We start from the raw sequence: 57671 nt of genomic DNA, 5'->3' as shown, positions 1-57671 counted from the left end.
ATTACGACGCAGTTGAGGAAACTCTGCTGCCGTGGTGTGGCGAAAACCGCCCGGCGTGTAATCAATAGGACCGAGAATCATCCGCGTAAATGGCAAGGTCACATTGTGTGTGGCCGTAACGCGTTCGCTCCATTTATTGTACTCAGCACCCATCACACCTTCTTGCGTTAAAAAGTGGGGATAAGTACGCACCAAACCATTGGGTGGATAGGCACCGTGCAAATCCACCATGATGTGATATTTCGCGGTCATGCTTAACAGCTTGTGATAGTAATCCACAATTTCCTGATCAGACCTGTCCATAAAATCCACTTTAATTCCTTTAATCCCCCACTGCTCATAGGTGCTTAGCGCTTCTTCCATTTGCCAATCCAATTGCTTCCATTGCAGCCACACCCAAACGCCGACATTTTTGCTTTTTGCGTAGCGTAAAATTTCCGGCATATCCATCACCGCAATGGGTTTTATCACATTGGCCCCCGGGGTGTTAGTCCAGGCAGCACCTTCATGCCAACCGGCATCAATCAAAATATATTCAAGGCCCAAGGTCGCGGCGAAATCGATATAGGCTTTGTAGGTTTCGGTGTTCATACCAGGTTTTAGGGTGGTGTTTTCCAATACCACCTGATTATCGTTCCACCAGTCCCAAGCAGTTTTTCCCGGTTTAATCCAGCGCGTGTCTTTTAATTTGGTGGGCTCACCCAAAGCAGCAATTAATGACGATTGTGTCAGTGCTCCCGGTGTATCGCCCAACATAACGACACGCCAGGGCGACTTAACACCCGACGCACTCATAGTGGCTCGCACAGCGGCTTTTTCCAAACCATCCGGGCGGCTGTCAAAGCGGGGCGTTAATTTCACATCCACCCCCAAACCGCCATCACCACGCCCGATAAACCAACTGCCGGGATAATCGCGCACATCCGATTCCGCTAGCGCAAGCGTCGTTTGCCCTACGCCGGTTTTGCAAACGAGTGGGTTATCGTAGAGATTATGTTCGCGAATACTGGAGGCTTTAATAGGATCAAATTCACCCTCATGGCTATTAGTAAATTTGCCGAGGTTTAAACCGTAACAATTGTAATTGTTGGGAAATGCAAAGCGGGTTAATTCATTTTGGATCGTAAATTGATTCAAGCCGGATTGATTCGGCAAGACATAGCGCAGCGCTACACCATCATCATATGCACGTACAACGATATTCACTTTGAGTTTGCGCTCGTCGTTACCGGCAAACTTCAGCGTGATGCTGTTGTATTGTTCCACCACTTTTTTGGTGCGGCCAAATAATTCAAACGAATCCTTTCCCTTTTCTTTGCTGTTATCAAGAAAAGCCAATTCATTATTTCCGAGGGAAACATCATCGATAACTAAACCCAGGGCAGATTGAGAAATTACTTGATTTCCATCCAGCGTCACGGCGTAACTCAGGCCTTTGGCGTCGTTGGTGACAGCAACCTGAATACGAGCATTGGGTGATTGGACATTATAAGTTCCAGCATTCGCCACACCTGCCACTAATAGGCAAGCGGCGGATAACAACCGAATAGCGGTCATAACCTTCTCCTGATTTTATAAATATTCTTGAGATCTACTTGAGGGTAGTGCCTAACAATCATTAGCTGAGAGTATTGTTAATTACCCTGCCAAATATTGCGATAAATATTACATATATATACAAAGCGACAAACACTAAAGCCAATGTTCCAATGATCACAGCTGGGAATTTGAAGGGTTTTGGGTCGCTTTAAAAGGCAAATTATTGGGCCACCAGAATGGCCTGGTGTGGGGGATCTTTGTTTGAGATTGAGGGCTCACTAACGTGATTATCTGTCGCTGATCAAGTTTTGCACGGTCAATTTTCTCACCATAGTAAGACAAAAATAAGCGCGAAAATGCTCCCGTAGCTTCCAATCGCTTTAGCCCTAACTCAAGCCGCTGCGCTAGCAATTCATCATCTTTGTGGACGAAAAAGTACACAGGAATATCGTAATAAAAAGCAAACCTGTTTTCGATACGAAGATCAGAATACTGATTTTTAAAATTATCCAGCTCGGACCAAATTTCAATTAACCCACGGGAAAAATAATCGAACCGCCCTGATTCCAACATTTTGAACAGGGTCTCGTATTTGGTTGCGGGCACCACTTTAAAACCGTTATGCAGATAAGTGTCGTAGTCGGACCAGTTGGTGTTGAAACCACCCTGCATTTTTTCACGAAATTCGGTTTCGTTGCGCAACAGATCGAAACGTTGTTGATTTTCTGCTTTGATCAACAGCAACCGTAAACCCAATAACCCCTGATCCAAAGGAAATGGCACTGCGCGAAACGATTTCTCGCGCTTTTCAGTAGTAGGAACAAACGTTATTTGAATACGCTTTTGATGGAGTAAAGCCATGCCGCGCGCCTCTGTAATCTCTGAGTTTCCCGCGTCGTAAGCTTTGAGTTCAATTTTCCCAAATTCAGTTTCCGTTACGTCCAAAACCTGACGTAAAAGTACCTGATAATACTGATAGCGAAACTCCTTTTGCGAGTACGACAGAGTTTGAGATTCTTGGGCCATCACAACCGGCGGAACCATTAGCCATATTAATCCCAACAGCAAACCCCGGTACTGCCATCCGTCAATTATCGATGGGTTAACGTCTACATAGCGGCCCGAATGCATTAATTTCCTCATTGGCTATTGTTATACCGATCCAAAGTATAGTCGGGGGTTCACGTTATTGGTAAACGGAAGCTAGAACGGCAGTCAAGGATACTCAAGCACGCGTTTTAATTGATCTATATTTGCATCAACCCACCCGGGATTCACCGCCCCCCAGTCCTGTACACTAAAAACACCATTGGTATTGCTTAACGCAATATCCAGCTCATGAATTGCCTCGAGCGTATCTTGTGCGGTGCGGCGCGGCATACCGGTCGCGGCAATAATTTTAGGCACGCTATTAACCCCCTGACTAATCAGCCAAGTCACATAAATGCGGCGATAAAAGCTGGTTTTCGTCTTACTGTGACTCATTAAGTTCCCGGGCTCCTGTTAAAATTACAGACGTATTCCCAGCCAAAGGCTAAGCTAGGCGCTTCACCAGATACTATAACCGACCCAGGAGTTTTTCCATGCTAATCAATTGTGTCGCTTACCAGGAAGGTAAAAAACTGTGCAGCATCCCGGCAGAAGACATAAGCGAGTATCTGATGATGAGCGATTGCTTTGTCTGGGTCGCACTCAAAGATTCCAATCGTGACGAGCTGGCGCTGATGCAACATGAATTTAATCTGCATGAATTGGCCGTGGAAGATGCCCAGGTCGGCCACCAGCGCCCCAAGATTGAAGAATACGGGGACTCACTATTTGCCGTGATGCACACAATAGAAATGATTGATGGTGAAATAAATATTGGTGAAGTGGATGTGTTTGTGGGTGAAAATTATGTGCTCTCTACGCGCAACCGCACCCGCGCTGACTTCCTGGGCGTGCGCGCTCGCTGTGAACGCGAACCGCATCACTTGAAACAAGGCCCAGCCTTTGTGTTTTATGCATTAATGGATGCAGTAGTGGATCGCTATTTTCCCGTAGTCGTCGCGCTGGAAACAGAATTGGAAATTATCGAAGATCAAATTTTCACCAAGGGCTCCCAGCGAGCCAACATTGAACGGCTCTATGAATTAAAACGTAAAGTCACCACGTTAAAACACGCCGTGGGACCACTGATGGAAGCCGTGGGAAAGTTAGATGGCGGCCGCGTCCCGCCGATAGTAGCCAACACCAAAGATTATTTTCGCGATGTGCACGATCACTTGTATCGAATCAATACATCTATCGACTCCATTCGCGACACCATCAGCACTGCCATCCAGGTTAATTTATCCATGGTGAGTATCGATGAGAGTGAAGTGAATAAACGCCTCGCTGCCTGGGCGGCCATTTTTGCGGTGGCTACGGCCTTTGTGGGGATATGGGGGATGAACTTTGAACACATGCCCGAGCTGAAATGGAAATACGGCTACCCTGTTTCGCTCGGTGTGATTGCAGTAATTTGTTGCTACCTGTACTACCGTTTTAAAAAAGCCGGCTGGTTGTAATGCAGCCCTTTGGGCTGCATTCCCTTCTGACAGAAAATCACAACCTGATCCACGATCAGACAAACGCTTCCCGCAAATTTTTCACAGTTTCAACCGCAAAACACTCGATGAAATCGCCCTGCTCGATATTGCCAATGGCTTTTTTCAGCGGTACACGGCGTGGAGTAAACTGAAATAAATCGCTGCGTTGCGCATAGTGGCGAATTTTATGACTGACCAAGACCTCGCCCGCCTCTGCTGCCGCCTCCATACGCGCCGCCATACTGACTGCGACCCCCTCCAGATCGGGAACATCGGTCACTTCATTGTGTACCACCGCCACTTCCCCCAGCTCCATACCAATGCGCAACTCAAACCCCGCTGCGCGCAGCACATTGCGAATCATGCAGGCGCAAGAAACACCGGCCGTTGCATTGGTAAAAGTCACGCGCAGTGAATCCCCTTCCATGTTTGGGTGACCCGCGGTAAATTTTTTAAGAATAGGTTTTACCAACCCGCGAAACAACGATAATTTTTCCGAAAGCTCATCTTCAGACCATTTGGAAAAACCTTTTAAATCCATAAACAAAATAGTGAGGTTACGCACCTGCTCTTTTTCATGATCGGCCGCCAATTCCAATAGACGCGGCCAAAACTCTTCGCGAATCGCACCGATTTTTTCTTTGAGTTGTGCGTGCAATTGGGTATTGGTGCGCAACATCAATTGTGCTAACTGAATTCGCTCCGCTTCTGCTTGCAATTGCACTTTTAATTCGGAAGGATTGTGTACGCCCACCTCTTCCACCACAAATTTAACCAGCGCACCGCCGGCTACATCGCTAATGGATTTCAAGCGAATAATTGTTCCCCAATAAACGGCAGCAAGATGTTCGATAAAAATTGGCAGGGTCGCCAGCTCGTGATCCACCAACCGATAGGGGTAGCGCAGCTCAATGGTAATAGCTTCGGCAAAAATTCGCTCAAACTCATGGGTGCGATAAATTGTTTTTTCTTTGCCGGCTTTATCCCAAAACGCATAGCTGCATTGGATATTGGCAATTCCCCATCCGGTCGTGACCAGCTTCCATAATCTGGCACCGGTAATGTCTGCGCCAGACAGTTTGGCTTTGCTCACATTCGCCGAGCGCAAATCACAATGAGAAAGGTTGGCGCCAGTAAAATCAGCTTTGGTGAGATCGAGATTATTTAAATCCATCCCACTCAGATTAGCGCCTTTAAAAAGCGCACCGATCAGGGTTGCACCGCGCACATCAGCATTGGTGAGGTTGGCATTGTTAAACAGGGTTCCAGTTAAATCCGCACCTTGCAAATTCACACCTTCAAGGTTGGAGTTGGATAAATCCACCCGCGCCAGCTGCTGACCTTCCAGATTACTGCCAGCCAGAGAGACATCGCGCAACATTAGCCCACTGACATCGTGCCCGCGAAAATCAATATTCTCCAAACGTGCATTGCGCGTACTGGCGGTGAGCATGTTGGTACGGAATAAATTGGACCCGCTTAAATCACTATTGCACAGATTGGCGGCAATCAGTTTAGCGTTGCTGAAATCGTTCTGTTGTAAAAATGAATACTGCAAATTTGTTTGGATCAGATCCGCGCCGTTAAAGCTGCAGTGCGTAATATGTGCATTACGCAGCGAGATTTTGGATAAGTCATAGTCGTCCAGATTCATGCCACTCAGCACGATTCCATCGAGGTTGATTTCTCCTACAGCCTGGCGCTTGCGCCAAAGATTCCAGGCTTTCGCGCCTTTTTCCAGCTCATGCAAAATTATTGCGTGGTCCATGTTCGTACTTCTCTCTCACTGCGGTAGTAATATGCCACCTATCCCTTGTGCGGGACTCTGGGTAGTTGCTGCCAATTCCAGGGGTATTCAAGGTACCGATAAATCGTGTGGACGGAAGAACCAGGGTGGGCTGTTTTCGGGAGGCAAATATACCGTTAGAAGTCCGATAATTTCGAGCGCTTATTGGCATAAACGGTCTAATTTGGCGACATTTAGCCGCCTATTACAATTCTTCACAAATAGCGGTATGACTTGATCAAGGAACCGGGTTCCTTGCCGAGAGAAGTCCAGGTCACTCAAAGGCTATTGGTATCCAGCGCTACCATCAAACGCGACAGTTCTGTCTGGGAGTGAGTACCGGTTTTTTGCAATATGACCTTGAGCTGGCTGCGCGCCGTTTCCAGAGTAGTGCCGCGCGCGCAGGCGATATCACTGATGCTCTTATTCTTCAGCAACGACTTCATAATGCTACATTCGGTAGGCGTGAGTGCATAAGCTTGTTGTAGATAGGAATCCGAAACACTCCCGGGCCGATCCGGATCATTCACAAACACAGCAATAGCAACTCCTTCGCGGGCCAGTTCTTTGTCAGACCAAGCCTCAACACGCGCCAGAGTAATCCGCAATGGCCGGGCTTGTCCGGGAGCGACAAACTCAATCGCGCTGGGATAGCCACCAGCAACCACCGGCGTCAGCAGCGAAAGCAATTGCTCTTGGAAATGCTCATTTTCATAGGGTCGCGATAAATACAGTTTTCCGTAGCGGCCGATATCCAATGCGTTGGGCGCTTCCAGAATACGCGCCGCTTCTGCGTTCGAAAAAATTACCCGCTGGTCGGCATCCAGGAGAAATACGCCTTGATTGATTCGTTTAAGGACTTCTTTAATGGCCTGGTTGACTTGCTTAACGCTGGTAATCCGGTTATGAATTTTCATGGCTTGCACCATGTGCGGCGTTATGCGCGCCAGAAACTCCAGAGAAGACGCTTCCAATACTGGCGAACCGTGGTAGTTGCGCACGCCCAAACCGGAACACATCATGTTGTCGTGCAATAAAATAATACCCGCGCGAAATTCCAGTTGCGGTAAAAAGGTCTGCATGTACTCCTCGCCGACAATTTGGTCATAACTTTTGCCAGTGAGGTGGATGAGATCTTCGGGCGTTACCACTTCGCCCTCCCGCAGATTGATGAGCTGGCGATGAAAATCAGCCGCCTCCAAATCGATAAATTCCTGCAAATATTTATCGATTACGCCCTCCCTGTTGCGCGCCGCTACCGCAAAGTTGCGCGCACGGCACTGGGCGTCGTAGAAAAACATGGTGCACTGACCAACCTGACAAAATTCTGCAATCGACTGCAGTACCACACACCAGCGCCCCGGTTCCACAGCTGCTTCATAAATCCTGCTGATTAATAAACTCTCTTGCTCACCCAATTCAAATGTTGCCATTTTACGCATCCTTCAAAGATTGAGGTCTTGCACAACATAAAAGTCCGCCGGGGTTTCAGCATCACCCAAATGGGGGGGCAAACATTTGCAAATTTACTTCTGCTAAAGCGGAGGCCTCCGCCGACTCGCGGCTCAACAACATGAGCAAACGCACCAGCTCCGGTTGACTTTTGGTGTTGGTTTTATGCATCAGGGATTTTATTTGCCAGCGCGTGGTTTCCAGCGTGGTATGCCGTTGGCTGGCAATTGCGGCGAGATCAAAACCGTTGATCAATAAATTCGCCACCTGTACTTCCGTGCGAGTCAAGCCATACGCCTGGCGTAAATAATCCACTGGCGCAACCATACGACGCTCAGGGTCGGTAATAAATATCGCCAGACGAGTTTGGGTGGAGCTTGTGGAGCCACTCTGGTTGAACGGCAAAATATTCAACTTTAATGGGTGCACTTTATTGGGGAGCTTTATAGGTATACAGCAGCTGTTGTTTTCGGAGGTTACGGCGCTTGGTGACAATGATTGTCGCAACAATTTATCAAGTTGTGCTTGTTGAACAGCATCGCCCACCAATAAAAAACCGCACCGGCTAATAGCAACAGATGAATTAGACGCCAATATTTTTTGCGCCTCTGGCGCTACAAATAGCACCTGCAAATCTGCATTTAATAACAACACCGCCAAAGAAGATTGTTTAAGGGTTTCCGCTAACCACTGATTATTTTGATACAAGGTGCCCATCTGCCGATAAATAAATAAGGCCCGCGCGATATGCGGTGCCAGGGTTTGTAAGAAAGCGCAGGCTTCTGCACTAAAGCCATCAGCACCCCTGGCCCCCCAAAAGCTGAGTAATACCAATGAGTGATCTGAGTGCACTAACGCCAAATTGATCTTGCAGGATAAAGGTAAATTGGAAAAGTTTTCAACCCATACCAGATTGGTAGCCTCAGTAGGCGAAGTCGCCACGTGAGAAAAAGTCGTGAGTGTTTTTTCAATTAACGAGTTGGTGTCTGAAACCGGTGTAGCGGCGTGCAATTCGCGCAGCTTGTTCAACATGCTCAGCGCTTTGCTACTGACAATACAGTTTTGCTCTATCGGAGGGCGCTCGTAAAAAAGTAATTCACCATCCATTGCGCGAATATAGTGCGCTACATCCAGAATTAATGCAGGCCATTTTTCAGGCGCTAACGCTGCTGCATAAATTTTCTGGAGTAGTAGGTTTTCGGTTTCACCCAGTTGAAAATTACTCATCAAGCAAACCGTCCGTGCCCTGTTGAAGAAGCAGTCATTCGAGCGTAATCCAACTTAGGCCCAAACGCCACCTAATTGGGGGTTGTCGCCACAATAATGTTTTATTAAGGTCGCCACGTCAGTGAATTATTTACACGCTGGCACTTCAAGCTGCAAACATATCACTGACACGGTGCGTCAAAAATAACAGCTTATAACATCAATTCTTGGGGTAAATTTATGGATCCGCTGGGAAGCCTTATCAATAGTATTAAAGCGTTGCCACTAGGGCGTTTCGTTATCCATGTTCTAGACAGGTTGGTCGCATTTTTATGGCGATTACCCGTGATCGGTAAATACATCAATCGTATTGCCACCCACTACCTGGCTACCCGCACACACCCGCGCCCCAGGCCATTCAGTTTGTGGTCCGAAGTGCCTGCCCCACAAAATAGTAACGGCCCCGTTAGCGATTACACATCCTGGCCCGGCTTGACTGATCGCACTTTTTCCAGTCGCCACCTACCACCCTTGAATGAACCACTCACACTTCCTTCGCTGGAAGCAGCAACCGAGTTATTTATGCATGAAGGCAGTACACCCATGCGTACTGATAGATCTTCCGTGTTGTTTATGTTTTTTGCGCAATGGTTTACCGATAGTTTTATGCGCGTTAACGGTGAAGATCGACGCAAAAATTCATCCAACCATGACATAGATTTATGTCAAATATACGGTTTGGATGAAGCGACTTGCAGTTTATTAAGAGCAAAAAAAGACGGGAAACTACAACATAACGAAACCATAACCCACGCGCAATTTCCCGATTTATTATTTGATGAACTGGACAACGGCGAACTCCGGGTCAAATGCAAATATAAAGAACTTCCCCACCTGAATAAAACCATTGAACTTTTCGAGAAATTTTCCACTGATAAAAACCGGAAGAAATTTCTCTACGCTACCGGGCTGGACAATGGCAACTCTTCCATAGGTTACACCGCCATCACCACACTGTTTTTGCGTGAGCACAATCGTATTTGTGATCTGTTGATTGCTGCTTATGCAACTCAATGGAAGCGTACCCAAGACCCTGCGTATTTCAATGAGCGAGTATTCCAAACGGCGCGCATGATTAATACATGTTTGGTTCTGCGACTGGTTGTTGAAGAATACATCAACCATATTGTTGGTAAAAAAAGCTTCCGTTTAGATCATCAATTTGCTGAGCGCAAACCATGGTATCGCACCAATTGGGTTTCCATTGAATTTAATTTGCTTTACCGCTGGCACGGGATGGTGCCCTACGCCATGCAAGTCAATGATCAATCTGTGGATGCAAAAGATTACCGCTTCAACAACGAATTATTGGAAACACTGGGAATAGAAACAATATTAACTGCCGCCTCCAGGCAAGCTGCCGGACGCATTGGGCTGGGCAATACCCCTGCGTTCCTAAAGCATGCGGAAATGCTTAGTTTGCAAATGGGGCGCGATTTTAAATTGCGTAGCTACAACGACTATCGTAAACAATTCAAGATGCGGCCTTTAGCCGATTTCACCGAATTGACCGGGGATACAAGGCTGCAACAAAAGCTGGAGCAAGAATACACGCACATCGACAACCTGGAATTTATCACCGGAATTTTTGCGGAAGATCACCAGGATGATGCGATTTTTGGCGAGTTGCTTGAAACCATGGTGTCTTATGATGCCTTCACCCAAATCTATACCAACCCTCTCCTTTCTACCCAAATTCACAATGAGCAAACATTAACCAAAGTAGGTTTGGATATCATCAACAGCACCCACTCGCTACAAGAATTAGCAGATCGAAATAAATTAACGGGAACAGAGGTACAGATGTCATTCGCAGCGCCCGGCATTAAAACCTGATCGAGCCAAGACAACAACAGCGATTACCATGACAAGCCATCACCCTGATTCATCGTTAATCGCTGTTGTAGTTGTTGTAGTGCAGTAAGTGCGTTGTGAGGAATCACCGCCAATTGTTCATCAAGATGCAATTTATCCGCAGGATTAATACGAATTAATTTTGCGTTGAATTCATGCTGCATTCGCTGCGAGAAATGCCGCACCGAAGGAATGGCAGTCCCCGCCCCCAATTCTATTACCAAGGGGCAATTGACTTGTTCCAACCAGCGTTCCTGATAAAGGTGCTGTTTGCGTGTACGCTCATAAATCCAATCCACATCGTTAAACATTAAAATATTTGGCCGAGTCATTTTCCCGCATCGGGTACAGCGAGGAATATAGTTGCGCAGCCGACAGTGCTCAGTATCGACTTCCGGTACAAACTCACTGGCACTCCACACCTGATCACCGCAAGGTTCAAGACATTGCAGATAGTGAATAGAACCATGGCATTCATGCACATGCATTTTATCGAAACCCGCCTTAGAGAAGTGACCATCGACATTGCTGGTAAACACCTGATAGCGGTGCAGCATTTTTTTGCCCCAATCGAGCAATATTTGATAGCCAGCATGGGGTTCAGTGTGGCGATACAAATTCAAGCGATGGCCATAAAAGCCCCAGGCACGCTCCGGGTTTTGATAAAAAGCAGCAGGGTTGGCGATATCAGAAAAGCCGATACCCTCCTTCCCCAAGGCCGGATAAGCCTGCCAAAAACCCTCCGGGCCGCGAAAATCCGGCAGCCCGGAATCTACCCCCATACCCGCACCGGCGCCGATGACCAATGAGTCCGCCTCGGCAATCCAGGCGGCGGCACGGCTCAATACTTCGTCTACATTCAACGCATGCTGACTCATAAATACTTGCTTCCCCCAGCTAATGCTTTCACTCGCCCATGGCTTTCTTTATAGTACGCCCGCGAAAATTATTCCCTGATATTGGCGATTTTACGTTCACACAATCGTCACACCGCGAGGTCAAGCCCATGGCTCAATACGTATATACCATGCATCGCTTGGGCAAAGTTGTGCCCCCCAAGCGCGAAATCCTGAAAGATATTTCCCTATCGTTTTTCCCCGGCGCCAAGATTGGTGTTCTGGGCCTGAACGGCTCTGGTAAATCCACCCTGTTAAAGATTATGGCGGGCATCGACCAGGACTTTAACGGCGAAGCTCGTCCGATGCCGGATATTAAAGTCGGCTATCTGCCACAAGAACCGCAACTCGACCCCGCCAAAGACGTGCGCGGCAACGTGGAAGACGGCGTGCGCGAAGCGGTTGATGCACTCAAAGATCTGGATGCGATCTATGCCGCCTACGCCGAGCCGGACGCCGACTTTGATGCGCTGGCCAAGAAGCAAGCCCAGTGCGAAGACATTATCCAGGCCTGGGATGCCCACAACCTGGACCACACCCTGGAAGTAGCCGCTGATGCACTGCGTCTGCCACCATGGGATGCAGACGTTACCAAGCTCTCCGGTGGTGAAAAACGCCGCGTGGCACTGTGCCGCCTGCTGCTGTCGCGCCCGGACATGCTGTTGCTCGACGAACCCACCAACCATTTGGACGCAGAATCGGTATTCTGGCTGGAGCAGTTCCTGCAGAAATTCACCGGCACTGTGGTGGCGATCACCCACGACCGCTACTTCCTCGATAACGCCGCTGGCTGGATTCTGGAATTGGACCGCGGCCACGGCATTCCTTATGAAGGTAACTACTCCAGTTGGCTGGAGCAAAAAGAAGCCCGCTTAGCGCAGGAACAACGCACCGAAGCGGCGCACCAAAAAGCCCTGAAACAAGAATTGGAGTGGGTCCGTCAGAACCCCAAAGGTCGCCAGGCGAAAAGCAAGGCGCGTCTGGCTCGCTTTGATGAATTGCAATCGCAAGAATTCCAGGCCCGTAACGAAACCAACGAGATCTATATTCCGCCGGGTGAGCGTTTGGGCGATAAGGTTATTGAGTTCCATAACGTGTCCAAAGCCTACGGCGACCGTTTGCTGATCGACAACCTGAGCTTCACCGTACCCAAGGGTGCAGTAGTCGGCATCATCGGTGGTAACGGCGCCGGTAAATCTACCCTCTTCCGTATGATCGCCGGCCAGGAAAAACCCGATAGCGGTGAAGTAGTGATTGGCGAGACAGTTAACGTTGCCTTTGTCGATCAAAGCCGCGATAACCTGGATAACAACAAAACTGTATGGGAAGCGGTATCGGACGGCTCCGATATTCTCAAAATCGGTAACTACGAAGTCTCTTCACGCTCCTATATCGGCCGCTTTAATTTCAAGGGTTCGGATCAACAAAAACGCGTAGGTGAACTCTCTGGTGGAGAGCGCGGCCGTTTCCATTTGGCCAACACACTGAAGCAAGGCGCGAACGTTCTGTTGCTCGACGAACCGTCAAACGACCTGGATATCGAAACCCTGCGCGCGTTGGAAGATGCAATTCTGGCATTCCCGGGTTGTACGCTGGTGATCTCGCACGACCGCTGGTTCCTCGACCGTATCGCGACCCACATACTCGCGTACGAAGGCGATTCCGACATCATCTTCTTCGAAGGTAACTACACCGATTACCACGAAGATCTGATCAAGCGTAAGGGCCAAAATGCCCAACCGCAGCGGATGAAGTACAAGCCGCTCAAAGGTTAAAAACCGCAAAGGCAGCCCGAAATGGCTGCCTTTTTTGTTTCTGCGTCCCACAATAACCCACTCCACTACAGCTAATTATAAAATTACGAACACCGAGGCATTCATGTTCACGCGATCAATTGTGTTGTTATTTGGACTTTTATTTTTTCCTCTGGGCGCATTCGCGGCAGCCACAGGGGAAACAATAGCGTCATCCTCAACGATGAATTTAACCAACACCGGCGCCGGCTGGTTCTGTGTGGGTTTATTTGTTATCGCTTATGCGTTTGTTATGTTGGAAGAAAAGCTGCACCTGCGTAAATCCAAACCCGTGTTAGCGGCAGCGGGAATTATCTGGGTCATTATCGGTGGGCTTTACACCCAACACGAACAATCCGCACTCGCCGAACAAGCCTTTCGCCACACACTGCTCGAATTCGCTGAACTGATGTTATTTTTGCTGGTGGCGATGACCTATATTAACGCCATGGATGAGCGTGGATTATTTAATGCCTTGCGCGGCTGGATGATTAAAAAAGGTTTCAGTTATCGCCAACTTTTTTGGCTCACTGGATTTCTTGCATTTTTTATTTCTCCCATCGCCGACAATCTTACAACGGCATTATTAATGTGTGCCGTGGTATTAAAAATCGCAGAAGGTGAAAAAGCGTTTATCAACATGTGTTGCGTCAATATTATTGTGGCGGCAAATAGCGGCGGCGCATTCAGCCCCTTCGGCGATATAACAACGCTCATGGTCTGGCAGGCTGGCAAGGTAGATTTCTTTACCTTCTTTCATTTGTTTATTCCTTCGCTGATTAACTTCCTGATTCCAGCGGCAATAATGAGCTTCTTTATCGCCAATAAAAAGCCACATAAAGACGCCGAAGATTTATTTCTGGAAACACTGACGTACAAGGAAGGCGCCTTCCCCATTATGTTTTTATTTTTGGCCACCATCGCCAGCGCCGTGCTCGGCCATATACTTATCCATATGCCACCAGTACTGGGAATGATGCTGGGATTAGCCTATTTAAAACTCTACGGCTTTTACCTGCGTAAAAAAGGAATCGTGGATTTGAAAAAAGCAGAGCTAGCCAGTAGCGACTTTATTAGCAACAAAGATGAAAACCCCATCACCAAAGTGCCCTTGCCATTTGATGTATTCCAACCGCTCGCGCGCCTGGAATGGGACACACTCCTGTTTTTCTACGGCGTTATTATGTGTGTTGGCGGGTTGGGTTTTATGGGTTATCTCACGCTCTTGTCCGAATCGCTCTACGGAAATTTCAGCGAGACGGTTTCCAACGTAAGTTTGGGTCTTGTCTCGGCTATTATCGATAATATTCCGGTCATGTACGCAGTACTTACCATGGCTCCTGATTTTTCTAACGGACAATGGCTTCTCATCACACTGACGACCGGCGTTGGTGGCAGCATGCTCTCGATTGGTTCTGCAGCAGGTGTTGCACTGATGGGACAAGCACGCGGCTATTACACGTTTGCAGGGCACTTGAAATGGACACCCGTGGTTGCGCTGGGCTATTTCGCGAGCGTTTACGCACACCTTTGGCTAAATCAAAGCCTGTTTTAATTATCTGTAGTCGCAAGCACAGCTACTGTGCTTGCGATAATACTTTCTCTACATCCACACCAAATATCATAGCCCCCAAGGGCTCAAATTTTTCCTCGGTGTATAACGGTACACTCAACTGGATTTGAAAACGTTTAGTTGATTCATCGTAAGTAATATCACCAAAGTATAAAGTGTTCGCCGGCTTCCCATAAGCTTCAGTGAACTTGTCTTCATCACCCTGCCAATAGTCTGACGTCATATCGCTAATGGCAAGATTCAGGCCGCGCGCATCGGTGATAATAATTTCAGTGATCATATCCAGCGATTGTTTTTTAATTTCGCGGAGTTGTGCCGACAATTCCTGATCGACCATTTCAAGGGGATAGGAAAAATCATTCTGTTGAAAGGCCTGCACCCATTTTTTATCACGCTCGTGGATTTCACGCTGACTCACGCGTTTATTCTTAAGATTTTGCGCTATCAAAAAGTCTTCCAGCTTTGGCAGACGTTTCCAGCGCTCTATTTTGCGCTGCAGCAGCTCACGAATTTGCAGCTTCTCAAACTCGGAAATCGCAAAATGCCCCGTCGCGCACTGGTTTATATTTTTATTAAATACGGAAAGAAAATCCGGATTATTATTTAAAAACTGCTCATTAAAATAGACACCCAGGGGAACATAACGAAAAAAACGCGATTGAAAATTATCCGGGTTTAACTTCAATTCAGTTGCTGCACGATAAAAATGTTCGCGATCTGCCAATATCACATCGATACGTTTGCCCTGTAATAGCTTGATCATTTGCGGCAGGTTATTGCCACTCATTTCTACTCGATAACCCGCCTCTGCCAACCAGGTTTCCTGTTGACTCCCCAAAATTGAGCCCAACCGGTAACCTTCGCGCCAAGATTCGGGGGCGATAGTGTCGGGGCGCCAAAACCAATACCAGTTTTCCAACACCATAGGAGCAGACAAAACGGCATAAGGATCTACCTGACGCATGGGAATCGCGGTAAAAAAGCCGTCGATCCGATTACTTTTCACATCTTGATAAGCGCGCCGCCAAGGCATTACCTGCACGGTAAAATCGCGCTTCATTTGGGTAAAAATGCATTGCAAATGCGGGAGCAGATTCTGGCCGCTACCGGTGGGTAAGTCGGAACTAAATGCAGACGAAATGTTGGTTGCAAGGTTTACCGCTTGCGGAAATGCCGGCGCCTGCGGGGCCGACTCCACCGCCTCCGGGTCAGCCCAGGTAAGGGGAGCAAGTATTAACATTATTATTAACATAAGGCGCATAACAAAAACTCCTTCAATGCCATCCCCAAGTGTTGGCGCACAAACTTCCTGAAAGTATAACCGCTAAACTATTCCTTGCAGATTTTCAGACACTGGCCCGGAAAACTATCAATCAGGATTAGCCCAGTCCGCTAAAAATCCCGGTAGCAGCGCCGCTTCTACCTCGGTAGCCAGGCGTTCAATAGAGGCTTCACGTTGAGCATCAATCGACAGCGCTTCCGCGTCCGGCAACCCGGCCCACGCCAACAGGGTATTGAGTGCAGCTGGCTGATCAAATATACCGTGCACGTAGGTTCCTAAAATGTGGCCATCATTGCTAATTGCGCCATCGGCAACGAGTTGTTGTTCGCGATATAAATAACAGGCAGGATTTTTCAATGCATCCCCCTGGCTGATTCCACAATGGATTTCATAACCTGCGACCGGTGAACGGGAATCCCACAACAAGCCACGACACTGTTGCAATTGTTTATGCGCTTCAAGTTGCGTCGTCATTGCCAGATACCCCAAACCCGCTGAGCTACCTGGTGTCGATTCAATCCCTAACGGATCATGAATTTGCTCGCCCAGCATTTGCAAGCCGCCGCAAATCCCCATGAGCTTCCCGCCATAGCGTAAATGACGTTGGATACCGTTATCCCAACCTTGCTCGCGCAAAAATTGCAAATCGGCACGCACATTTTTACTGCCGGGAATAATTAACAAATCGCAACCGGGAACAGCTTGGTGTGGTCCCACCCAGCTAAAATCGATTTCAGGATGCAATCGCAAAGCATCAAAATCGGTGTGATTCGAAATGCGCGGCAGGGCCAGGACCGCCACACGTAATTTTGCGTTGCCTTTGCGCGCGCTATTGGTTAATGCATCCTCCGCGTCCAGATACAATCCGTGCAAATAAGGGATCACGCCCAACACCGGCTTGCCGGTTTTTGTTTCTAACCAATCCAAACCGGATTGCAATAAACTAATATCGCCACGAAAGCGATTGATCACAAAGCCAATCACCCGCGCGCGTTCAGATTCACTTAATAATTCCAGTGTACCCACTAAATGGGCGAATACACCGCCGCGATCAATATCGGCAATCAAAATCACCGGGCAATCCACCGCTTCAGCAAATCCCATATTGGCAATATCACGGTCGCGCAAATTAATTTCCGCGGGACTGCCAGCCCCTTCAACCACGATGATTTGATATTGGGTTTGCAAACGCTGGTATGAGTCCAACACAAATTCCATCGCGCGGGTTTTGTAGTCGTGGTAAACAGCCGCATCCATATCGGTAATGGCCTTGCCCTGCACAATAATTTGCGCTTTGGTGTCACTCGTAGGTTTGATTAAAATGGGATTCATATCGGTATGGGGCTGCAATCCCGCCGCCTGTGCTTGCAAGGCTTGCGCGCGACCAATTTCACCACCATCAATTGTCACGGCGGAATTCAAAGCCATATTTTGCGGCTTAAACGGCACCACAGACCTTCCGCGCTTCTTAAAAATACGACAAAGCGCTGCCACCAAGGTAGATTTACCGGCATCTGAGGTTGTGCCCTGCACCATCAACGTGGTGCTGTTTGGTAAGGGTGTTCTGCCATCTGCCATAAATAACTAACCTGTAAAAAAAACGAAAAATAAAATAGTGGCACCGGTACCAACGAAACAAGTCCGCCAAGTTAATGTCTCTGAAACAGCACCGGAATTTCATTAGCGAGACTGCATATCAACCCAGGTAGCCAGGCGGGCCCAAGATTGAAACACTCCCACATCCTTATTAACACGATTTCGCTGCTCGCTGCCATTGCCGCTTTTTACATGGTGGGAAGGGAAATACACACCTATCAATTAAGCTGGGCGACCGCCGGTGAAATCTTACAGGATTTCAGCGGCAGCACTTTAGTACTCGCCTTGGCGGCCACAGCCATCGGCTATTTGGTATTGGCCACCTACGATCTGCTGGCAATGCATCACCTGGGCTACCATGTCCCCTGGCATAAAACCCTGCTGGTGAGCTTTCTGGGTTTTGCGGTCAGTAACAACGCTGGCCATGCCATTGTAACCGGTGGCGCTATCCGTTTTCGCTTTTATTCAGCACTTGGATTAAACGCAGCAGCCATTGCAAAAATTATTGTCTTTTCCAGCACCACTTACCTACTAGGTGCAACCACTGTATTGTGCATCGCTTATTTTTTTCTACCTGCGACTGAAATTAATAATCCACAATTATTGGGCGGACATCTCCAGTGGTTTATTGCCGGTTTAGCCTTGTTGTTAGGCAGCTATTGGTTGTGCACATTAAGTGGCTACCGTCAGATTCAGTGGAAAAAATTTGCAATTAGCCTGCCATCTTCACGCGTAACCAGTTTGCAGACCATTGCGGGAGTGTGCGATTTACTCTGCGCCGGCCTGGTGCTTTATTGCTTGCTATATCCCACCACTCACATGCACTTTATGTGGTTTTTTACGGTGTATATCCTGGCTCAGCTGATTGGTTTATTTAGTCAGGTACCCGGCGGGATAGGCATTTTTGAAAGTGCATTTTTATTACTCGTCGGCGATACCCAGGACCATCAAATTATCCTGATTGCATTGTTAACCTATCGCTTGATGTATTTCCTGTTGCCGCTGTTAATCGCGCTGCTGATTTTTTTTATCAGCCAACGCCACTCACTCAAACAGAGCTGGCAAAAAATCCCCGGCGTAATTCGCATACAACATTGGCTCACTGCTACCGGATTATTTTTGCACCGCCGCTTGCCCATGTTTTTATCCGTGCTGGCCATTATCGCTGGCAGTATTTTATTACTCTCCGGCAGCACACCCGGTTTACCCGAACGATTGGAAACACTGACCGATTTTATTAATTTGCCGCTGATTGAAATCTCACACTTGTTAGGCAGCGTTATCGGTGTGTTTTTACTCATTCTGGCCCGCGCGATTTCATTACGCATTAACACCGCCTACCCACTTACCCTGATTTTTCTGGGCAGCGGCATTATTTTTTCGCTCACTAAAGGGTTGGATTATGAGGAGGCATTATTCCTGAGCCTATTGCTGGTGCTATTTATTCCGTGCAAATCCTATTTCTATCGCAAATCTGCGCTTGATGCGCATTTGCTTACACCGCGCTGGCTACTGTTAATCGTGGCAATCATTGTGTCCACTACGGTGATAGGTTTTATTACATACCAGGAAGTGGACTACGCCCATGAACTTTGGTGGCAATTTGAGCAAGATGCCAATGCCTCGCGCTTTTTACGCGCAACCTTGTTAATCAGCATACTGACCAGCGGCACACTCCTGCACTACTTATTATCCCGTGGGCAGTATAAACCCCAATTACCCGCGGGCGACGAGTTGTGCGAAGCCGCATCTATTATCCGCACACAAAGAAATACCGAACACTACATTAGCTTGAGCGGCGATAAATACTTATTCTGGAGCGAAGCCCGCGATAGCTTTATTGCCTATATCACCACCAAAAAATACTGGATTGCCCTGAATGATCCTTGCGGTAATCCCGCGAGCTTTAAAGATTTGGTAAAGGAGTTTCGCACGCGCGCCGACCTGCACGGTGCCAAACCGGTGTTTTATCGCATTACCACAGAATATTTACCGCTCTACGTAGATCTGGGTTTAAACCTGATTAAGCTGGGAGAAGAAGCTCAGGTTGATTTAAGCAACTTTGCATTGAAAGGTAATAGCTGGTCGTCATTCAGAAGCACTATTAACAAAATCGATAAAGAAGGTTATTCATTTACCATTATTCGCGCTGCAGATATTGAACCCCTCCTGCCGTCACTGAAAGACGTTTCTGATCAATGGCTGGAGCATAAAAAATCCCGCGAAAAAGGTTTTTCACTCGGCTTTTACGATGAACACTACTTACGTTTTTTTGATATAGGTACAGTCAGCAAAGATGGAAAAATTGTGGCCTTCGCCAACTTACTACATACCCAGGCACGCAAAGAAATTTCTATTGATCTGATGCGCTACAGTGATCAGGCCCCGAAAGGCGCTATGGATTATCTGCTAATCAACATTATGCTGTGGGCCAAAGAACAGCAATACTACACATTTAACCTTGGCATGGCGCCCCTCGCCGGACTGGATGATGATGAACTCGCGCCCTTTTGGCATAGGTTAGGTTCGTCAATTTTTAGAATGGGCAATGAGTTTTATGATTTCAAAGGTTTGCATCACTACAAAGAAAAATTCCATCCCCACTGGAACCCGGTGTATTTAGCCCTACCCAGGGGTGGGCATTTGGCGCAAGTAATATTTACGATTACTAATGCTATTTCCGGTGGCATTCGCGGTAGCTTTAGCAAATGACAAACCTTCGTGCGTTTAAAATTGGCGTATTTTTTTTAATGTTGATTGCGGCAAATAGTTATGCCCAGTATCGACCGGAAATTTTTCGCTGGGGCGATTTCGGTAACACGCAAATTTATGCCGGCGGAACGCGCGGGGTGCAATTGATCCTTACCGATATCGCGCATTGGCAACACGCCGTTAACTATGCCGAACAACTTAGCCGGCAAGGTAATTTAAGTGCAGTTCTGTCGATCGATGATTACCTTGCAAATATCGTTCAACACCACTCAAACTGTTTTGATGCCGCAACGCCGCTATCCGTCTACGCACAGGACATACAGCAACATCACCAGTTCCCACAATTTACCCAACCCTTCGTAACCGGCTTTGGCAGCGCCGGCAGCTATTTGTTTGCAATGCTAACGCAAGTGCCCGCAGGCATTTTTCGCGGAGCTTATAGCGTCGATTGGAGCAAAAACATCAGGTTACCTATTGCCCCCTGTATTACCAGCAGTCAAGTCAGTTGGATCGCGCAGCAACAGCGAGCCTCACTCCGCAATTTCCCTCGTCCGCCAACACCCTGGGCATTATTCAATAGTTCTCCATTAATCCAGCAGTGGTTGCCTGATTATTCGCTTTTGGAAAATTGGCAAGCCGATAAAAAATTATTTGAAACATCTCTGGATAATCGATTGGAAAATCCGGGTAAAAAAGCACTAGCGCACTTGCCACTGATCGAAATGCCATCAAACCTAGCCGATGACCAACTGGCTATTATTATTTCCGGTGACGGAGGCTGGGCCAACATTGATAAAGACATCGCCAATCAATTAGCTAAAGAGGGAATAGCGATTGTAGGGTGGAATTCACTGGATTATTTTTGGGAAGAAAAATCACCAACTATTGCCGGGAGAGATTTGCAGACCACTATTGATTATTACCTGAAGACCTGGAACAAAAGACGTATTCTGTTGATTGGCTTTTCAATGGGCGCGGATGTTATGCCCTTTATGGTAAACCGTTTAAATAGTGAAACCAAAGCAAGAATTATCAGCGTGAATTTATTAAATCCATCAACCAGCGTGGATTTTGTATTTCATCTTAGCGGCTGGCTGGGCAATGCGGATCGAGCAGCTCATTTGCTTTATCCGGAAATGAAGGATTGGAACCAATGGCCGACACGTTGTTTTTACAGTGAAAAAAACGAAAGCCTGTGCGAAGAAATTCAAGAACATCACGCCGAAAAACCCGACAAGCAGGATTTAATCTATCTACCGGGCGATCACCATTTTGATGGAAATTACCAACAATTGGTCAAACTCATCCTTGACAAAAAACCCTGACCACAAGGATCAGGGTTTTCATTGATCATCAAAACTCGTGTGGTTTTAGTGTGTCAGATTACGACGCTCTTCCATAATTTGCTGGAATTGAGTCGCCAGATCACTGGTCTCTGCCGATTGACTCATTGAAAGCCCGGCATCACTGGACGAAAGTCCCGCTGCACGCGCCATCGTCGTTGTTGATGCTGCGCATCGCTGAACCAAACAAGTTAAAACGATTTTGCGTTTTTCAAGGTCATTGAACTGGCGTTGCACACCAGATTTAGGATCATTCATCTGCATTCCAGTTAAGAATCCAGATAGATCCGCAACCTGCCCTTCTGCACGTCCAAATACGTGACGGAATACGGTTTGTGTTTCACCGGCATGACAGCCCGCACAGGTATTCAATGAAAACTTATGGCGCGCTTCCAGATTATTAATACCGGGAGCTTCCCACACAGTGAATGGACCGAAATCAGCCAGTGACGCAGCGCCGGCAAATGCTTCCCCGTTCACGACATTGGGGATCTGGTGATCACCTAACAAAATATCGGCTTCGTTGGCATTAATGTAATCAGCTAGGAACGCGGTGCGGTTATGACGCTTGGCTGGCGTTTGTGCGACAGTCACCTGGCGCAATTGACCAGTGGCGGAATTCAGTTTGAACTCACGCAACTCCCAATCATGACCAAATGGGATTTCGTTAGTGCGCACTTGATTCAATGCACTGCCATTAGGTTTACTCGCTACCGCCCCTTTGCTGGTCACTTTATTTAATAAGGTGAGTAGCGCAGTATTGTAGTTTTCACCAAATGGAATTTTACTTAGTGCGTGAAACTCATCGACCCAGGCATTTAGCTGTGCATCTGAATTAGCTTGCAGGCCGTATTCAAAAATCACGTTCGCCGGAAATACCGCATTTCCATTGATAAATCCATACACAAAACGCACTTCACCACCGCTAATCACCGTACCGCTGACATCCCGCTTGTGTAAATCCGGGCGATACACAATGGACAATAGACGGAATGGCGCAATTGCCGGATTCAGGTTGACCCCAGAGCCAACGCTGCGATCACGCCAAGGCTGCAAAAATAAACGTTCAAAGCTTTCGCGCGCGGGGGCGATATCACCATTCACACCGGTGTTAACCAAAAATTGACCGAGCCACTGCTGGATAAAATCAGATTGCTGCTGCAACGTCGGGTTTGCTTGCGGCATCATCTGTGCGATTAAATGTTGAATGGAAAGCTGCCCGGTTTTTGCGTGAACTGAATCCACGACCGACAAATCGCGAATCATCAACTCTTTGCTGATGTCGATAGTTACGCACTCACCCAAGCGAGTCCAGGGTTGCCAATCCTGTTGTGAATTTATTGAGGGACGCTCATTCTGGTTCCACCACTTAGCTTGGTAGAGGATATGATTCTCTACCACTTGCTGAGATGTACTGAATGATTGAGTATTGACCCATTGGGGAACACCATCGCAATTTACTGCTGCCGCAATACTGGAAAAACCCAGAACTGCCGCACCAATTAAACTGGACAATAAAGACAAACACTGTGGTTGATTTTTTCTAGTAATCATATAAATGTCCTTTTGTTTTAGTAAAATAAATCCCCAGATTTTCACCTGAGGACGCGCATTTTACTCATGCAAAGATGACAATTACTAAAGAAACCACCACTTTTTTTGTAACAATTTTAAATTGCTTGTTTTAGCAACAAACAATATTAAATAAGCAGCAAGGAGAGCAAAAACCAACAGCAAATAGTAAAAAAATTAATATGATTAACCTTACGTAGTTTTACCACTCAATGCCTTTTTGCGCTTTTACACCGGCATTGAATGCATGCTTTATTGATTTAACTTCGCTAAAAGTATCCGCCAAATCTTCCAAATATTTTTTGGCGCCGCGCCCGGTAATAATAACATTTTGATTACGTGGACGATTTTTAATAGCGTCAACTACTTTGTCTTTATCCAAATAATGGTAATTGAGCATATAAGTAATTTCATCCAACAGCACTAGATGAATATCCGGGTCGCGAAACACATGCTCACATTCCGCCCACACTTTTTCTGCGGCTGCGCGATCCTGCTCGGCATTTTGGGTTTCCCAGGTAAAGCCTGTACCCATTACGAAATATTCCAACTGCGAGCTGGCTCCACGAAAAATACTTTCGGTTAAAAAATTCTTTTCGCCGCACTCCCAGGTACCTTTAATAAATTGCACGATAGCGACCTTGTAGCCATGCCCAAGGCAACGCAACGCAGTACCAAAACCCGATGAGCTTTTTCCCTTGCCATCACCGGTTAACACTATCACCACACCGCGCTCTTCATCCGCACGCGCAATGGCCGCATCCACAATTTCCTTGCGCTGTTGCATGCGCTCTTTATGGCGCTGGGCTTTGTCGTTACTCATTGAACCATCATTGCTTAATGAATCGTCACTGCTTGATGAAATGTCGTCAGTCATAATTTCTCTCTACATAAAAAGATGGGCATCACTTTCGCTCTGCCCATCGGTTGATTTCTTTAAAGCGACGGCACAACCTAAAAACGATAAACTACACCCGCTTCGTAATTACGTTCCGGCTGGGGATATTGATAATAACCCGCCGTTGGCGATACACCGTAAAAACCTGCATAGCGTTCATTGGTCAGGTTTTTAATTCGTCCGCTAATTTCAACACCTCTATATTGCCAGGTAAGGTTCAGATTAAATAACACCAGCGAATCCACTTTATCACGCGCATTAGCACCATCACCGGTGCGATAGCGACTACCGGTATAACTGGAATCCAGATATATACTAAGCGGCTTTATTGGCGTAAACACTATGGCAATATTGGCGCGGTTTTCGGCAACGAATGGGACTTTGTTGCCCGGAAAACTACCGCTCGTTAATTCAGCATCAGTGTAGGTGTAGTTTGCCTGCACGCTTATTTCGTTACTCAGAACTAATTGTGCATCAACTGCTACACCCTGACGGCGTGATGAATCCAGATTGATGTTAGCGCCAAATCCATTCCATGAGTTTAAGTTCGGAATAGCAGCGTCATACATCAATTCATTATCCAGTTCCATATTATATAAAGTCCACTGTACAGACGCGTCTTCACCTCGCCATTCAGCTCCCAACTCGGTAGAACTACTGGTTTGCACTTCTAGAAACTCCACGCTCGGCAACACCAATCCATTTTCATCGGCATTCGCAAAACGGAAGCCATCTGCGTAGCGACCAAATATACGCCAGTTACTATCGAGCTGATAACTAAGACCGAACTCACCTGCGGTTACATCGTCATCATGATTAACGTTAATAGCATGATTGGTGTCATCTACAGAAGATTGGCGTAAGCCTGCAGTAACGCTAAACGATTTGGTTAAGGGATAGACCACTTGTCCGTAGAGGGCGTCAATGGTTTGCTCGACATGGGTACCCCAATCGGGCACCTCGTACTCTGCGTCAACCCAATCGTACCCGAATGTAATTACGGCATTTCCGTTGGCGGTTGCCAAGTTTCCAATCACTCGGGGAGTCGCATTTTTTACGTGCATGTTGCCGAGCGTCGGATCGCCAAAACCATAATATGATTCTGTATCTTCATCACGATCTGCATACTCCGCCAACAATTGCCAATTCTCAGTAATATCTACACCACCACCAACGCGCGCCAAATCGGTTTCCTGATTAGCGTAATCGGTAGGAGTACGCGCTTTGCGCGGATCAATTGCCGCCTGAGTATCAAGTAAGTAACCCGCTAGATTTAACTCGTCATCAATGGTTTGGCCTTCAACAAACACAAATCCTTTGACGAAATCGTAACGAAGATTTCCCAAAATGTTTTCATACGCACTTTGGTTATTTTCTCTATAGTTATCCGCATCGCGTTTCTGCGCAGAAACACTGTAACTCAAACCATTTTCAAAACCCTGGCTAACGCTCGCTGTGTAATCTTCCAGATTATCGCTGCCCGCTGTTGCACTCACGGAACCATCGGTTTCACCTGCCGCTGCACGACGGGTAATAATATTGATAACGCCACCGACTGCCTGATCACCATAAAGCACACCCGCACTACCCTGTACAATTTCAATGCGCTCAACGTCTTTTAATGCAACGGTATTTAACGCCGGTGCTGCGAGTGAAGGGTTATTGAGTTTGCGGCCATCAACCAATACCAACACATTATTAGCGCCAGATAAACCGCGCATGGATGCCGTTACGTTGCGCGCACCGCTGCCATCGGAATCAGTTAATTGAATGCCTGCCTGAGTGCGCAATACTTCGGATAACAATTTAGCGCCGGTTACACGAATTTCTTCTTCCGTAATAATTTTGATTTGTGTAGCAACGGGCATTTGCACTGTTTCGCTGCGAGTCGCACTGACATAAACAGTTTCGAGTTTTTTCTCGTCATCTTTTTGTGTTGCAGCAAACGCAGTGGGTGAACCAATGATGGCAGCACTTAACGTACTAATAACAAATACACTTGGCTTAACAATTTTTTTACTAGACATGAGATTCCTCAATCCTGACATAGGGATGAGGGAGGGGAAGCGGAAAAAGATGAATGGGCGCGACCCAAAACATAAACAGATTTCCACCTATGTTGCCCTCCGCGACATAGTGAACAAGTAAGAGCATGGCTCTGCGATTGAGGCTGGTATCGGACTCATGGCGATTAACAATCGCAGCATTTACCGTTGCGGGGGCAGTGTCGGGATTGCACAGCGTTTATTGAACAGCTGACGCACCGACTTCCCATTGACTCTGATCCTGGCTTGCACTCTGACTAAAGAATGAACACCCATCAGACACCTCGGCGCGCAAGTTAAGGCGCTAGGGTCCGCAAGTCAAGCAATTCCTATGGCACCTGTAACAACAATTATCGTTTGGCAAGCCGATATTTGAACCGCTATAGTTGGCGCACAATCAGGTTTTTTTAAAACCCTATTGCATTCGATAAATAACAACACAAGGAATTTTTATGAATAACCCTTATCAAGCACCTGCAGCAGACTTGGCAACAGATCAACAAGAGCTTCTATATGTGGGGTTCTGGCCAAGACTGGGCGCCGTCATCATTGACCAGATCATAGTTACCATCATCACCCTGCCGATTTTATTATTGATTTACGGGATGGCTTATTTCACCAAAACAACATTTATTGCCGGCCCACTGGATGTGGTGATTAGCTATGTTTTCCCATTTGTGTGGGTACTGGGCTTCTGGGCTTACCGTCAGGCAACCCCCGGAAAAATGGTGGTCGGGGCGAAGATTATCAGCGCTAAAACAGGCGGCAAGCCCACGACGGGACAATTGGTTGGCCGTTACTTTGCCTATATCATTTCTACTCTTCCATTGTTGCTTGGCTTTCTGTGGGCGGCTTGGGACCCCAAAAAGCAAACCTGGCATGACAAACTGGCAGGCACATACATAGTGCGTAATTAATGTAATTGCAAAACAACAGACGGGAGCTTCGGCTCCCGTTTTACTTTCTCCGCCCTTAGGCAGTCCCGTTGCTGTCTGGCCTCATCGCTATCATCGCACGGCTTTCATCCTCGTCCCTCTTCCACCACCACTTACGACAAACTCGCAAAAAACCCTTTTCAGTCAAAGTTGTTATGGTATAACATCTCGTTTATTGACGATTTTCTATTTTTATCTGAGGTACATAGTGAAGCGAACCCTAATTTACGCCGCTCTTTTTCTTTCCAGCTCCCAGGCTCTCGCCCAAATTCAGGGCCAGGTTCGTGATGAACAAGGTATGCCTATACCTAATGCAACCGTCGAAGTCGTCGGCACCAAGCTCAGCACCCAAACGAATGCACAGGGCGAGTTCAACTTACCTGCCCAGCGCGATAGCCATGTGGAACTCCATGTGTTCGCCGCGGATTACACCCATAAAACGTTACATCTTCACAAAGAGGACGGTCCGGTAAATCTGGTGTTGAGCAGCACCACACTGGAAATCGTGAATGTGATTGGTCTGCCCTGGCACGCGTCGAATATGGAATCGGCGCAACCAGTAACAGTTCTGGATGGCGATAAGTTGCGCGATCGTCAGGCATCCACCCTGGGAGAAACCCTTAAGTATGAAGTAGGCGTGCATTCGAGCTACTACGGCCCGGTGGCCAGCAGCCCGGTTATTCGCGGCCTGGATGGACCGCGCGTATTGATCACCCAAAATGGTTTGGATGCTGGTGACGCATCACGCGTAGGCCCCGACCACGCGGTAGCAACCGAAGCATCCACTGCCCGTCAGATCGAAGTCTTGCGCGGCCCGGCAACCCTGTTTTATGGCAGCGGTGCAATTGGAGGCGTAGTGAATATCGTGGATGACCGGGTGCCGCGCGGTTTGGATACCTACGGTGAGTGGCGATTGGAGCAAGATTCTGTCGCCGATGACAAACTCATTTCTGCCAGCGGTAATACGGCCGTTGGAACTGTCGGTTTACACCTCGATGCCTTCTGGCGTGATGCCGGTAATTACAAAATTCCCGGACCTGCAGCAATTGAATCCGCAGCGGAGCACGCCGAAGAAGGGCACGAACATGATCAGAGTAATCGCCTTGCTAATTCATTTACTGAAGCCCAAGGCGCTAACATCGGCAGTAGCTTTATTATGGACGAAGGTTTCGTCGGCCTTTCTTACGGCCACCTCGAACGCCAATACGGCATTCCCGGTCATAGCCATGGCGATTCGGAAGAAAATGTTTACGCCGATCTAAAACAAGATCGCGTTCAACTAATCAGCGAACTCACATTGGATCACGATTTTTTCAGTGCAACCAATACCCGCTTCGGCTTTACCGATTACGAACACAGCGAAATTGAAAACGGCGCAATTGGAACCACCTTCCGCAATGAAACTGCAGAAGCGCGCTGGGAATTATTTCATCACCCGTTTGCGGAATGGCGTGGCGCGCTGAGCTTTCACTACAAACACAACGATTTTGAAGCAATTGGCGATGAAGCTTTCACCCCTCCCAGCAAAACCAGCACCCTGGCGTTGGGTTTAATGGAAGAGCGTCACTTCGGCGACCTACTCGTGCAGTTGGGGGCGCGCATTGAGGAGGTGAAAATTTCCGCGAACAATTTGCAATTGGATTTAAACGAGCAGGGCCACGCCGACGACCATAACCACGACGATCCCATTGATGGATTTGATTTTGATCACCAATCCACGCCGTTCAGCGCGTCGGCTGGCGCGGTATGGGATTTTACGCCCGGCTACAATGTAGGCCTCTCTTTCACCCATGCCGAGCGCACACCTTCCGCCGCAGAATTGCTCGCGTTTGGCCCGCATTTAGGCTCTGGATTATATGAAGTAGGCGCAATTATCGAATTGCACGAAGAAACAAATGGCGATTTCCATTTTGATTTAGCCGGCACAGACATTGAAATGGAAACGTCCAATAATCTGGATCTATCGCTACGCAAATTTGAAGGCGATCTTGGCTTTATCCTTAACGCGTTTTACAACCAAATTGACAACTACTATTACCTCTCCGAAACCAACGCTGTTTATGAAGCGGAACATGATCATGAATCTGCGGACGAGCATGAACACGAAGAAGCCACTGAATTACCGGTATTTATTTACCAGGCACGCGACGCTAACCTCTACGGTTTTGAAAGTGAAATTATTTGGCAAACCACCAACGCCTTAACACTGAGTTTTACCAGCGACTACACGCGAGCCTCACTCAACAACGGCGGAGACTTACCCCGCATACCACCTTTACGTGTCGGCGCGCGCGCTGAATATGAAACGGGTCGCTGGCGTGCCGAGTTGAGCGGTCAACACTATTTTGAACAGGATAAGGTTGCCGCACTGGAAACCACCACCGGTTCATACACCCTGGTCGATGCACAAATTAGTTACGCCTTTAGCGATACCTTAAAAATTTACCTGAAAGGCAACAACCTCACTGACGAATACGCGCGCGTTCACGCGTCATTCCTCAAAGATAAAGCGCCGCTGCCCGCCCGCAGTTACGCGCTTGGTATTAGCGGTAGTTTTTAAAGTGCTTTTTTAAAAGGTATTAATTACGCAAAGGATTGCTCAATTAATGATTTCCCACGTGGTAATGGAAAATTATTTTCACGCATGATTGCTGCGTCTGCCCACTGGGAACTCATGCCGCCTTTTTAACTCTCGCAAGCGAATCAAGGACATGAATAACAATCAAGGTTTGCTGAACTAGTTGGCCGGCAAGGATTTCAGAGTTAACACACGACGTTGATGAGCTTGCAGTAATTCAGTACCTTTTTTATAGCTGGGAATACTCATTAACAACTCATCGAAACTTCCGTCGGCAAGTGCGCGAGATAAACCTACCTCGATGCGTTGTGCCAGCTTGGTATTGTTTTTGTTTACAAAAAAATAAACTTCGTTGGGGTAACTAAGCAACAATTTTTCTTCCATTTGCAGCCCCAGATGCCCGTACATCTTCAACTCTCCATGGACCTGATAAACGCCGCGCGAATAATAGTCGAATCGATTTGCAACAAGCATTTTAAAAAGTTTGCGATATCCAACCGCTTTAACTAACAACAGGTTGTTGTACTCCATAATTTTGGCATCGGTCCACTGTGGGCTTATTCCTCCACGCAACCTGGCCAAATCCACCAAACTGTTAACCCCGGAAAAACGCGCCTGCTCCCCTTCACGAATCAGCAATACGCGATAATTGTTAAGGTTTTTTAATAGCGAAATCCGAATGGGCAGCATGTCTTGTTCATGAGCACTGCTCGTAGGCGACCAGATAACGTCGACAATTCCACGGTGCAATGAAGCCCGCAACCGTCGGTCTTCGATTAAATAAGGCAGCTCTTTAACTTCCAATGCACCCCAATCGGATTGAGTCTTGGATATAACCAAGCGCAGCAGGCGGGAGAAGTAATAATCTTCGTCAACATCAATAACAGCGATACTGGTGTTGCGAATAGTCAAGAACTCAGCAGGTAAAGAGGATGTATCGCCGTTATAAACCGGGGAAGCGCTAGTAGCTCCAACGCTGGAAAGGCACAAGAGGGTCATCACCCAGAAGCGTAAATTCCGCCCTATGGTTTTGGACATAACGTTAGCCTAATTTTTGAGTCGAGCCCCAAGCGCAATTATAGGTGGAAATCCGGACCTGCGGCGAAATCAACAAGCACCAATAGCTATATCCACTGCCCCAGTTAAAAGGATGCTCCTCTCGATTAGCAATGACGTCCTGACGCGACCAATATGCCCCGCCGCCGCACATCCCAAAGCAGATTAGTAATTTACATTCATTTTGCGATGCGAGGCTCTGCGACCGGCACTAATTTTCCGTCACGCAGTTGAATAATTTGCGAAGCGCCCATGCTTGGCCAAACATTAATATCATGCCCCTTCTGTGCCAGCGCTTTACGAACCATGTCCGGCATAGCCGCTTCGACAAATAATAAATTCGGGTTCCATTGCTCATGTATGCGCGGCTGTTTTATCGCCTCTTCAGCGGGCATCCCAAATTCGAGGGTGTACAACAAGTTTTGAACCACTTGGGAAATGATGGTTGGGCCTCCGGCCGCCCCTAATGTCATCACCGGTTGATTATCTTTAAACACCAATGTGGGGCTCATACTGGATAATGGACGCTTTTTTGCCGCGACTGCATTGGCATCCGAGCCCACCAAACCAAAAGCATTGGCAACACCCACTTGCGCGGAAAAATCATCCATCTGGTTATTCATTACCACCCCGGTACCGGGAATAACTACTTTGCTACCAAAACTGGTATTCACAGTTGATGTGATAGCTACCCAATTACCATCTAAATCTGCAGTAGCGATGTGTGTGGTGTGTTTATTCATTAAGTGGGGAATATCAACGTCAGGATCACCGTGCACCACATTGTTCGCAACCTTATTCAGATTGATTTTTTGCGCGATGGTTTTTGCGTAGGCTTTGCTCGTCAATAACGCCGGAACTTTTGTAAAGTCAGCATCGCCCAACCAGTGGGCGCGATCTGCAAACGCAAACTTCATTGCCTCGGCCACCAAATGATAACGCTCGGACGTAGTCGCTTTGTGCAAATCAAAGTTTTCCAAAATATTTAATATTTGCGCAACGTGGGTACCGCCTGAACTTGGCGGCGGAAAACCATAAAGTGTGTAACCGGCAAATTGCGACACCACCGGCTGACGCAACTTGGCTTGATAATTGGAAAAATCATCGCGGGTAATTAATCCACCATTTTTTTTCATCCACTCGGCGGTTTTATTCGCAAAGTCACCGCGATAAAAATAATCCGGCCCCAGTTTCGCCAACTGTCGATAGGTGTTGGCAAGGTCGGGATTTTTGATACGTGTATTCACGCTAAAAGGTTGACCGGATTTATCCAGATAAATTGCCGCCGTTGCGGGAAATTTTTTAATGTCCGGGGCAGTAGCCGCGCTGCGCTCAGCAACAACGGGTGATACCGCAAAGCCCCGCTCCGCCAATTCTGCCGAGGGCAAAATTACGTCCGCAAAACCAAGCCTTCCCCCTTCGCGCTGTAATTTGTGCAGCGCCATCACTGAGCCGGGAATACCAATCGCCAAGGCCCCCGTACGACTCAGCTCAGGATTCGCCCTTCCGTTTTGCAAAAACATATCGCGTTGCGCAGCTGCGGGGGCCATCTCGCGCCCATCAATCGCCAGTATGCGCCCATCCGCCAAGCGGACCAGAACAAAACAACCACCGCCAATACCGGAGTTTTGCGGGTCAACCACACCCAGCGCAAAGGCAATGGCAATGGCCGCATCCACCGCATTACCGCCACGCTTTACCACTTCCATCGCGATCCGGGTTGCGTCCGGGTTTACGCTGGCCGCGGCAACCTTGCCATCATTGGACACCTGCGCATAGCCAGTGTGCGTGTACCCGGTAGCGGGAAGCTGCGCGCAACACAGCAGCGGAAATATCCAAACGAGCAATGCAAAAATGGTCTTTTTCATAAGTACTACAACCAAAATCAGTGAAATAAAACAGCGATCAATCGGGGAGATGCAGCCGGGGAGTCTATTCGCATTTAACGCCAGGGGCTATATTGACAGGCATTTTTGCACACTCATTTTTACCGGCTATTAACCAGCATATTCAGATCAAACCCTATGGCAGAGTCTTCAGTACCCGGCAGCGACTCACTGGAATCGCTACTCAAGAACATCGTCCTCTTCTTATTGTTGCTGCAAGCAGGCCTATGCGGCTTATTACTGCTCGCCCTGCCCTGGTGGCAAGTTGCGTTAATTGGCACTGTGAGCCTGCTAATCACGAGCGCTATTTTTATCGGCTTGTACAGTAAAATTTTTACCATCTTCCAGCGCATTGGCACTCAACTGGACGCACTCCAGCACCAGGATTTCAGCATCCTCGCCAAACCAGTTTTTCACGCGGGAATCGTTGCAGAATTTCAGCAGCAATTTAATGCGCTGCGCGAGTCATTGCAGATTCACAAAAGCCATTACAACCAACAATTGTTTGTGCTCTACCAAATGATTGATCACTTGAATACCCCAATTCTGGTGTTTGACCACAAGCAGCGCCTCAACTACGCCAATAGTGCTTTCGCGCAATTATTTGGTCGCCCCTGGCAAACACTACGGCATGCAAAGCCTGATCTATTGGGTTTGATAATGAAATCCGAATGGCAGTTTAGCGATGCGCTTAAACAACAGGAATGGCAAATTCGCACCAGTCGCTTTGTGGATCAGGGGCAAGAAAATCAATTGCTGATTTTTATCAATATCAAATCTGCATTGCGCAATCAGGAGCAGGAAGCCTGGCAAAAATTAATTCGCGTGCTCAGCCATGAAATTCGCAATTCGCTTACACCGGTCGCCGCCCTTGCCCAATCGCTGCAACAAAAAGTCACCCAGGCACGTGAAAAAGAGGCGCTCAGTGTTATTGAAGAGCGCTGCCAACACCTGCGCGATTTCGTGGCGCGTTACGCGCAATTCCAACAGCCCATTCACATAGAACACCAACTAGTGAACGTGCAGTCGCTCATTGAAAAAACCCAGGGTCTATTCCCCCAACAGCGCTTAACCCCTAGCGGGCAGGATATTGTCCTGCAGACCGATCCCGTACTTTTGCAGCAGGTGTTAATTAACTTATTAAAAAACGCCGAAGAAGCCGGCAGCCCACCTGAAACTGTCGAATTAACGACCCAGCTAATTCGCGAGCACTCGCGGGAATACTGCGAAATTAAAATCCAGGATCAAGGGCAAGGTATCACGAACGAAGATAATTTATTTGTGCCCTTCTACACCACCAAAAGCCAGGGTCAGGGTATTGGATTAAATCTCTGCCGCCATATCGTCGAGCAATTAGGCGGGCAATTGCATTTAACCAATCGCACCGATCGCCAAGGCGCTTGCGCGCTGGTGCGACTGCCAATAGGCTCGCATTTCACACGTTAGTCCGGAATCGAAATGCTTTTCGTCCGATTCCGGACTCATTTTCGCACACAATCGCGTTAATTTCGCAAAATCTCCTTAAAAATCAATCCACTTCAACTATGGCATAAACCCTGCTCCCAGCTTTACATACCCACGTGTTATGCACGCGGCTTTAGTCTAAGGATATTTAAGGAAATCACGGTGGATAGAATCATTCAACGCACCAACAATCCCTTTTCACCATTTTTACTCAAGCTATTCATTGTCGGCTTACTGGTTGGCGGAGCGATCTATTATTTGCTCAACAGTCACCTGGGCAGCCCGGTATTGAACAAAGAAACCCTGCGTATTGGCGAAGTGAAACGCGGCCCTTTTAGTGTGCAAGTCGTAGGCAACGGCCAGATCGCAGCGAAAGATCCTGACTGGGTAGTTGCACGGGTTGAAGGCCAGGTAATAAAAGCCCCGGTCAAGGCCGGACAGTTGGTCAACAAAGGCGATATGCTGTTGGAGCTATCGAACGATAATATCGCCTCCAGCTACGCCAAAAGCCAATCAGATTTACAAGCCGCGCAAGCGGATCTCAATTTATTGCTCGCGAATCTCGATGCACGCAAGACCGAACTAAAAGCCGCCGTTATTCACGCGCGGCTCGACCACAAGCAAATTAAAGCGCGCTACGACGCCCTCACTCGCTTAAAAACTACCAGTGTTATTCCTATTCCTGAATTGGAATACGTCAATACCCAGGTAGGTGTTGAACAAGCAGAGGGAAAGCTGGAAGTTGCGCAGCTGGAATTAAATAGCTTTCATAAAATTGCCAAAGCACAAACCAGTGCCGCAGAATTTCGTTTTAATGCACAACAACAGGAAGCTGAGCGGATAAAAAAACAATTTGACGACCTCAGTGTGCGCGCAACACGCACAGGCATAGCGCAAAATATTAATTTCAATCCCGGCGAAAGCGTTAATACCTCTACCCCTATTGCCCAAATAGTCGATCCCGATTCTGTGTACGTTACGCTCAGTGTTCCTGCCATTCAGGCATCACAACTCACGGTGCAACAAAAAGTAGAACTGCAAATTAACCGCAAACAAGTGCAGGGCTATGTGCACCGGGTCGATCCTAATATTAAGGGCAGTACCGTCGATGTGGATGTGTACTTAAACGAGGCACGCCCCGAGGATGCCAAAATCGGCATGTATGTTACCGGCACTATTTATATCCAATCGATTGCCGAAGCACTCTACGTAGAAATTCCAGCCAGGGTTGCCGAACGGGATTCCATGTCGGTGTATTTGATTAATAAAGAAGGCAACATTGCCCGGCTTACGGCAATTAAATCCGGTGCACTTTCTGCGCATTATTTACAAGTAATTGATGGCTTAAGCATCGGCGACAAAATTGTTTTATCGGAAATAACGGATCGCGAAAGTGACACTTTTCGCCTGAACTAACCACTTTCCTGAACTCACTATTCGCGTTAATCACCAAGAAATCAAACAGGAAATTACACAGGACTGAACCATGAATAATGACAAACTGCTTGAAGTAGTTGATGTAACCAAAGTATTTAGTACCGAAGAAGTAGAAACTTTTGCGGTTAACAAAGTCAGCTTCCATATTAATCGCGGCGAATACCTGGCTATTTCCGGACCATCCGGCGGTGGTAAATCCACCATTTTATCAATCCTTGGTTTGCTCGACTCGCCGACCGAAGGCCAATATTTTTTTAAGGGCAAAGAAACCAGCAAGTTATCGCGCGATCAACTATCTAATATCCGCAACCAGGAAATTGGTTTTATCTTTCAATCATTCAACCTGATCGAAAATATGAGTGTGCTGGACAATGTAATGCTTCCGCTCATTTATCGTCCGGGTGCGAAAAAATCCCAAGTAAAAGCGCGTGCAATTCACTGTCTGGAACAAGTGGGCATGGCACACCGCAAAAACCATTCGCCCACTCAGCTCTCCGGGGGGCAGCAGCAGCGCGTTGCCGTTGCGCGTGCCATGGTGACAGATCCGAGCATTATTTTTGCCGACGAACCCACCGGCAACCTGGATTCCAAAAGCGCTGAAACGGTAATGGATTTAATTAAACAACAACACCAGAACGGTGCCACCGTCTGCATAGTGACCCACGACCCGCGTTACACGCAAGACGCAACACGTACTATTCATTTTGCCGATGGGGCCTTGGTTAGTTAACTCGCCATCGACAAAACAAGGAGTTTTTATGGTCACCCTGTTTGATGTAAAGCAAGCCGCCGTGCGCTTGTATAAAGATAAGAAATACAGCTTCGTTATTGTGCTGGCAATTTCTTTTGGCTTAGCCATTTCGTTATTTTTATATGCACAAGTACATACGCGTTTACTCACCGATTTACCCTTTGTGGATGGCGACAAAATTGTGTATGTCAGCCGTTTTGAACGCGAGCGCCAACGTTTGAACGGTGGCCTGCAAGATTATGACGCTTATTATTTTCAGCAGCGCCAAACTACATTGGATACTTTTACTACTGTTGAAGATCGCGGCTTCACCGTTGCCACCGAAAGCAGTACTCATCAGGTTTGGGGAGTTGCTACTACTTCAGTATTATTTCAGCTTACCAATGAAGCGCCACTGCTCGGACGCACCCTGCTACCCAGCGACGATTTGCCTAACGCAGCGCCGGTGTTGGTGATCAGTTATTCCGCCTGGAAACGTGTTTTCCAAGGGGATACATCGGCAGTAGGCCGCACCATTACAGTGGATGGAAAACCCACCACTCTCGTTGGTGTAATGCGCGAAGGTTATCGCTTTCCCACTAATGAAGATGCCTGGCTCTCCTATGTTCCACCACAAGCTTCGGTAGATGCTGTATCCGGCTGGCTGGGCATCATGGGGAAATTAAAACCCGGCATTAGTGTGGCGCAAGCCGACGAAGAGTTTAAACGACTGGCCGCCGAACTGGAGCGAGACCACAATAAAATCTATATGGGAAAATCTGTCAAAGTGGAAACCCAAACCCAGGTGCGTGCAACTCCGATCATGCTAATGACCCAAGTAATGACGGTAGTAGCAATTAGCGTATTGCTCATGTCCTGCTTTAGTGTGACCAGTTTGGTAATTGTGCGCATGCTCAGCAATGCCAAGGAGGCAGCAATAAAAAATGCGCTGGGAGTTTCCGCCAAAAAAATTATGCTACTGCCCTTGGTGGAATCTTTTTTCCTGTACGCCGTTGCCGGAGCGCTGGGTCTATTATTCTGCGCCCTCGCCATTGAATACGCGGCAGGTTTTGTCGTTAGCGAATGGGACCCTTTTTGGTGGCAATTATCATTTAACCAACCGATCGTTTTTGCAGGCTTGGGCTTTTTGGTTATCGCGTGGTTAATCACCGGCATAGTACCCGTATTAATGGCGACCAGTAAGCGGTTTTATCGCCAACTGAACTCGGGAAAAAAAGGTGGCGCAGGCAATCAAACCGGAAAGTTGATGAACTCAGTAGTTGCGCTGCAAGTGGCCTGCACGTTTGTGCTTATGTTATTTACCGGCGTTGCTTTTTCGTCTTTTTATAACGTGCTCAATACCGACTACGGTTTTAACAGCGAAAATTTATTAACCAGTTTTATTAAGTTGCCACCTTCAAAATATGCTGAGCTGACTGATCGAGTTAATTTTTATGAAAAGCTTGGCGATGAATTCAGCCGGATTCCGGGAATTCAGCAGGTCACATTTGCTGCCGCTATACCGGGGAGATATGGATATTTGAGCACGGTAAACAGTACCGAAATTGATTTAACCAACAGCGGTGAATATCTTCAAGCCACGGAAATCCCCATTGCAGATAATCATTTTAAAACCATGGGTTTACATTTATTGGAGGGACGAGCATTTACACCGGCGGACGGTGAATCCGCTGAGCTGGTTGTTATAGTAGGTGCAAAGCTCGCTAAAAAGCTTTCGCCCCATGGTTCGGCAATTGGAAAAAAAATGCATCTTAACCCGGATAAGAGCGGCCCACTGCTAACCATTGTCGGTGTAGCACCTGATTTGGTTTATGGCCCACCGATATCTTTTTTTGAAAGCAGTATGGAGACTATCTACCGCCCCATGCGCCAAATACTACCCGTATGGGCTGGGGTTTATCTGATTGCCAAAACAGATGGCGATCCGTTTCAATGGACTGATTCATTGTTAAAAACCGCACGAATAGTTGATGCGCAGGTTGCCCTTGAAGAGCCCCACAGTATGGAGGAAGTTCTAGCTGACAACGCCAGTCGATTTGAAATGCTGCTCTTTAACTTTATGCCCGCCACCCTGCTCGCCTTTATTATGTCGGCCTTAAGTATTTATGCCATTAGCGCACGTGTGATGTTGCAACGCACCAACGACATAGGAGTGATGAAAGCACTTGGGATAGACGACCAACGCATTACCCGGTTATTTATGCGCGACACCTATATTAAGCTGTGTTCGGGATTAATCCTTGGGGCTCTTTGCTTTGCATTATTTTTGCCGGGAATTATGAGCCAATTAATAGTGGTGAGTTATTGGAGCATCATTGGTATTGCCATCAGTGTAACTCTGGTACTTTCGGTATTGGTGATATTTGCCAGTAGAATTCCACTGTTTCAAGCGCACAGGCTAAGCCCACAAGAAGCAATCAATAAAATTTGAGCTACTTTTAGGGAGAAGATAAATGGCTTATTTTTTAAAAAAAATATTGTTAGCAACAACCAACAGCAGGCATACATATCTTGATTGGTTGACTATTACATTGGTTATATTGTGGATTTTCTTTTTATTGTTCATAGGTAAGCAAATACAACCGACAGAGCAACTGACACTTATTCAAGCTTATAGTAAAAATTTGGGAATATTGGTAGTAGATAAAGTCGCCTGCTTTTTTCAACTAAGCGCCTATGGGCTTATCCAATAAATTAATTGATCGAGAACAACAATGAGTTCAGCATTTACTCAAGCCCGCTTGAACGGCTTGGACACACTAAGAGCACTTGCGATTCTGCTGGTACTGATTTTCCACTATCGCGTAGTCGTTAGCAACGAACTGCTGTTCGGGTTTGTTTCCAACATTGGTTGGGTAGGCGTCGATTTATTCTTTGTACTAAGCGGCTATTTAATAGGCGACCAACTATTGCGCGCCTATGCCAATAAGGATAACTTTTCAGTCAAAAATTTTTATGCGCGGCGTTTATTGCGAACACTGCCCAATTACTATGCGGTATTCGCTCTCTATTTACTCCTCCCGAATCTATTAAACGGAACCTACGTTGCACCGCTCTGGCAATTTCTTACTTTTACCCAAAATCTGGATATGCGACCTGGCGAAACCTTTACCCACTCCTGGTCGCTGTGCGTTGAAGAACAGTTTTATTTACTCTTTCCATTGATTGGTATGCTGGCACTATCGAACACCACTAATGCAACGCGCTTGTGGTTGATAATTGGTTTGGCGTTTATTGCGGCCGCAATTACACGCTGGTATATGTTTACTTCCCATGCAGGAGCAGCTATTACAGGCAAAGAGTATTGGCAGTTTATTTACTACCCGAGCTATTCACGATTTGATGAGCTGTTACCGGGTGTTGCCTTGGCACTGATTAAAAACTACCACCCGAAGACCTTTGCTAAATTACTGCAATATGGCAATCAATGGTTGTTAGCCGGCTTAGTAAGCAGCGGAATAGTATTTTACCTATTCTTAAATATTCATTATCAGGAAGGAATTGGTTTTAATCCCTGGACAACCTGCATTGGCTATTCATTGTTAGCGATGAGCTTTTCATTATTGGTGCTAGCAGGTTTATCGCCGAAATCCTGGCTCAATCGCCACCAGGTTCCCGGCGCCACTAGTCTCGCCCTTTGGTCTTATGCTATTTATTTGATTCACAAGCCCGTATATCAATTGCTGAAAGAACCGCTGAAAAATGCTGGCTTCAACACCGATGGCTATGTAGGAATGGGAATAATCCTGCTGCTCAGCCTTATTGCTGGCTGGGGGCTGTATAAATTAGTGGAAGAGCCCTTTATGAAGTTTCGCGCACGCCACTTTCCGTCAAATAACCGGTCTTCACATGAAAGGCCATCCAGCAACAATCTGTCTAACGCAAAGCCTGCGCACCACCAACAAACAGTTGCTACGGAAACATTTGTGGGACCCAATAAACCAAATTAACGCTATCTCAAATTAGCTCTAGTGATCGTCAGGGTTAATAAAACCATATTTCTCCAAGCGGCGATAAAGCGATGATTTGGTAATACCCAGTAAATCAGCCGCTTGCTGTTTGTTGTTGTTAGCTTGTATAAGCGCTTGACGAATGAGCTGTTGCTCCGCGTCATCCAGCGTCATCATCGGCAGTAAATAATTCGCGTCGGGCACATCACTGGAACTGGGAATATTAAACTCCACAGACGTTAATACACTGGAGCGTGCCAGTAATACCGCGCGCTCCATTACATGGCTTAGCTCGCGAATATTCCCCGGCCAGGAGTAAGTAGTTAATAATTTTTGTGCGCAGCCACTCAAGATTAATTCAGGTTTTCGGTAGCGCTGCCCGTGCTTGCGCATAAAATAATTTGCCAACACTGCTATATCTTCCTGGCGTTCACGCAGGGCCGGCACCCGAAACTCCAGGGTATTTAAGCGGTAATATAAATCCTGACGAAACTGACTCTCTTTAATTAGTTGGGTAAAGTCACCATTAGTTGCGCTCAGCAAGCGAACATCAGCGCGCAAAGTTTGGCTCGAACCCAACATTTCAAACTCACCTGATTCCAGCACACGCAACAATTTGCTTTGCTGAGCGAATGGGATGCAGGCTATTTCATCCAAAAATAAACTGCCGCACTGCGCCAGCTCAAAACGACCAATGCGATTCTCACGCGCGTCGGTAAAGGCACCCTTTTTATGACCAAACATTTCACTTTCAAACAATGACTCGGGAATTGCCCCCATATTCACCGCAATAAAAGGTTGGGCCGCGCGCGCAGACTGGCTGTGCACCCAACGCGCCAAGTGGCTTTTTCCTGTGCCATTTTCGCCTGTCAATAGAACGCTGGCTTCACTCGCCGCCACAGCGGTTAATTGTTCCATTAACCGATTCATCGCATCACTGCGCCACACCAGCTCCGGTTGCTCTTGTTCCAGGCGCTGCTGCAATGCTCGATTGCCGCGCGCCAACTGCTGCAGCTGTAATTGCTGCTGCAATACCTGGTGCAAACGCTGATTATTCCAGGGTTTTTCGATAAAATCTCCCGCACCCAATTGCATCGCTTTCACCACCAACTGAGTGTTAGTCCAAGCGGTCATGGCTACCAACGGGATATCCATTCCTTGTTGCTTTAACCAACGCAAAAACTCCAACCCTTCTTCACCAGACGTAGTATCCCGCTCGTAATTCATATCCAGTAAAATCAAATCGGCGGACTGTTGCTGCAACCAGGGCTTGGCCAATGCCGGGTTCTCCAACGTCTCGACCTGAAAACCAAAATCTTCCAAAACAAAATGGGCTGAAAGGCGAATTTCACGGTTGTCTTCAATGACTAAAATGCGAGGACCAGCCATAACAAATTCTCGTTGCGTTCTAATAAACACTTACCGGCGCACATACTAACAGCAAACAGGGTTATACACAGTAAATGTCATTGCGCACAAAATCACACTCGCATAGCGGGAGCGCGCTAGCTGGTTTACACTTCAGGCACTTTATTTATTCAATTAGTTTCTAGTCATCCTCTATATTGCTCAGGAGTTTCCCTATGCGATTTTTAACACGGGCGTTGTGTATTGCTGGCGGACTAACCATGGCCAGTTCAGTCATGGCTGCAGAAGGTATGTGGACATTGGATAACCTCCCCTATGCTGAGCTGGAAAAAAACTACAACTTCAAACCCACCCCGGAATGGATTCAAAAAACAATGCGCAGTGCAGTACGGCTCGCTGGGGGCTGCTCGGGTTCATTTGTCTCGGGCGAAGGATTGGTGCTCACCAATCATCACTGTGTGGTTTCCTGTGTGGAAGATTTATCCAGCAAGGAGCAAGACCTGATCAACGATGGTTTTATCGCGCGCGCGCGCAATGAAGAAAAACAATGCCCGGGCATGGAGATTAACCAACTGGAAAAAACTGAGAATGTCACTGCACGCATGCAAAAAGCATTGACAGGATTGAATGGAAAAGCCTTCGCCGACGCCAAAAAAGCCGAGCAATCGCGAATTGAAAAAGAATGTATGGGCGATGCAGGCGATAAGCGGCGCTGCGATATTGTAGAGCTCTACAATGGTGGCGAGTATCATGTCTATCAATACAATCGCTATCAAGACGTGCGATTAGTATTTGCGCCCGAATATGCCGCGGGTTTTTTTGGTGGTGATCCAGACAACTTTAACTTCCCGCGTTACAACCTGGATATGGGTTTATTACGTGTGTATGAAAATGGCAAGCCTATCGCCAACACTAATTGGTTTCCCATCAACACCAAAGGCGCCAAAGAAAATGAACTGGTAATGACGCTGGGGCACCCAGGCGCCACCCAGCGCCTACTCACTATGGCGGAACTTGAAACGCAACGCGATCTGGTACTGCCTTTCCGTTTAATATTCGCGTCGGAGTATCGTGGGCTACTGCTCCAATATTCACGCGAGGGAGATGAGCAATCGCGCATTGCCCAGACTGAATTATTTTCTGTCGAAAACGGTATTAAAGCGCGCACGGGTATGTTCCAGGCATTGCTATCGCCCGCCGTTATGCAAGAAAAACGCGATAGTGAAAATAACTTTCGCAACTGGGTAAATGCCGATACTGCACGCCAGCAACAATATGGCGACCCATGGCAAACCATTAGCGATACTCAAACGGCGTGGCGCAACCTCTACCTGGATTACGTGATGATTGAGATGGGAATGGGTTCGCTTTCGCAGCAAATTACCTGGGCGAGAACGCTGGTGCGTGGCGCCGCTGAGCGCGACAAACCCGATGCTGCACGCCTGCGCGAATTCTCCCAAGCTGCCCTGCCCAATGTGCAGGCCGGCTTATTAGCGGAAATACCGCTCTACCCGGAATTTGAACAATTAAAACTTAGCTGGTCACTGAGTAAATTGCGCGAACGTTTAGGGGTAGATAACCCCGTTGTAAAAGCGATTCTCGGCAAAGAGTCGCCAGAGGCGATTGCTAAAAATATTGTCACCAACAGCAAACTGGGCGATGCGGCCCTGCGTAAACAACTCTGGGAAGCTGGAAGTGCTGCGATTGCGAAAAGCGATGATCCTGCGCTGGTGCTCGCGCGCAAACTGGACGCACAGGGTCGTAAACTGCGCGAACAATTCGATCATCAAATTGAGCCGGTGCAAAAAGCGGCGATTGAACAATTATCCAAAGCGCGTTTTGCTTACAAGGGAACCTCTGTATACCCGGATGCAACCTTTTCGTTGCGCCTTTCACACGGTGTGATTCGCGGCTGGGATGAGCGGGGTACCGCCATTAAACCTTTTACCGATTTTGCCGGCCTATTCGATCGGGCTACCGATTTTGATCCATTCAAGCTGGCGAGCACCTGGGCCGCAAACGAGAAAAAATTGGACAAGAAAACTCGCTTCAATCAAGTATCTACCAATGACATCGTAGGTGGAAACTCAGGCAGCCCGCTAATCAACAGCAAGGGTGAGCTAGTCGGGTTGATTTTTGACGGCAACATCCAATCATTAGGTGGAAGTTATTTCTATGATGAATCGGTTAATCGCGCCGTATCAGTCCACTCGGCAGCCATCAGCGAAGCGTTAAAGAAGGTCTATAAAGCCGATCATTTGATCAAAGAATTACACCTCAAAAAATAGATTTACCCGCTCATCTGGCTCGCGCCCGTCCCCGGGCGCGAGACTACTTGTCCCCATGTGACCAAATAACTAAAAATTTTTAACTTTTTTGCATTTACAGCCAAAATTGTCACAAACTATTCACAATAGTGTGATAACGCGAGTGCTAATCTGACAATGAAATCGGAGATCGATGACCCATAAGGGTGCAGGTTGCCGTATGTTGATTCACGAGGAGCACAACAATGACCAATATTATTCTTAAAAAACTGATCCGCTCACTGGCAATTTTAGCAGCCGCCGCCCCATTTGCGAGCTACGCGACTGCTTATACTCCAGCAAAATTCGGCAACGCAGTAGACACCTTGGGTAAACAAATCACATTGCCCGCATCCTTCGGTGAAGGCGTTAAAACGGTGGCGGTTTATTGCCAAGCCGACATATTAACCAGCGGCACTATCAACGCGGTAACTTGTTACGAAAACAGCCCGTTGGTATCCATGCAGAACGTCACTGAATCTGCGCTCAAATCTGCGACTTTTGAGCCAGCAACTATTGATGGTAAGGCTGTGCCAGTCAGAATGCAGTTGCGTGTAGTGTATTCGCTCGGCGGAACCCAGGCCCCTATCGTATTGCTGCCGAATTTGGGCACATTGCAAGCACAATACGGTACCAACTATTACGCTCCGCAAGAACGTTTGGACACCAGCGACTGGTATGCGAACTACACCACCAAAGAACACGGTGATGGCAAGCTCTTTTTTGCCGAAGGGAAAACAACCCGTGTAATGGCCAATATTGAAACTGATGGTAAAGTGGAAACGGTGAGCACAATTGAAGCAGCACTACGCAAACAAGCGGACGCTGCGAATATTGAATCGTCCCTGAAAAAATCCCGTTTCATTCCGGGTTTTGTAGAAAATAAACCTACCGCCATGCATTACATTGCCGTAGTCAATTATCAAAAATAATTCGTCGCTGAGTGAAATAAAAAAGGCTGCACTCATTTGCAGCCTTTTTATTTTTTAAGCGATCAACTCCAATAAATGCGTTACTGACTGGCAAAGAATTTTTGAATGCTTTCTGCTTCCGCTAACGCATCCGCTCGCCCCAACTCAATTAGCTCATTAATAAATTCGGTTGAAAATAGTAAATAACTGGCCGCAGTTGCACCCCCACCTTTCGCGGTAGAACCTGTTGCGCGCATGAAGAAGCGTAAACTTTTAGGCAAGTAACGCACATTGCGCCCAGCAATACCATCAATCGGCAAACTCGGCGAAATCACCATATTCTCCACAGGGCGCAAATATATTCCCTCCTTGTTTCGCTGCTCCTCGGGAATCAACTTCAGCAATTGATTCATGCGTTCCAAATGCTCCAGATCACTTTCCATCGCATCCACAAATGCGCTGTTAAATAAATGCCCAACAATTTGGCCCATCGACGGTGAATGTCTGTGCGGAACGCGGCGATTAGCTTTCACCGCGGTGCGATTGCCGCTCACACCAATGACAAACAGCGAATCAGCCCCCAAATGCAATGCGGGGCTCATAGGTGCAAGCTGACGCAAAGCGCCATCGCCAAAATATTCGCGGTTAATACGCACGGCAGGAAATATTGTTGGGATTGCTGAAGACGCCAACAAATGCTCCAGGCGTAACTGGGTGGGTACTCCCGCACGACGATAGCGAGTCCACCCCTGTAAATCCGGATGCCCCTGAAAAAAGCTTACCGAATGCCCCGAGGTGTAGCCCATCGCAGAGACGCTAACGGCGAGCAACTTGCCACTATTGATGGATTGCGCAATATTTTCAAAATGAATTTTGGACCCCAGCAAATTCCACAAAGGGCCGTTGTCCAGTAACGACAAAGGCCTACGGCGCCCCATGCCTTCATTCATCAACGAGAAGCCCAAGTAGGAAAGCCCTTTAAAAATATCAATCCAGCCATACTGGTATACCTGCCCTATTTCCAGGTTTTGCCACATCGCCGTCAGCGCATTGACCGCCGATTTGAAATTGCCTTTATGAGCTGCAATCGCCAACGCGTTAATTGCTCCGGCGGAGGTGCCACAGATAATCGGAAAGGGATTTTCACTATCATCCGGCAGAATTTCAGCGAGTGCTTTTAACACCCCCACTTGGTAGGCAGCACGAGCACCGCCGCCGGATAGAATAAGTGCACGTTTCATAAATACGTCTAATCGATAGTCCTGGCGCTGCGAATAATCGTTATTACAACACCCGGGTTTATTAAAAAGCCAAGTTCCACTTACCTTTAGCTTAGCAGTTGATCGCCATATTGGCGCACGCAATAAAAAAGCACCTGCAAGAGAGGTGCTTTTTAAAGAATCAGGCCAATTGTATAATTTACTTAGCTTTTGCTATTTCCTGATCGCGCAACTCACGGCGCAAAATTTTTCCAACGTTGGTTTTTGGCAGTTCTTTGCGGAACTCAATTAGATGGGGAACCTTATAGGCAGTTAAGGTTTCCTTGGCAAATTTGCGCACCTGCTCAATCGTCAGGGATTCATTCGCGGTCACGATAAACGCCTTGACTGTTTCACTGCCTTCGCCATCAGGTATGCCAACGATCGCGACCTCGACGATATCCGGATGGTTGCTCAACGCATCTTCCACTTCATTGGGGAATACCTTGAAACCACTGACGTTGATCATATCTTTTTTGCGATCGACAATTTTGATAAAGCCATCGCCTTGAATGACGGCGATATCGCCCGTCATAAACCAGCCCTCACTATCCATCACTTCGGCCGTAGCCTCCGGGCGCTGCCAGTACCCTTTCATTACCTGTGGGCCGCGCACACATAATTCGCCTGCCTCACCACTTGGCAACGCAGTTCCATTCTCATCGATTACTTTAACTTCGGTGTCTATCAGCGGCAGACCAACAGTGCCGTCCTGAACATTCTCTAACGGATTATTGGAAACCACAGGCGAAGTTTCAGTTAAGCCATAACCTTCACTCATCGGGGCCCCGGTCACCTCCCTCCAGTGCCGCGCGGTTTCGTGGGTCAATGCCATACCGCCTGAACAGGTTAATCGCAGATGACTAAAATCCAACTTGCAAAAATCCGGATTACGCATCAGCGCATTGAACAAAGTGTTTAGCCCTACAAAAAAAGTAAAATTAACGCCTTGCAGAGCTTTTACAAATCCGGGGATATCACGCGGATTGGGAATCAGCAAATTGTGATTACCCAGCGCCAACGCAGAAGCGCAATGGATAGTGAATGAGTAAATGTGGTACAGCGGTAAAGGAGCTACATAGAGCTCTTGCTTGGGACGAAACACATTTTTCATGCGCTCATTCAACTGCGCCATATTCGCAACCAAATTGCGATGCGTCAGCATGGCTCCTTTAGCAACACCAGTAGTGCCCCCGGTATATTGCAGCACGGCAATATCATCCGGTGTTTGTGCAACCGCTTGCCATGGTTGAGAGGCTAACGACAGCGCTGTGTTCAGCGAAACCTGGTGCGGAAATACAAACGGCGGCACCATTTTTTTCAAATATTTAACCGCAAAATTAAGCAGGATACGTTTTAAAGGCGGGTGCAAATCTGCCAACTCGGTCACTATCACTTGTTCTACTTTTGTTTCACTGATAATCGCCGCCGCATTTTTAGCAATGTTCGCCAACACCACCAGAGCCTTAGCTCCCGAGTCATTTAACTGGTGCTTTATTTCATGCGGGGTATAAAGTGGATTGGTATTTACCACGACGAGGCCTGCGCGCAGTGCGCCAAACACTACCACCGGATATTGCAGGATATTTGGTAATTGCACGGCAATTCGGTCGCCCGGCTTTAGCTGGGTATGTTGTTGCAAGTAGGCGGCAAATCGCCCGGAAAGCTGATCCAGTTCAGCATAGCTGAGCGTATGCCCCATACAGGTGAAAGCCTTACAGTCCGCGAATTGCTTACAGGATTGCGCAAATACCTCCGCGAGAGTTCTGTCGTAATTCAGCGACATGCATGTATCTCCACTGTTGTTATTGTTTAACGTTTAAAAACTATCCTCCGACAAGGACATTAAATTGCCCGCACCGGATTCCATCATCTGCACCAACCCCAACGTACGCGGCAAAATGCGCGCAAAATAGAAATCGGCTGATGCAAGCTTGGCGTTGTAAAAATCGGCATTGCCAGGTGACAAGTCCACTTTCTCCCGAGCTACTTTTTCTGCCCGCAGCCATAAATAAGCGAGCACAACATAGCCCGAATACATCAGATAATCTACCGCAGCAGCCCCAATTTCATCCGGGTTTTGCAGTGCTTTGGCAGCAATGCTCAAACTCAAATCTTGCCATTGTTGATTGAGTGTAGCCAATTGCGCCAGATGCGGGGCCAATTGCGTATCCCCTTCGCAATCCGCACAAAAACGATCGACCTCATCAATCAGGATAGCCAGTGTCTTGCCCCCAGTTCCCAGCACTTTGCGCCCCAACAAATCCAGCGCCTGTATACCCGTAGTACCTTCGTACAAGGTAGCGATACGGCAATCACGCAAATTCTGCTCAAGCCCCCACTCGCGGATATAGCCGTGCCCACCCAAACACTGCAACGCGAGATTAGCCGATTCAAACCCTGCCTCCGAACTAAACGCTTTTACAATGGGAGTTAGTACACCCAAAACGTCACTTGCTGCATCGCGCTCGCTCACATCCGCAGTATGCTGACTCAAGTCCATTTTCAGAGATGCGAAATAACAAAGCATGCGTATACCCTCCACCAGTACCTTCTGGGTTAGCAACATACGCCTTACGTCTGGATGAACGATAATGGGGTCAGCTGCTTTATCCGGATATTTTGGGCCGGCCGGCGCGCGCATCTGTAAGCGTTCACGCGCATAGCGTCGCGCAGTTTGATAGCCAAGCTCCGCGTGAGCCAACCCTTGCAAACCTGATCCTATGCGCGCCAGATTCATAAAGGTGAACATTTGATTCAGCCCTTTATTCACGTCACCAAGCAACCAGCCTGTTGCGCCATCGAAATTGAGAACGCAGGTGGCATTACCGTGAATACCCATTTTGTGCTCAATCGCTGAACAGTTAATCTGATTAGGCTCCAGCAACTCTCCAGCATCACCAACCAATACCTTCGGAACGACAAATAGCGAAACCCCCTTTGTACCTGCCGGGGCGTCCGGCAAACGCGCCAAAACTATATGAACAATATTCTCTGCGAGGTCGTGATCGCCCGAGGAGATAAAAATCTTGGTGCCCGTGATCTTGTAACTACCGTCCGGATTAGGTGTAGCCTTGGTGCGCAGCAACCCCAAATCACTTCCCGCCTGGGATTCTGTCAAACACATGGTGCCAGTCCAACGGCCAGAAATTAATGCCGGTAAATACCGCTGCTTCTGGTGCAAGCTGCCGTGAGTCTCGATGGTGTGCATTGCCCCCTGGGACAAGCCTGCATACATCCCCCAGGCCCAATTGGGCGTACCCAGGATTTCACTCAATACAATACCCAAGGATTGGGGCAAACCCTGACCACCATAGACAGAAGAGCGCGACAACGTGGGCCAACCGGCATCGCAATAGCGTTGGTAGGCCTCTTTAAATCCGGGAGGAGTAATGACATCGCCATCGACCAGCCGACAGCCTAACTGATCGCCCAATGGACCCAGCGGAGCTAAAACGTCTTCAGAAAAATGTGCCGCTTCAGCCAAAAAGGCGTTGGCCAATTCTTTATCAAGTGAGGGTTGCCCCAAATGGGCACAGTGATCACTGTATTTGAAGAGTTCAAAAAGAGTGAAATTAATATCGCGTAAGGGCGTTTGGTAATTGCTCATCCTTAACCACCCGGGCCTAGCCCATTCAAGAGTCTTTACAGCAAGCAAGTCACTCGCCAACCGGTTAATAATTCTTATATGCCCGGCCCAAACTTAGGCCGAAGGTTGCATCTTTGCCAAATACGCCTGTTATGTCAAATACAAAAACCTTCAAAAACAAAAAGTTAGGATTGATTTATCATTTTGTAGTGCTGGCTTTCATTTTGGTAAGTTCGCCTGCTGTACCACTTTCAGAAAACGTTCGGTGACGGCTGCAGTAAATCCCCAAATCTCATACCCTTGGTAATGGTAGACGGGAATTTGGTAAGTGTGATTGCCCTTTTCGAAGTGATCTACCCTTACCTTGAGCCCATTTTCAAACAACGCAAGCGGCACCCAAAAAACCGAATCCAATTCAGACAAGCAAGGCACGAGCGGATAACTGGCGTCCATACTAGCGACAAAAGAGGCCACCTCCGTACCGGCACGCGTGTGAAAATCAGGTAGCCGCCCAAGCACAGTAACCTGGTCCGGAGGCAAACCAATTTCCTCCTCCATCTCACGTAACGCCGTCGCTAATAAATTCAAATCCTGAGGCTCGTGCATACCACCAGGAAAACATACTTCACCCGGGTGACGACGCAAATGCAATGCACGCTTGGTAAACAGTAGCGCGGGACTATCCCCCCGGCTCAACAGTAAAATAACGGCGGCGCGCGCACGACTGTCCATAGTGACCGGCAGAAGGGCAGAAATGAGCTCATCAAACGGTGACACACTCACAGATCTCCCTCCAACTCCACAACTTGCACAACATCAAATGCTGGCGCTTCATAAGGATGAGACTCTCGCAATGCGCTTACAACCTGTCGGATATATTCTTCCGCACAAACCATTTCTACGCGATACTCTGTGAGAGTTTCCAGTTTATTAACTTGACCGATAAAGGGATTGGCGTCAGACAGCGGGCGGAACTGCCCTTGCCCAATAGTTTGCCAGCAGCACTGATCGTAATGACCAATACACCCGGCACCAGCAGCAAAAACCGCCGTTTTGACTTGTTCCAGATGGGATTCGGGGACAAAGAAGACTAACTTGTACATCTGCCCTGCCCCCGAATTAGCGAACGGAAAAATTTCGCGCGATTAGATTACTCGCACCGCAATTACGTGCTCAACGTTAGCCAAAGCATCGATAACGGATGCCGCAGGCACCTGCTCAACATCAATAATATTGTAGGCAACATCACCGCGGCTTTTGTTAACCATATCAATCACGTTCACTTTATGGTCGGCCAATACCGATAAAACATGCCCCAAGACACCGGATACGTTTTCGTTGGAGAATGTAATTCGCGCACCATTGCCCGCATTGCGATCCATAGATACGGCCGGGAAATTAACGGAGTTTTTGATGTTGCCATTCTCCAGATAATCCACCAATTGGTCCGCCGCCATAATCGCGCAATTTTCTTCCGCCTCTTCAGTGCTGGCACCGATGTGCGGCATGGCCAATACATCCGCACGATTCAACAAAATTGGCTCTGGGAAGTCGCAAATGTATTTGCCCAAATGCCCAGCATTCAAGCTATCTACGACTGCATGAGAGTCCACAATTGCTTCGCGCGCAAAGTTCAACAAGACTGCGCCTTTTTTGCACACTTTAAGCGTATCCGCATTGATCAGATGCTTGGTTGCAGGAATTGCAGGAACATGCAGAGTAATGTAATCAGAGCGCGCCAATAATGATTGCAGGTTTTCCATACGGCCTACCTGGTTGGGCAGGCGCCAGGCTGCTTCTACCGATAATGCTGGATCAAAACCCACAACATTCATTCCCAATGCCAACGCCGCATCGGCAATTAACGAACCAATCGCTCCCAGACCAACAATACCCAGAGTTTTGCCCTGCACTTCCATACCTGCAAAATTGGATTTCTCTTTTTCAAGCAGCTTGGACATTTCGTCAGCATCAGTCATGTGCGTCAAACCGTTCACATATTGCATACCAGAAACGATTCCGCGGGACCCGAGTAGCATCCCGGCCAATACCAACTCTTTTACCGCGTTGGCATTTGCGCCAGGCGAATTGAAAACCACTACGCCTTTTTTGGTGTATTCCTCAACCGGAACATTGTTGGTACCCGCGCCTGCGCGAGCAACTGCTTTCACTGATTCAGGCAATGGCTCACCCTGCAATTTATGGCTGCGCAGGATATAGGCATCCGGACTACCAATATCACTGGCGACTTCGTATTTTTCGCGCGAAAAACGATTAAGGCCTTTTACAGAAATTGCATTGTAGGTTTTTATTTTAAACATGATTTTCTTCCTCAAATCTGCCAACAAAAAGGCCGTGTAAAAACACGGCCTGAGTCGTAACATCTATCAATATCAAGCCGCTGTGGCCTCATTGTATGCCCAGGTCAACCAAGGCAATAACGCTTCAAGATCTTCCGCACCTACAGTTGCACCAGCCCAGATACGCAAACCGGGAGGCGCATCGCGGTAGGCACCAATGTCGTAGGCAACACCTTCTTTATCGAGCAATTTGATCATGGTTTTTACCTGATCCGGCGTTGCTTTCAAGGTGAAACATACACTGGTGTTTGACAAGGTTTCCGGCACTTGCGCAAGGAAATCGATCCAGTCATTGGCGACAACAAATTTTTTCAGTACTTCCAAATTGGCATTGGAGCGAGCAATTGTTTCTTTTACGCCACCGATTGCACGCACCCAATCCAACGCATCCAGATAATCGGCTACCGCCAGCATGGATGGAGTATTGATAGTATCGCCTTTAAAAATACCTTCCTGCACCTTGCCGCCGCTGGTCATACGGAACAGTTTAGGCATGGGCCAGCTTGGCTTATAGGATTCCAAACGTTCAACAGCACGCGGGCTCAAGATCAACATGCCGTGAGCACCTTCGCCGCCGAGTACTTTTTGCCAGCTATAAGTAATCACATCGAGCTTGTCCCATGGCATATCCATTGCGAAGACCGCCGAGGTTGCATCGCAAATAGTCAGACCCTTGCGATCTGCTGGAATCCAGTCGCCATTAGGCACTTTCACACCCGAGGTAGTACCGTTCCAAGTGAAGATGACGTCATTATCGAAATTGACTTTGGACAGATCCGGCAACAGACCATAATCCGCCTCGTGAGCATTAACCGATAACTTCAGTTCTTTAGTGGCATCGCTCAGCCAGCCATTACCAAAAGACTCCCACTGCAGGATATCCACACCGCGCGCGCCCAACAGCGACCACATTGCCATTTCAACGGCACCGGTATCAGAACCTGGAACTACACCAACACGATAGCCTTCCGGCAATCCGAGCAATTCAGCAGTGTCTTCGCATGCGCGTTGCAGCGCAGCCTTACCAATTGTGGAGCGGTGTGAGCGGCCGAGCGTAGAAATATCAAGCTGATAAAGGCTGTAGCCCGGGCGTTTGCTGCAGGGGCCAGATGAAAAATTAGGGTTCTTGGGTTTTACGGCTGGCTTCATGGTAGTCCTCTAGCTGACAGGAAAGCGTGCCTACTAGCCAAATTGGCCTGGCTCGCTACTAGGGCTCACCCCACAACACACATAGGGGCAAACCCGGAAAATTCGGGGGGTCGATTATGCCAGCTAAGAACCGAATAACCTAGTCACACAGATGAGAATTAAAATGAAAAAACTAACCGGACGGGTAGTCGTGGTTACGCTACCAACACTCTAAAAACTGGCGCGTAAAAAAAAAGCCCTCTGAAACTCAGAGGGCAAGAGGGAGACGTCGATGCATCAACCAGACATCGACGGTGAGAGACCATTAACCATTCAAAACCAAGCTCGACGAGCCAGTAAGCTCGGAATCTCAATCAACTTGTGGCTACTTTAAAACCTTATGACAGCGCTGTCAAACATATTTTGACAAATATATCAAAGATTCATACGTCAACCAGGAAAATGGTAGCCCTAACATTCCTATCATTTGAAAATTTTACGCCTGAATTGCCTTACCTAACCGACAAAAACAGCAACAATCAGGTTGCAGGAACGAAAACCACTGAGTCACGCTGGGGGAAGACTGACCGAAAGTGTTTTACGAAATCTTCATTAAACTTTCTGCGATTTTTGGAGTAGAGCAAATTTCCATCAGAAAAGGTGTCTTTGCAGGTTTGATTGGCTCGCTCACAAAAACTGGCGGTTTCAATCGGTGCAGCAAAGAAGTAATCCGCAAAGTTACGCTCAAACTTTTTCATACTAGCTGGCGCCAAGCGCAATTCTCCCTCGTCATAATAAGCGCCGATCAAGAAATAGCCCTGCCTATCGTCGCGTACTAGTGACTCGCTATTAACTTTGACACTCGCAACATCAACACTCAGTGCCAGTTTACGTTTAAACGAAGCAACCATAACCCTTCCCTCAATCAGTCGATTCGGTTCACGCACAACAAACTGATACCAATCCGTTTTTTCCGTCTTTTTTAATTCGAGTCGAGTCCCCTTTTCCTCCGCAACCCAACTACCTGACAACCGCGACGCATCCGGCTCATCACCCTGCAAAGGCTTATTCAATAAATCGTTACACCCGCCTAAGGTCAACAGCACTACAAGAACTCCACACCATTTCAAATACATTCGCACAACCTCTTTTTACACGTGAACACAACGCCGCAGCTGAGCAGCTTATGTATTCAACATAATACAAAATGTAAGTATTTGTATTAACGCTGCCAGGAGTTTGCATAAAACATTCACAATTGATACGTGGTGACCATTCAGTAATTTAACGTATTGCAATCCTCCTTATTCCCTCCTAACCTCTTCGCCATTACTCCGGCATTAGATGAAATTATGTCCAGCAAAGAATCATCTCAAATCGAACCAATTACTATTGTAGGCGGGGGCCCAAAGAAAGTTCTCTACACATTGAGAACCGTTGCAAGAATTGGATTACTCAACTCTGCCAAAGCGCTAAACAGCAAAAACACCTGTAAAGCCTGCGGTCTGGGGATGGGTGGACAACGCGGCGGTATGACCAATGAGAAGGACGAATTTCCTTCGGTATGCAACAAAAGTATTCAGGCACAATCGACTGATATACAACCCCCAATTCCGCAAGATTTATTTGCACATACACTCGACGATTTTAAACAACTCAGCGCTTATGAATTGGAACATCTCGGACGGCTTGACACTCCCCTGTTCAAGAACACAGATTCAAATAGATACACTCCCGTAAGCTGGGCGTTCGCATTTGATAAAATGGCACGCGCATTTTCTGCTTGCCAACCTGAGCGCAGCTTTTTTTACTCGTCGGGACGCTCCTCCAACGAGGCCGGCTTTGTATTGCAATTACTGGCACGCATTTATGGCACTAACAATGTGAACAACTGTTCCTACTACTGCCATCAAGCGACCGGGGTTGGTTTGTCCAATGTTATCGGCACAGGTACAGCGACAGTTTCGTTAGAGGACGTGGGCGAATGCGATTGTATTTTTGTGATAGGCGCTAACCCGGCGTCCAATCATCCACGCTTTGTGCATCAATTAAAAAATTGCCGCGAGCGGGGCGGGCAAGTCATAGTAATTAACCCAGCAAAAGAACCCGGTCTGGTACGTTTTGCAGTTCCCAAAAGCGCAAAATCTATGCTGACAGGGGGAACCTGGATTGCATCCGATTATGTGCAACCCCAAATCGGTAGCGACCTCGCCTTATTAAAAGGTATTGCTAAAGCTCTTATCGAAAACCAACAACACGATGCCAATTTCATCACCGCGCACACAGAAGAATTCTCCGCATTTAGCAATGAATTGTCTGAAACCTCATGGGCAACCATTGTTGATAGCTGTGGAATTGCGCAAGAAAAAATTGTTGCACTTGCTGCCGCTTACGCAAAATCCGAGCGCGCGATTTTTGCGTGGGGAATGGGCATCACCCATCACCTCAACGGCGTTGAAAATGTAGAGGCAATTGCCAACCTTGCGCTGCTGCGCGGGATGATCGGTAAACCCGCCGCTGGTTTGCTGCCGCTTCGCGGGCACAGCAATGTCCAAGGTATAGGCACCGTTGGTGTAAAGCCGGTTTTAGCAGAAGATGTGTTAGCAAAATTGGAAAATCAATTTAATTTGCAACTACCACGCAAACCCGGCATGGATACCCTCGCCTGCTTAGCTTCTGCGCAAGAAGGAGATATTGATGCTGCGTTTATTATGGGCGGCAACCTATTTGCAGCAACGCCCAACACCGATTGGGCGCGCACAGCGCTGGATAAAATTCCATTTAAAGTCTATTTAACAACGACTCTCAACGCCGGCCACATTCACGGCATGGAAAACAGTGAGTCCTTGATCCTACCCGTGACTGCGCGCGATGAAGAGTGGCAACCCACTACACAAGAGTCCATGTTTAACTATGTTCGGCTGAGTGATGGAGGCATTGACCGCTTACATGGTGTTAAGCCTGAAGTAGAAATTTTATGCGAGCTAGGGCTTCGTCTACTGCCCAAGACAGCACCTTTATTTCAACAATTTAAAAAACACAATTCGATTCGAGCCGCGATTGCAGCAACTATTAGCGGATTAGAAGAATTAAAGGATATTGAAGAAACCAAGCAGGAATTTACCATTAAAAATCGACTACTGGACCAACCGCTTTTTAATACCAACAACCAGAAAGCGCAATTTAAAATTCACCCCTTAACACCCAATAACCGCAATCCGGAATTTCCCTTTACGCTTGCCAGTATTCGCAGTGAAGGGCAATTCAATTCCATTATTTATGAAGAAAGTGACTCCTATCGTGGAGCCGACACCCGATGGTCGGTATTAATGAATAAGGACGACATGCAGGCATTAGGTATTGTCGCAGGAGATTCGTTAAATATTGAATCGCCACAAGGAGTAATGAAGAGTGTTAAAGCAGTCGTCTTTGATGTCCCACGCGGTAATTTGCTAGCTTATTACCCCGAGGCAAATGTTCTGATTTCCACTGAGCATGACCCACGCAGTAAAACTCCTGCATTTAAGTCGGTACCCGTTAAAATTACTACACCTTGATAATTTATTTATTGGCGATGAGCAGGATTTCGTCGCCTTGACCAAGCATATACTGGCATTTCAACTGGAAACCACTGGCAGCAACCATATCACTAGCTTCTTTAAACCCTATTGCTTCAGGGTAAAAACCCTTTTCAACTTTGGCAGCGACCAATTCACGTGGTTTGAACGTAAACAAAAAGCTTTTTCCTCGCGCACACAAATGTTCCAGCAACGCCTTTTGGTGTTGTAAATAATTCACGACACCCAAACATAAAATCAAGTTTTCACCTTGAACCGGCGGATATTCAAACTTATCAAAATCGCACACGATGGTTCGGCTATCACGTTTGGCAATATCGCAAGGAATATATCCCGCCGGATTTTTGAGATGCTTTTCAATCAGCATATTGCCGCACCCCATATCAAGCACATACGCACCTTCCGGAATCCAGCGCGCAACGACTTTTGCACGATGCTCCCACACAGGGTTATGCAGATCGTCGCGTACACCTTCCGCTTCGTACATTTTGGAGTATCCAACTGCCTTTGCCGCATTCAGTTCCGCCAATAAAGACTCTTGATGGCGATTGCGAAACGTAATTGAATCCTCAACAAAGGCAGAGACGTTATAAGCCTCCTCGATAAAACCAAGTTGGAATAAGGTCTTTCCCAAAAATCGAACGAACCGTAAATTTTCCAAACACAAAGGCGCTGCTTTTGCAGCAAGAAGAAAGGCATCATTAATCTTCCCTCCATCCAATCTCGCCTCTGCTTCTTCAAACAGCTTTAGACTCTCGGAAACTTGCTCGGACATTACACATATTCCTTGACCAATAAGATGGGATTAAGGATGAATCAGACCATCCCCAGAGTATTAAAAAGACTAGACCAACGCAGCAGTTAAAACCAATTGGAGGGAATAAATAATAAACTCAGATCAAATGGAGATATTGATGTCAGTTTTGGGGGATCTGCGC

At 47.5% G+C, this 57671-nt stretch carries 42 protein-coding genes and 1 riboswitch (2 of these 43 cut by a window edge); of the genes, 17 read left to right on the top strand and 25 right to left on the bottom strand.

Going from position 1 to position 57671, the window contains the following annotated elements; genetic code table 11:
* The 3 genes from D0C16_RS00375 to D0C16_RS00365 form a co-directional block, all read right to left on the bottom strand.
* On the bottom strand, positions 1-1557 hold the 5' portion of the coding sequence (locus D0C16_RS00375) for a glycoside hydrolase family 97 protein (protein ID WP_151030500.1). 465 nt of this gene lie to the left of the window's left edge; the window shows 1557 of its 2022 coding nt (coding positions 1-1557); the start codon lies at positions 1555-1557; its stop codon lies off the left edge, out of view.
* Between the two features lie 156 nt (positions 1558-1713).
* A complete protein-coding gene (locus tag D0C16_RS00370; RefSeq protein ID WP_151030499.1) occupies positions 1714-2670 on the bottom strand; it encodes an amino acid ABC transporter substrate-binding protein in 957 nt (318 codons plus the stop codon).
* An 84-nt stretch (positions 2671-2754) separates the two neighbouring features.
* Complete coding sequence (locus D0C16_RS00365) at positions 2755-3024, bottom strand: helix-turn-helix domain-containing protein (protein WP_151030498.1); 270 nt, start codon at positions 3022-3024, stop codon at positions 2755-2757.
* A gap of 98 nt (positions 3025-3122) precedes the next feature.
* On the opposite strand from D0C16_RS00365, the gene corA reads away from it, so the two are divergent.
* Complete coding sequence (gene corA / locus D0C16_RS00360; RefSeq protein WP_151030497.1) at positions 3123-4088, top strand: magnesium/cobalt transporter CorA; 966 nt, start codon at positions 3123-3125, stop codon at positions 4086-4088.
* Positions 4089-4143: 55 nt separating this feature from the next.
* Here corA and D0C16_RS00355 read toward each other — a convergent pair whose 3' ends face one another.
* The 3 genes from D0C16_RS00355 to D0C16_RS00345 form a co-directional block, all read right to left on the bottom strand.
* Positions 4144-5877 (bottom strand): pentapeptide repeat-containing protein, encoded by a 1734-nt coding sequence (locus D0C16_RS00355; protein WP_151030496.1) that lies wholly within the window; start codon positions 5875-5877, stop codon positions 4144-4146.
* Positions 5878-6173: 296 nt separating this feature from the next.
* A complete protein-coding gene (locus D0C16_RS00350; protein ID WP_151030495.1) occupies positions 6174-7328 on the bottom strand; it encodes a hypothetical protein in 1155 nt (384 codons plus the stop codon).
* A gap of 61 nt (positions 7329-7389) precedes the next feature.
* The gene (locus tag D0C16_RS00345; protein WP_151030494.1) at positions 7390-8574 is read right to left on the bottom strand and encodes a helix-turn-helix transcriptional regulator; all 1185 of its coding nucleotides are present in this window, start codon (positions 8572-8574) and stop codon (positions 7390-7392) included.
* A gap of 219 nt (positions 8575-8793) precedes the next feature.
* Here D0C16_RS00345 and D0C16_RS00340 point away from each other — a divergent pair, with 219 nt between their 5' ends.
* Positions 8794-10449: a peroxidase family protein gene (locus D0C16_RS00340; RefSeq protein WP_151030493.1), complete on the top strand. Its 1656-nt coding sequence runs from the start codon at positions 8794-8796 to the stop codon at positions 10447-10449.
* Positions 10450-10472: 23 nt separating this feature from the next.
* Here D0C16_RS00340 and D0C16_RS00335 read toward each other — a convergent pair whose 3' ends face one another.
* The gene (locus D0C16_RS00335) at positions 10473-11345 is read right to left on the bottom strand and encodes a Sir2 family NAD-dependent protein deacetylase (RefSeq protein WP_151030492.1); all 873 of its coding nucleotides are present in this window, start codon (positions 11343-11345) and stop codon (positions 10473-10475) included.
* Positions 11346-11473: 128 nt separating this feature from the next.
* Here D0C16_RS00335 and ettA point away from each other — a divergent pair, with 128 nt between their 5' ends.
* Complete coding sequence (ettA, locus tag D0C16_RS00330) at positions 11474-13138, top strand: energy-dependent translational throttle protein EttA (RefSeq protein WP_151030491.1); 1665 nt, start codon at positions 11474-11476, stop codon at positions 13136-13138.
* Positions 13139-13241: 103 nt separating this feature from the next.
* Complete coding sequence (gene nhaD / locus D0C16_RS00325) at positions 13242-14711, top strand: sodium:proton antiporter NhaD (RefSeq protein ID WP_151030490.1); 1470 nt, start codon at positions 13242-13244, stop codon at positions 14709-14711.
* Between the two features lie 22 nt (positions 14712-14733).
* Here the strand turns inward: nhaD and D0C16_RS00320 are convergent, their stop codons facing one another.
* Together D0C16_RS00320 and D0C16_RS00315 are read right to left on the bottom strand one after the other, a co-directional pair.
* Positions 14734-15990 (bottom strand): ABC transporter substrate-binding protein, encoded by a 1257-nt coding sequence (locus D0C16_RS00320; protein ID WP_151030489.1) that lies wholly within the window; start codon positions 15988-15990, stop codon positions 14734-14736.
* A gap of 108 nt (positions 15991-16098) precedes the next feature.
* A complete protein-coding gene (locus tag D0C16_RS00315; RefSeq protein WP_225318843.1) occupies positions 16099-17589 on the bottom strand; it encodes a cobyric acid synthase in 1491 nt (496 codons plus the stop codon).
* Positions 17590-17736: 147 nt separating this feature from the next.
* On the opposite strand from D0C16_RS00315, the gene mprF reads away from it, so the two are divergent.
* Together mprF and D0C16_RS00305 are read left to right on the top strand one after the other, a co-directional pair.
* Positions 17737-20319 carry a bifunctional lysylphosphatidylglycerol flippase/synthetase MprF gene (gene mprF / locus D0C16_RS00310; RefSeq protein ID WP_151030488.1) on the top strand — a complete coding sequence of 861 codons (2583 nt, stop codon included), beginning with the start codon at positions 17737-17739 and terminating at the stop codon, positions 20317-20319.
* Positions 20316-21644, top strand: coding sequence for an AcvB/VirJ family lysyl-phosphatidylglycerol hydrolase (locus D0C16_RS00305; protein WP_151030487.1), 1329 nt, complete (start codon positions 20316-20318; stop codon positions 21642-21644). Before mprF ends, D0C16_RS00305 begins: the two co-directional genes overlap by 4 nt.
* A gap of 45 nt (positions 21645-21689) precedes the next feature.
* Here the strand turns inward: D0C16_RS00305 and D0C16_RS00300 are convergent, their stop codons facing one another.
* From D0C16_RS00300 to D0C16_RS00290, 3 genes are all read right to left on the bottom strand, one after another.
* A complete protein-coding gene (locus D0C16_RS00300; protein ID WP_151030486.1) occupies positions 21690-23216 on the bottom strand; it encodes a hypothetical protein in 1527 nt (508 codons plus the stop codon).
* Between the two features lie 220 nt (positions 23217-23436).
* On the bottom strand, positions 23437-24057 hold the full coding sequence (cobO, locus tag D0C16_RS00295) for a cob(I)yrinic acid a,c-diamide adenosyltransferase (protein WP_151034743.1): 621 nt from the start codon (positions 24055-24057) through the stop codon (positions 23437-23439).
* Positions 24058-24188: 131 nt separating this feature from the next.
* Positions 24189-26159 carry a TonB-dependent receptor gene (locus D0C16_RS00290; protein ID WP_191968617.1) on the bottom strand — a complete coding sequence of 657 codons (1971 nt, stop codon included), beginning with the start codon at positions 26157-26159 and terminating at the stop codon, positions 24189-24191.
* Positions 26160-26282: 123 nt separating this feature from the next.
* A riboswitch (cobalamin riboswitch) is annotated at positions 26283-26468 on the bottom strand.
* A gap of 161 nt (positions 26469-26629) precedes the next feature.
* Here D0C16_RS00290 and D0C16_RS00285 point away from each other — a divergent pair.
* Both D0C16_RS00285 and D0C16_RS00280 read left to right on the top strand, forming a co-directional pair.
* Positions 26630-27094: an RDD family protein gene (locus D0C16_RS00285; RefSeq protein ID WP_151030484.1), complete on the top strand. Its 465-nt coding sequence runs from the start codon at positions 26630-26632 to the stop codon at positions 27092-27094.
* A 226-nt stretch (positions 27095-27320) separates the two neighbouring features.
* Positions 27321-29672, top strand: coding sequence for a TonB-dependent receptor domain-containing protein (locus D0C16_RS00280; protein WP_151030483.1), 2352 nt, complete (start codon positions 27321-27323; stop codon positions 29670-29672).
* A 177-nt stretch (positions 29673-29849) separates the two neighbouring features.
* Here the strand turns inward: D0C16_RS00280 and D0C16_RS00275 are convergent, their stop codons facing one another.
* The gene (locus tag D0C16_RS00275; protein WP_151030482.1) at positions 29850-30728 is read right to left on the bottom strand and encodes a transporter substrate-binding domain-containing protein; all 879 of its coding nucleotides are present in this window, start codon (positions 30726-30728) and stop codon (positions 29850-29852) included.
* A gap of 197 nt (positions 30729-30925) precedes the next feature.
* Positions 30926-32614, bottom strand: a complete 1689-nt coding sequence (gene ggt, locus D0C16_RS00270; protein WP_151030481.1) for a gamma-glutamyltransferase — start codon at positions 32612-32614, stop codon at positions 30926-30928.
* A 156-nt stretch (positions 32615-32770) separates the two neighbouring features.
* Here ggt and D0C16_RS00265 point away from each other — a divergent pair, with 156 nt between their 5' ends.
* The 6 genes from D0C16_RS00265 (at position 32771) to D0C16_RS00240 (ending at position 40234) form a co-directional block, all read left to right on the top strand.
* Complete coding sequence (locus D0C16_RS00265) at positions 32771-34078, top strand: PAS domain-containing sensor histidine kinase (RefSeq protein WP_151030480.1); 1308 nt, start codon at positions 32771-32773, stop codon at positions 34076-34078.
* A 180-nt stretch (positions 34079-34258) separates the two neighbouring features.
* Positions 34259-35512: an efflux RND transporter periplasmic adaptor subunit gene (locus tag D0C16_RS00260; RefSeq protein WP_191968616.1), complete on the top strand. Its 1254-nt coding sequence runs from the start codon at positions 34259-34261 to the stop codon at positions 35510-35512.
* Between the two features lie 70 nt (positions 35513-35582).
* The gene (locus D0C16_RS00255) at positions 35583-36263 is read left to right on the top strand and encodes an ABC transporter ATP-binding protein (protein WP_151030478.1); all 681 of its coding nucleotides are present in this window, start codon (positions 35583-35585) and stop codon (positions 36261-36263) included.
* 28 nt (positions 36264-36291) lie between these two features.
* Positions 36292-38715: an ABC transporter permease gene (locus tag D0C16_RS00250; protein ID WP_191968615.1), complete on the top strand. Its 2424-nt coding sequence runs from the start codon at positions 36292-36294 to the stop codon at positions 38713-38715.
* Positions 38716-38737: 22 nt separating this feature from the next.
* Positions 38738-38977, top strand: a complete 240-nt coding sequence (locus D0C16_RS00245) for a hypothetical protein (protein WP_151030476.1) — start codon at positions 38738-38740, stop codon at positions 38975-38977.
* A 21-nt stretch (positions 38978-38998) separates the two neighbouring features.
* The gene (locus D0C16_RS00240) at positions 38999-40234 is read left to right on the top strand and encodes an acyltransferase (protein ID WP_151030475.1); all 1236 of its coding nucleotides are present in this window, start codon (positions 38999-39001) and stop codon (positions 40232-40234) included.
* Positions 40235-40252: 18 nt separating this feature from the next.
* Here the strand turns inward: D0C16_RS00240 and D0C16_RS00235 are convergent, their stop codons facing one another.
* Positions 40253-41623 (bottom strand): sigma-54 dependent transcriptional regulator, encoded by a 1371-nt coding sequence (locus D0C16_RS00235; protein WP_151030474.1) that lies wholly within the window; start codon positions 41621-41623, stop codon positions 40253-40255.
* Positions 41624-41817: 194 nt separating this feature from the next.
* On the opposite strand from D0C16_RS00235, the gene D0C16_RS00230 reads away from it, so the two are divergent.
* Both D0C16_RS00230 and D0C16_RS00225 read left to right on the top strand, forming a co-directional pair.
* Positions 41818-43890 (top strand): S46 family peptidase, encoded by a 2073-nt coding sequence (locus D0C16_RS00230; RefSeq protein ID WP_151030473.1) that lies wholly within the window; start codon positions 41818-41820, stop codon positions 43888-43890.
* A gap of 224 nt (positions 43891-44114) precedes the next feature.
* Positions 44115-44840: a hypothetical protein gene (locus D0C16_RS00225; RefSeq protein ID WP_151030472.1), complete on the top strand. Its 726-nt coding sequence runs from the start codon at positions 44115-44117 to the stop codon at positions 44838-44840.
* Positions 44841-44920: 80 nt separating this feature from the next.
* Here D0C16_RS00225 and D0C16_RS00220 read toward each other — a convergent pair whose 3' ends face one another.
* The 8 genes from D0C16_RS00220 to D0C16_RS00185 form a co-directional block, all read right to left on the bottom strand.
* On the bottom strand, positions 44921-46060 hold the full coding sequence (locus D0C16_RS00220; protein ID WP_151030471.1) for a patatin-like phospholipase family protein: 1140 nt from the start codon (positions 46058-46060) through the stop codon (positions 44921-44923).
* A gap of 178 nt (positions 46061-46238) precedes the next feature.
* Entirely contained in the window at positions 46239-47864 is a 1626-nt protein-coding gene (locus D0C16_RS00215; protein WP_151030470.1) for an AMP-binding protein, read from the bottom strand.
* Positions 47865-47897: 33 nt separating this feature from the next.
* Positions 47898-49688 carry an acyl-CoA dehydrogenase C-terminal domain-containing protein gene (locus D0C16_RS00210; protein WP_151030469.1) on the bottom strand — a complete coding sequence of 597 codons (1791 nt, stop codon included), beginning with the start codon at positions 49686-49688 and terminating at the stop codon, positions 47898-47900.
* A 198-nt stretch (positions 49689-49886) separates the two neighbouring features.
* Complete coding sequence (locus tag D0C16_RS00205) at positions 49887-50450, bottom strand: CoA pyrophosphatase (RefSeq protein ID WP_225318841.1); 564 nt, start codon at positions 50448-50450, stop codon at positions 49887-49889.
* Entirely contained in the window at positions 50447-50770 is a 324-nt protein-coding gene (locus D0C16_RS00200; RefSeq protein WP_151030468.1) for a YqfO family protein, read from the bottom strand. The genes D0C16_RS00205 and D0C16_RS00200 overlap by 4 nt, the downstream gene beginning before the upstream one ends.
* Positions 50771-50812: 42 nt before the next feature.
* On the bottom strand, positions 50813-51988 hold the full coding sequence (locus D0C16_RS00195) for a phosphoglycerate dehydrogenase (protein WP_151030467.1): 1176 nt from the start codon (positions 51986-51988) through the stop codon (positions 50813-50815).
* Positions 51989-52060: 72 nt separating this feature from the next.
* Positions 52061-53176, bottom strand: a complete 1116-nt coding sequence (locus tag D0C16_RS00190; RefSeq protein WP_151030466.1) for a phosphoserine transaminase — start codon at positions 53174-53176, stop codon at positions 52061-52063.
* Positions 53177-53694: 518 nt separating this feature from the next.
* Positions 53695-54291, bottom strand: coding sequence for a hypothetical protein (locus D0C16_RS00185; RefSeq protein ID WP_151030465.1), 597 nt, complete (start codon positions 54289-54291; stop codon positions 53695-53697).
* A gap of 216 nt (positions 54292-54507) precedes the next feature.
* On the opposite strand from D0C16_RS00185, the gene D0C16_RS00180 reads away from it, so the two are divergent.
* Entirely contained in the window at positions 54508-56712 is a 2205-nt protein-coding gene (locus tag D0C16_RS00180; RefSeq protein WP_151030464.1) for an FdhF/YdeP family oxidoreductase, read from the top strand.
* Between the two features lie 4 nt (positions 56713-56716).
* On the opposite strand, the gene D0C16_RS00175 is transcribed toward D0C16_RS00180, so the two are convergent.
* Positions 56717-57508: a hypothetical protein gene (locus D0C16_RS00175; protein WP_151030463.1), complete on the bottom strand. Its 792-nt coding sequence runs from the start codon at positions 57506-57508 to the stop codon at positions 56717-56719.
* A 123-nt stretch (positions 57509-57631) separates the two neighbouring features.
* Positions 57632-57671, bottom strand: partial view of a hypothetical protein gene (locus tag D0C16_RS00170; protein ID WP_151030462.1) — the final stretch only. Its footprint extends 227 nt past the window's final position; the window shows 40 of its 267 coding nt (coding positions 228-267); its start codon lies beyond the right edge, outside the window; it ends in the stop codon at positions 57632-57634.

The organism is Cellvibrio sp. KY-GH-1 (assembly GCF_008806975.1).
GTDB lineage: Bacteria > Pseudomonadota > Gammaproteobacteria > Pseudomonadales > Cellvibrionaceae > Cellvibrio.
The sequence above is the reverse complement of the archived record's forward strand: the minus strand, read 5'-3'. Positions and strand labels throughout refer to the sequence as shown.

What these genes read in the sequence shown, in the direction of transcription:
- D0C16_RS00210 (WP_151030469.1), bottom strand. Translation starts at nt 49,688, where the DNA reads ATGAGCAATTACCAAACGCCCTTACGCGATATTAATTTCACTCTTTTT.
- D0C16_RS00265 (WP_151030480.1), top strand. Translation starts at nt 32,771, where the DNA reads ATGGCAGAGTCTTCAGTACCCGGCAGCGACTCACTGGAATCGCTACTC.
- D0C16_RS00175 (WP_151030463.1), bottom strand. Translation starts at nt 57,508, where the DNA reads ATGTCCGAGCAAGTTTCCGAGAGTCTAAAGCTGTTTGAAGAAGCAGAG.
- nhaD (WP_151030490.1), top strand. Translation starts at nt 13,242, where the DNA reads ATGTTCACGCGATCAATTGTGTTGTTATTTGGACTTTTATTTTTTCCT.
- D0C16_RS00290 (WP_191968617.1), bottom strand. Translation starts at nt 26,159, where the DNA reads ATGTCTAGTAAAAAAATTGTTAAGCCAAGTGTATTTGTTATTAGTACG.
- D0C16_RS00300 (WP_151030486.1), bottom strand. Translation starts at nt 23,216, where the DNA reads ATGATTACTAGAAAAAATCAACCACAGTGTTTGTCTTTATTGTCCAGT.
- D0C16_RS00185 (WP_151030465.1), bottom strand. Translation starts at nt 54,291, where the DNA reads ATGTATTTGAAATGGTGTGGAGTTCTTGTAGTGCTGTTGACCTTAGGC.
- D0C16_RS00345 (WP_151030494.1), bottom strand. Translation starts at nt 8,574, where the DNA reads ATGAGTAATTTTCAACTGGGTGAAACCGAAAACCTACTACTCCAGAAA.
- D0C16_RS00305 (WP_151030487.1), top strand. Translation starts at nt 20,316, where the DNA reads ATGACAAACCTTCGTGCGTTTAAAATTGGCGTATTTTTTTTAATGTTG.
- D0C16_RS00355 (WP_151030496.1), bottom strand. Translation starts at nt 5,877, where the DNA reads ATGGACCACGCAATAATTTTGCATGAGCTGGAAAAAGGCGCGAAAGCC.
- cobO (WP_151034743.1), bottom strand. Translation starts at nt 24,057, where the DNA reads ATGAGTAACGACAAAGCCCAGCGCCATAAAGAGCGCATGCAACAGCGC.
- D0C16_RS00245 (WP_151030476.1), top strand. Translation starts at nt 38,738, where the DNA reads ATGGCTTATTTTTTAAAAAAAATATTGTTAGCAACAACCAACAGCAGG.
- D0C16_RS00275 (WP_151030482.1), bottom strand. Translation starts at nt 30,728, where the DNA reads ATGTCCAAAACCATAGGGCGGAATTTACGCTTCTGGGTGATGACCCTC.
- D0C16_RS00340 (WP_151030493.1), top strand. Translation starts at nt 8,794, where the DNA reads ATGGATCCGCTGGGAAGCCTTATCAATAGTATTAAAGCGTTGCCACTA.
- ettA (WP_151030491.1), top strand. Translation starts at nt 11,474, where the DNA reads ATGGCTCAATACGTATATACCATGCATCGCTTGGGCAAAGTTGTGCCC.
- D0C16_RS00285 (WP_151030484.1), top strand. Translation starts at nt 26,630, where the DNA reads ATGAATAACCCTTATCAAGCACCTGCAGCAGACTTGGCAACAGATCAA.
- D0C16_RS00365 (WP_151030498.1), bottom strand. Translation starts at nt 3,024, where the DNA reads ATGAGTCACAGTAAGACGAAAACCAGCTTTTATCGCCGCATTTATGTG.
- D0C16_RS00315 (WP_225318843.1), bottom strand. Translation starts at nt 17,589, where the DNA reads ATGGCAGATGGCAGAACACCCTTACCAAACAGCACCACGTTGATGGTG.
- D0C16_RS00255 (WP_151030478.1), top strand. Translation starts at nt 35,583, where the DNA reads ATGAATAATGACAAACTGCTTGAAGTAGTTGATGTAACCAAAGTATTT.
- D0C16_RS00190 (WP_151030466.1), bottom strand. Translation starts at nt 53,176, where the DNA reads ATGAAGCCAGCCGTAAAACCCAAGAACCCTAATTTTTCATCTGGCCCC.
- D0C16_RS00240 (WP_151030475.1), top strand. Translation starts at nt 38,999, where the DNA reads ATGAGTTCAGCATTTACTCAAGCCCGCTTGAACGGCTTGGACACACTA.
- ggt (WP_151030481.1), bottom strand. Translation starts at nt 32,614, where the DNA reads ATGAAAAAGACCATTTTTGCATTGCTCGTTTGGATATTTCCGCTGCTG.
- D0C16_RS00235 (WP_151030474.1), bottom strand. Translation starts at nt 41,623, where the DNA reads ATGGCTGGTCCTCGCATTTTAGTCATTGAAGACAACCGTGAAATTCGC.
- D0C16_RS00180 (WP_151030464.1), top strand. Translation starts at nt 54,508, where the DNA reads ATGTCCAGCAAAGAATCATCTCAAATCGAACCAATTACTATTGTAGGC.
- D0C16_RS00335 (WP_151030492.1), bottom strand. Translation starts at nt 11,345, where the DNA reads ATGAGTCAGCATGCGTTGAATGTAGACGAAGTATTGAGCCGTGCCGCC.
- D0C16_RS00225 (WP_151030472.1), top strand. Translation starts at nt 44,115, where the DNA reads ATGACCAATATTATTCTTAAAAAACTGATCCGCTCACTGGCAATTTTA.
- D0C16_RS00320 (WP_151030489.1), bottom strand. Translation starts at nt 15,990, where the DNA reads ATGCGCCTTATGTTAATAATAATGTTAATACTTGCTCCCCTTACCTGG.
- D0C16_RS00220 (WP_151030471.1), bottom strand. Translation starts at nt 46,060, where the DNA reads ATGAAACGTGCACTTATTCTATCCGGCGGCGGTGCTCGTGCTGCCTAC.
- D0C16_RS00230 (WP_151030473.1), top strand. Translation starts at nt 41,818, where the DNA reads ATGCGATTTTTAACACGGGCGTTGTGTATTGCTGGCGGACTAACCATG.
- D0C16_RS00215 (WP_151030470.1), bottom strand. Translation starts at nt 47,864, where the DNA reads ATGTCGCTGAATTACGACAGAACTCTCGCGGAGGTATTTGCGCAATCC.
- D0C16_RS00195 (WP_151030467.1), bottom strand. Translation starts at nt 51,988, where the DNA reads ATGTTTAAAATAAAAACCTACAATGCAATTTCTGTAAAAGGCCTTAAT.
- D0C16_RS00200 (WP_151030468.1), bottom strand. Translation starts at nt 50,770, where the DNA reads ATGTACAAGTTAGTCTTCTTTGTCCCCGAATCCCATCTGGAACAAGTC.
- D0C16_RS00370 (WP_151030499.1), bottom strand. Translation starts at nt 2,670, where the DNA reads ATGCATTCGGGCCGCTATGTAGACGTTAACCCATCGATAATTGACGGA.
- D0C16_RS00250 (WP_191968615.1), top strand. Translation starts at nt 36,292, where the DNA reads ATGGTCACCCTGTTTGATGTAAAGCAAGCCGCCGTGCGCTTGTATAAA.
- corA (WP_151030497.1), top strand. Translation starts at nt 3,123, where the DNA reads ATGCTAATCAATTGTGTCGCTTACCAGGAAGGTAAAAAACTGTGCAGC.
- D0C16_RS00350 (WP_151030495.1), bottom strand. Translation starts at nt 7,328, where the DNA reads ATGGCAACATTTGAATTGGGTGAGCAAGAGAGTTTATTAATCAGCAGG.